The 57,671-nt window shown below is 48.6% G+C and carries 50 protein-coding genes, 1 tRNA gene, 1 riboswitch and 1 other annotated feature (2 of these 53 cut by a window edge); of the genes, 45 read left to right on the top strand and 6 right to left on the bottom strand.

Annotated elements, in window-relative coordinates; genetic code table 11:
• From GT1_RS08250 to GT1_RS08225, 6 genes are all read left to right on the top strand, one after another.
• On the top strand, positions 1-1,995 hold the 3' portion of the coding sequence (locus GT1_RS08250) for a LuxR C-terminal-related transcriptional regulator (protein WP_188398304.1). Its footprint begins 534 nt before the window's first position; only the last 1,995 of its 2,529 coding nucleotides appear in the window; the start codon falls outside the window, past its left edge; it ends in the stop codon at positions 1,993-1,995.
• Between the two features lie 96 nt (positions 1,996-2,091).
• Positions 2,092-3,780 (top strand): methyl-accepting chemotaxis protein, encoded by a 1,689-nt coding sequence (locus GT1_RS08245; protein WP_188398303.1) that lies wholly within the window; start codon positions 2,092-2,094, stop codon positions 3,778-3,780.
• A 106-nt stretch (positions 3,781-3,886) separates the two neighbouring features.
• Complete coding sequence (locus GT1_RS08240) at positions 3,887-6,628, top strand: EAL domain-containing protein (RefSeq protein ID WP_188398302.1); 2,742 nt, start codon at positions 3,887-3,889, stop codon at positions 6,626-6,628.
• 138 nt (positions 6,629-6,766) lie between these two features.
• On the top strand, positions 6,767-7,282 hold the full coding sequence (locus GT1_RS08235; RefSeq protein WP_188398301.1) for an HD domain-containing protein: 516 nt from the start codon (positions 6,767-6,769) through the stop codon (positions 7,280-7,282).
• Positions 7,283-7,420: 138 nt separating this feature from the next.
• The gene (locus tag GT1_RS08230; protein WP_188398300.1) at positions 7,421-7,861 is read left to right on the top strand and encodes a VOC family protein; all 441 of its coding nucleotides are present in this window, start codon (positions 7,421-7,423) and stop codon (positions 7,859-7,861) included.
• A gap of 68 nt (positions 7,862-7,929) precedes the next feature.
• Positions 7,930-9,267 carry an MATE family efflux transporter gene (locus GT1_RS08225; protein WP_188398299.1) on the top strand — a complete coding sequence of 446 codons (1,338 nt, stop codon included), beginning with the start codon at positions 7,930-7,932 and terminating at the stop codon, positions 9,265-9,267.
• A gap of 499 nt (positions 9,268-9,766) precedes the next feature.
• Here GT1_RS08225 and GT1_RS08220 read toward each other — a convergent pair whose 3' ends face one another.
• On the bottom strand, positions 9,767-10,003 hold the full coding sequence (locus GT1_RS08220) for a YgjV family protein (protein WP_075756194.1): 237 nt from the start codon (positions 10,001-10,003) through the stop codon (positions 9,767-9,769).
• Positions 10,004-10,802: 799 nt separating this feature from the next.
• Here GT1_RS08220 and GT1_RS08215 point away from each other — a divergent pair.
• The 15 genes from GT1_RS08215 (at position 10,803) to GT1_RS08145 (ending at position 25,783) form a co-directional block, all read left to right on the top strand.
• The gene (locus GT1_RS08215; protein WP_188398298.1) at positions 10,803-12,140 is read left to right on the top strand and encodes a Na+/H+ antiporter NhaC family protein; all 1,338 of its coding nucleotides are present in this window, start codon (positions 10,803-10,805) and stop codon (positions 12,138-12,140) included.
• A gap of 745 nt (positions 12,141-12,885) precedes the next feature.
• Positions 12,886-13,467 (top strand): TetR/AcrR family transcriptional regulator, encoded by a 582-nt coding sequence (locus GT1_RS08210; RefSeq protein WP_188398297.1) that lies wholly within the window; start codon positions 12,886-12,888, stop codon positions 13,465-13,467.
• Positions 13,468-13,565: 98 nt separating this feature from the next.
• A complete protein-coding gene (locus GT1_RS08205) occupies positions 13,566-14,660 on the top strand; it encodes an efflux RND transporter periplasmic adaptor subunit (RefSeq protein ID WP_188398296.1) in 1,095 nt (364 codons plus the stop codon).
• Positions 14,661-14,677: 17 nt separating this feature from the next.
• Complete coding sequence (locus GT1_RS08200) at positions 14,678-17,749, top strand: efflux RND transporter permease subunit (protein ID WP_188398295.1); 3,072 nt, start codon at positions 14,678-14,680, stop codon at positions 17,747-17,749.
• A 217-nt stretch (positions 17,750-17,966) separates the two neighbouring features.
• A riboswitch (cyclic di-AMP (ydaO/yuaA leader) is annotated at positions 17,967-18,102 on the top strand.
• 60 nt (positions 18,103-18,162) lie between these two features.
• A complete protein-coding gene (locus GT1_RS08195) occupies positions 18,163-20,010 on the top strand; it encodes an APC family permease (RefSeq protein ID WP_188398294.1) in 1,848 nt (615 codons plus the stop codon).
• 274 nt (positions 20,011-20,284) lie between these two features.
• A tRNA-Ser gene (locus tag GT1_RS08190) sits at positions 20,285-20,374 on the top strand.
• Positions 20,375-20,782: 408 nt separating this feature from the next.
• Positions 20,783-22,531, top strand: coding sequence for a DNA polymerase III subunit gamma/tau (gene dnaX / locus GT1_RS08180; RefSeq protein ID WP_308507630.1), 1,749 nt, complete (start codon positions 20,783-20,785; stop codon positions 22,529-22,531).
• A 25-nt stretch (positions 22,532-22,556) separates the two neighbouring features.
• On the top strand, positions 22,557-22,883 hold the full coding sequence (locus tag GT1_RS08175; protein WP_075756187.1) for a YbaB/EbfC family nucleoid-associated protein: 327 nt from the start codon (positions 22,557-22,559) through the stop codon (positions 22,881-22,883).
• 3 nt (positions 22,884-22,886) lie between these two features.
• Positions 22,887-23,480, top strand: coding sequence for a recombination mediator RecR (recR, locus tag GT1_RS08170; protein WP_188398292.1), 594 nt, complete (start codon positions 22,887-22,889; stop codon positions 23,478-23,480).
• Between the two features lie 65 nt (positions 23,481-23,545).
• Complete coding sequence (locus GT1_RS08165; protein WP_188398291.1) at positions 23,546-23,800, top strand: YaaL family protein; 255 nt, start codon at positions 23,546-23,548, stop codon at positions 23,798-23,800.
• A complete protein-coding gene (locus GT1_RS22150; RefSeq protein WP_223226128.1) occupies positions 23,769-24,014 on the top strand; it encodes a hypothetical protein in 246 nt (81 codons plus the stop codon). The genes GT1_RS08165 and GT1_RS22150 overlap by 32 nt, the downstream gene beginning before the upstream one ends.
• Before the next feature lie 21 nt (positions 24,015-24,035).
• Positions 24,036-24,329, top strand: coding sequence for a DUF2508 family protein (locus GT1_RS08160; protein ID WP_188398290.1), 294 nt, complete (start codon positions 24,036-24,038; stop codon positions 24,327-24,329).
• Positions 24,330-24,372: 43 nt separating this feature from the next.
• Complete coding sequence (locus GT1_RS08155) at positions 24,373-24,657, top strand: pro-sigmaK processing inhibitor BofA family protein (RefSeq protein ID WP_075756183.1); 285 nt, start codon at positions 24,373-24,375, stop codon at positions 24,655-24,657.
• Between the two features lie 120 nt (positions 24,658-24,777).
• Positions 24,778-25,476, top strand: coding sequence for a hypothetical protein (locus tag GT1_RS08150; RefSeq protein ID WP_223226123.1), 699 nt, complete (start codon positions 24,778-24,780; stop codon positions 25,474-25,476).
• A 46-nt stretch (positions 25,477-25,522) separates the two neighbouring features.
• Positions 25,523-25,783: a hypothetical protein gene (locus GT1_RS08145; RefSeq protein ID WP_188398288.1), complete on the top strand. Its 261-nt coding sequence runs from the start codon at positions 25,523-25,525 to the stop codon at positions 25,781-25,783.
• Positions 25,784-25,917: 134 nt separating this feature from the next.
• On the opposite strand, the gene pruA is transcribed toward GT1_RS08145, so the two are convergent.
• Positions 25,918-27,549: an L-glutamate gamma-semialdehyde dehydrogenase gene (gene pruA, locus GT1_RS08140; RefSeq protein ID WP_188398287.1), complete on the bottom strand. Its 1,632-nt coding sequence runs from the start codon at positions 27,547-27,549 to the stop codon at positions 25,918-25,920.
• 244 nt (positions 27,550-27,793) lie between these two features.
• On the opposite strand from pruA, the gene GT1_RS08135 reads away from it, so the two are divergent.
• From GT1_RS08135 to GT1_RS08115, 5 genes are all read left to right on the top strand, one after another.
• Positions 27,794-29,236, top strand: coding sequence for a sigma-54-dependent Fis family transcriptional regulator (locus tag GT1_RS08135; protein ID WP_255430418.1), 1,443 nt, complete (start codon positions 27,794-27,796; stop codon positions 29,234-29,236).
• Positions 29,237-29,617: 381 nt separating this feature from the next.
• The gene (locus GT1_RS08130) at positions 29,618-30,505 is read left to right on the top strand and encodes a glycyl-radical enzyme activating protein (protein ID WP_223226122.1); all 888 of its coding nucleotides are present in this window, start codon (positions 29,618-29,620) and stop codon (positions 30,503-30,505) included.
• Between the two features lie 6 nt (positions 30,506-30,511).
• Positions 30,512-32,890, top strand: coding sequence for a trans-4-hydroxy-L-proline dehydratase (gene hypD / locus GT1_RS08125; protein WP_188398285.1), 2,379 nt, complete (start codon positions 30,512-30,514; stop codon positions 32,888-32,890).
• A 156-nt stretch (positions 32,891-33,046) separates the two neighbouring features.
• Complete coding sequence (locus tag GT1_RS08120) at positions 33,047-34,582, top strand: sodium:alanine symporter family protein (protein WP_188398284.1); 1,536 nt, start codon at positions 33,047-33,049, stop codon at positions 34,580-34,582.
• A 249-nt stretch (positions 34,583-34,831) separates the two neighbouring features.
• Positions 34,832-35,143: a pyrimidine/purine nucleoside phosphorylase gene (locus GT1_RS08115; protein ID WP_075756175.1), complete on the top strand. Its 312-nt coding sequence runs from the start codon at positions 34,832-34,834 to the stop codon at positions 35,141-35,143.
• A 160-nt stretch (positions 35,144-35,303) separates the two neighbouring features.
• On the opposite strand, the gene GT1_RS08110 is transcribed toward GT1_RS08115, so the two are convergent.
• From GT1_RS08110 to GT1_RS08100, 3 genes are all read right to left on the bottom strand, one after another.
• Positions 35,304-36,194: a LysR family transcriptional regulator gene (locus tag GT1_RS08110; protein WP_075756174.1), complete on the bottom strand. Its 891-nt coding sequence runs from the start codon at positions 36,192-36,194 to the stop codon at positions 35,304-35,306.
• A 96-nt stretch (positions 36,195-36,290) separates the two neighbouring features.
• On the bottom strand, positions 36,291-36,938 hold the full coding sequence (locus GT1_RS08105) for a C40 family peptidase (protein ID WP_188398283.1): 648 nt from the start codon (positions 36,936-36,938) through the stop codon (positions 36,291-36,293).
• Between the two features lie 386 nt (positions 36,939-37,324).
• Positions 37,325-37,699 (bottom strand): methylglyoxal synthase, encoded by a 375-nt coding sequence (locus GT1_RS08100; protein ID WP_075756171.1) that lies wholly within the window; start codon positions 37,697-37,699, stop codon positions 37,325-37,327.
• Positions 37,700-38,327: 628 nt separating this feature from the next.
• Between GT1_RS08100 and GT1_RS08095 the strand changes: the two genes are divergently transcribed.
• From GT1_RS08095 to GT1_RS08050, 10 genes are all read left to right on the top strand, one after another.
• Positions 38,328-39,632, top strand: a complete 1,305-nt coding sequence (locus GT1_RS08095; protein ID WP_188398282.1) for a phenylacetate--CoA ligase family protein — start codon at positions 38,328-38,330, stop codon at positions 39,630-39,632.
• A 30-nt stretch (positions 39,633-39,662) separates the two neighbouring features.
• Positions 39,663-40,112, top strand: a complete 450-nt coding sequence (locus GT1_RS08090; RefSeq protein WP_075756169.1) for an ACT domain-containing protein — start codon at positions 39,663-39,665, stop codon at positions 40,110-40,112.
• 350 nt (positions 40,113-40,462) lie between these two features.
• Positions 40,463-40,699: a binding site (T-box leader), on the top strand.
• A gap of 62 nt (positions 40,700-40,761) precedes the next feature.
• A complete protein-coding gene (gene ilvN, locus GT1_RS08085) occupies positions 40,762-41,304 on the top strand; it encodes an acetolactate synthase small subunit (protein WP_075756168.1) in 543 nt (180 codons plus the stop codon).
• A complete protein-coding gene (gene ilvC / locus GT1_RS08080) occupies positions 41,285-42,277 on the top strand; it encodes a ketol-acid reductoisomerase (RefSeq protein ID WP_075756167.1) in 993 nt (330 codons plus the stop codon). Before ilvN ends, ilvC begins: the two co-directional genes overlap by 20 nt.
• Positions 42,278-42,328: 51 nt before the next feature.
• The gene (locus GT1_RS08075) at positions 42,329-43,873 is read left to right on the top strand and encodes a 2-isopropylmalate synthase (RefSeq protein ID WP_075756166.1); all 1,545 of its coding nucleotides are present in this window, start codon (positions 42,329-42,331) and stop codon (positions 43,871-43,873) included.
• Between the two features lie 5 nt (positions 43,874-43,878).
• Positions 43,879-45,144: a 3-isopropylmalate dehydratase large subunit gene (gene leuC, locus GT1_RS08070; RefSeq protein WP_223226121.1), complete on the top strand. Its 1,266-nt coding sequence runs from the start codon at positions 43,879-43,881 to the stop codon at positions 45,142-45,144.
• Positions 45,144-45,638, top strand: coding sequence for a 3-isopropylmalate dehydratase small subunit (locus tag GT1_RS08065; RefSeq protein WP_188398362.1), 495 nt, complete (start codon positions 45,144-45,146; stop codon positions 45,636-45,638). The genes leuC and GT1_RS08065 overlap by 1 nt, the downstream gene beginning before the upstream one ends.
• Before the next feature lie 112 nt (positions 45,639-45,750).
• Entirely contained in the window at positions 45,751-46,821 is a 1,071-nt protein-coding gene (leuB, locus tag GT1_RS08060; protein WP_188398281.1) for a 3-isopropylmalate dehydrogenase, read from the top strand.
• 10 nt (positions 46,822-46,831) lie between these two features.
• A complete protein-coding gene (gene ilvB, locus GT1_RS08055; protein WP_376742002.1) occupies positions 46,832-48,493 on the top strand; it encodes a biosynthetic-type acetolactate synthase large subunit in 1,662 nt (553 codons plus the stop codon).
• Between the two features lie 90 nt (positions 48,494-48,583).
• Entirely contained in the window at positions 48,584-49,348 is a 765-nt protein-coding gene (locus GT1_RS08050; RefSeq protein ID WP_188398279.1) for a sulfite exporter TauE/SafE family protein, read from the top strand.
• 23 nt (positions 49,349-49,371) lie between these two features.
• On the opposite strand, the gene GT1_RS08045 is transcribed toward GT1_RS08050, so the two are convergent.
• Positions 49,372-50,331 carry an ABC transporter substrate-binding protein gene (locus GT1_RS08045; protein ID WP_188398278.1) on the bottom strand — a complete coding sequence of 320 codons (960 nt, stop codon included), beginning with the start codon at positions 50,329-50,331 and terminating at the stop codon, positions 49,372-49,374.
• 450 nt (positions 50,332-50,781) lie between these two features.
• Here GT1_RS08045 and GT1_RS08040 point away from each other — a divergent pair, with 450 nt between their 5' ends.
• From GT1_RS08040 to hutW, 9 genes are all read left to right on the top strand, one after another.
• Positions 50,782-50,970 (top strand): Com family DNA-binding transcriptional regulator, encoded by a 189-nt coding sequence (locus GT1_RS08040; RefSeq protein WP_188398277.1) that lies wholly within the window; start codon positions 50,782-50,784, stop codon positions 50,968-50,970.
• Positions 50,971-51,107: 137 nt separating this feature from the next.
• On the top strand, positions 51,108-51,809 hold the full coding sequence (locus tag GT1_RS08035) for a TonB family protein (RefSeq protein WP_188398276.1): 702 nt from the start codon (positions 51,108-51,110) through the stop codon (positions 51,807-51,809).
• A gap of 32 nt (positions 51,810-51,841) precedes the next feature.
• The gene (locus GT1_RS08030; RefSeq protein ID WP_223226120.1) at positions 51,842-52,816 is read left to right on the top strand and encodes an ABC transporter substrate-binding protein; all 975 of its coding nucleotides are present in this window, start codon (positions 51,842-51,844) and stop codon (positions 52,814-52,816) included.
• Positions 52,816-53,820 (top strand): iron ABC transporter permease, encoded by a 1,005-nt coding sequence (locus GT1_RS08025; protein ID WP_188398275.1) that lies wholly within the window; start codon positions 52,816-52,818, stop codon positions 53,818-53,820. Before GT1_RS08030 ends, GT1_RS08025 begins: the two co-directional genes overlap by 1 nt.
• Positions 53,817-54,623, top strand: coding sequence for an ABC transporter ATP-binding protein (locus GT1_RS08020; RefSeq protein ID WP_188398274.1), 807 nt, complete (start codon positions 53,817-53,819; stop codon positions 54,621-54,623). The genes GT1_RS08025 and GT1_RS08020 overlap by 4 nt, the downstream gene beginning before the upstream one ends.
• Positions 54,580-55,368 (top strand): ABC transporter ATP-binding protein, encoded by a 789-nt coding sequence (locus GT1_RS08015; RefSeq protein WP_223226119.1) that lies wholly within the window; start codon positions 54,580-54,582, stop codon positions 55,366-55,368. The genes GT1_RS08020 and GT1_RS08015 overlap by 44 nt, the downstream gene beginning before the upstream one ends.
• The gene (locus GT1_RS08010) at positions 55,365-56,102 is read left to right on the top strand and encodes an ABC transporter permease (RefSeq protein WP_188398273.1); all 738 of its coding nucleotides are present in this window, start codon (positions 55,365-55,367) and stop codon (positions 56,100-56,102) included. Before GT1_RS08015 ends, GT1_RS08010 begins: the two co-directional genes overlap by 4 nt.
• Before the next feature lie 21 nt (positions 56,103-56,123).
• Positions 56,124-56,651, top strand: coding sequence for a flavodoxin family protein (locus GT1_RS08005; protein ID WP_188398359.1), 528 nt, complete (start codon positions 56,124-56,126; stop codon positions 56,649-56,651).
• A gap of 48 nt (positions 56,652-56,699) precedes the next feature.
• Positions 56,700-57,671 carry the 5' portion of a heme anaerobic degradation radical SAM methyltransferase ChuW/HutW gene (hutW, locus tag GT1_RS08000; RefSeq protein ID WP_223226117.1) on the top strand. 399 nt of this gene lie beyond the right edge of the window, so the window shows 972 of its 1,371 coding nt (coding positions 1-972); the start codon lies at positions 56,700-56,702; its stop codon lies off the right edge, out of view.

The raw sequence follows: 57,671 nt of genomic DNA, 5'->3' as shown, positions 1-57,671 counted from the left end.
CTGACCCCGCAGGAGATTGCCGGGTATTACAAGACCTGCGGGATCGGCCTTAAGGGCAGTGAAGCCGACGAGCTATATGCTGTAACCAGAGGCTGGATCAGCGCCCTGTACCTGTTGATGCCGGAATTTATTGCAACAGGCGGCTGTGCCCCGGAAAGCTGCATATACAAGCTGATAGAACAGGCGGTCTATACCTCGCTTTCGGTTGAAATGCAAGAGTTTCTCCTTACCCTGTGCATTTTTGACAGTTTTACTTTTAAGCAAGCCGTTCACATGTGGGGAAAAGACAATGCCGGTGAATTGCTGGCCGAGCTAACCGGCAAAAACATTTTTATAAAATATGACGCCCGAACCAGAACCTATTATCCCCACAGCATCTTCACCGGCTTTCTGCGAGAAGTACTGGTGTGTAAAGCCTTGCATCACCGGCACGACCTGTACCAAAAAGCGGCGCACTGGCATCTGAAAAATGGCGAATATTCTGTTGCCAGACGTTATTTTTATGAGTGCGGCGATTTTGACAACATCCTGGTGGCGCTGGAAGCAGACAAAGCGGCTGACTATACCTCTGCCGCCAGGGACACCGAATTGCTTAAAAGCTATCTGGAGGAATGTCCGAAGGAGATTAAAGCCCGGCATCATTACGCAATGCTTAACTATGCGCTGCATCTATTCGTTCATAATGAGATGACGTTGTTCAGCGAGCTTTGCAGTGAATTCATCGGTAATCTCCACACAGATGAAAGCCTGGACGCCAGAGCGCGGGAAAGTCTGTCAGGAGAGGCTGAACTTTTGCTCAGTTTTACCGCCTATAACGACCTTAAGCGGATGTCGGCGCACTACCGGGCGGCCTGGGAACTTTTAGGACGCTCAAGTTCTGTCTGTTATAACGGAACCAACTGGACTTTCGGGTCATATTCCGTACTTTATCTGTATTACCGGGAAAGCGGCAAGCTGGAGGAAACTGTCCGGGACTTGCGGCAAAGCCTGTCTTGTTATGCCCGTCTGACTAACGGACACGGCAGCGGTGCGGAATATGTCATGGAGGCGGAAAGGTATTTCAACACCGGTGACTTTGTCAATGCCGAGATTGTGCTGCACAAAGCCTTGTATCATGCCCGGGCCGGCATGCAGACCGGAATCATTATCTGCGCTTTATTCCTGCAGATACGCCTGGCCATCGTACAGGGCGATTCTTCCGGTATAGCGGCCGGCTTGCAGCAGCTGCGTACCGACATAACCGGCGGGCGGCGCCACCTTTTTCTGCATACGGTGGAGCTGTGTGAGGGCTATCTATACGCTCTCCTGCAGCAAGCAGACAAGATACCCCACTGGATAACAGAAGGCAGGGTGAACGACAGCTGCCTGCTGTTTCCTGCTTTCGGGGCGTTCAATATGGTGTATGGCCGGGCCTTGCTGGTGCGCGGCGAATACCTGAAGCTGATTGGCAGTGCGGAATACTTTTTTGACACTGCCGCCATTTTTCCGAATTTGCTTGGACACATTTACACGTATATATATCTGGCGGCAGCCAATAAGCGGATTTGCAAGGAAGCTGAGGCATTGTCCAATCTGAGGAGCGCACTGGATATCGCTATGGCCGATAAGCTGTATATGCCGTTTGTGGAAAACTGTGATTACATCAAACCGTTGCTGAAAAAGCTTGCCGAAAGCGGCTTTTGCCGTGAGGATATCGGTAAAATACTGGCGTTGTGTGCCAGCCGGCAAAAAACGGTGGCGCGAATTGTGAGAAACTACTGCTTCAGGGGCGCTCCGAAGTTGACCAGACGGGAACAGGAGATAGCGTGCCTGGCGGCAAAGGGGATGAATAACAGAGAGATTGGTGAGCGGCTGTTTATTTCAGAGAATACGGTCAAAACCCAGCTTAAAAGTGTTTTCGAAAAGCTGGGAATAAGCTCACGGGTATTGCTGAAACAACGGCTTGACAGTACAAATTGTAATAAATTGTCCGAATTTCACTCACCGGGTGATTAGGAAAACGGCAAATTCCTTGTATTATTTTATAATATAGGGAGTTTTTTTGTTGAAAGGTAATGGTGCTGCTTAATGGCAGAGAGAGAGGAGAAAATTATGATGTTAACGGTCGGGAAAAAAATTACTGGGGGTTTTTTATTAGTCATCCTGCTGGTTGTTATTATGAGCGTATTTACCTATGTAAAGATTGGGGATATAAATAGCTCTTACGAGGTCCTAATCGATAACAGCCTGCGAAAAATGGAGTTGACACAAGGGGTTGCAACTGATTTGGCCAACGAGGCTGTAGCCATGCGCCGGTTTAACTTTACGGGGAATATGGCGGATATAGCGGCTTTTAATGATTACCGTAAAGAATCTGATGAAAAATTGGCTCAACTGAGTGAAATAGTTATAACCGAACAAGGCAGAAAGACGCTGCAGGTGATGCGACAGGAAAAGGCTAACTATGAAGCCATTGCAGAGAAGTCTATCGAGGCCAGGAAAGCCAATAACCTGGAAGCTGTCGAACTGTATATGCAGGAGGTGGGCAAGCCCTATAATGCCGCCATAAATGCTTCGGAAGAACTGGTTCAAGTGGTGAAAGCTTTAGTGGATACCGATCAGAAGGCGCAGACAGAACAGGCAAAACAAGCTCAGACATTATTGCTGCTGGTAAATATTTTCGTAGCCTTTGTTGCTGTCGGGATTGGTGTATTCGTAAGTCAGAGTATCTCAAAGCCAATCCGGAAAATTACCGGCTGCGCCAATGAACTGGCTAACGGGAATCTGCGGGAAGAGGATGTCCTGGTGAAATCTTCGGACGAAATCGGCCAGTTGGCCGTTTCCTTTAACACGATGAAAGAGAACCTGCGGCAGTTAATTAAACAAGTAATGGTAACAGCTGAACAGGTCGCGGCCTCCAGTGAGGAACTTACCGCCAGTTCGGAGCAGTCCGCACAGGCGGCCAACCAGGTCGCTTCGTCGATTACCAATGTGGCTAATCAGGCCGGTGAACAATTGGCTACCGCCAACGAAACCGCCGCCGTGGTGGAACAAATGTCAGCCGGCATTCAGCAGGTGGCGGCCAATGCCAACCAGGTAGCAGCTCATTCGGCTCAGGCTGCCGACAAAGCCAAAACGGGCGGTACAGCGGTAGAGCAAGCTGTAACGCAAATGAATACGATAGAAAAGTCGTCTCAGGTAGTAGCGGGAACCATCCTTAACTTAAATGAAAAATCCCGGGAAATCGGGCAAATTGTTGACACCATTGCCGGTATTGCCGGGCAGACGAATTTGCTGGCCCTTAACGCCGCTATCGAGGCGGCACGGGCGGGAGAGCAGGGACGAGGCTTCGCGGTAGTGGCGGAGGAAATAAGAAAATTGGCAGAAGATTCTCAGGCCGCAGCCAAGCAGATTGCCCAACTGATCGGTGAAATCCAGGGCGACACCGGCAAAGCGGTTGCCGCGATGAACGACGGAGCACAGGAAGTAAAGACCGGGACCGAAGTGGTCAGTGCGGCCGGGACTGCTTTCCGGGATATTGCGGAATTAGTGACCCAGGTATCGGGTCAGGTAAAAGAAATTTCGGCAGCCATCCAGCAGATGGCAGGTGGCAGTCAGCAGATTGTAGGTTCGGTCAAGAAAATTGACGACCTCAGTAAAGCCGCGGCAGGTGAGACACAGACCGTCTCGGCGGCGGCAGAAGAGCAATTGGCTTCCATGGAGGAAATCGCCAGTTCCAGCGAAGCCTTGTCCCAGCTATCCCAGGAACTCCAGGCGACAGTGGAAAAATTCCACGTATAACACCTATCTCCAGCCTTCTTGTTGGCGCATGGCATAAATTTGGGGGAGCCGTACCAGCGGTTTGGACCCTGAAGGACACCTGGTGATTAAAAGGATGGTAACTGATATGATTGATTTAGACAATGACACCATTTACCGGAATATAATGGAGCAAATGTGCGATATTATTTTAGTTGTCGATACAAACGGCAACATTTTAATTACCAATACGGCGGCCGTACATGCTTATGGCTATTCCCGCGATGAGCTTTGCGGCATGCAGATTTATGAATTGCGCTCACCGGAGACCAGAGCTGCAGTTGACGCCCAGCTTAAGATTGCACAGCAGGCAGGAATCTTGTTTCGCACTGTCCATATGCGGCGAACCGGCGAAACTTTTCCGGTAGAGGTCAGTTCGCAGCGAGTGCGGCTGCTAAATAAAGAGGCAGTTATCAGCGTTGTCCGGGATATTACGGCGACAGTCACTATGGAAACGGTAATCAGACAGAGCGAGGGAAACTACCGGTATTTGCATGAAGAACTGACCACCGCCTATGAGGAGCTTGCCGCTTCCGAGGAAGAACTGAGACAACAGCTGGATGAGCTGCTGGCGCGTGAGCAGGCTATCCACCGCCGCAATATCGTCTTAGCTTCCCTTCACGAAACGGCTTTAAAGCTTATGCAAAAGACGAATTTACATGATATTCTCAGACTGATTGCTGCGAGTGCGGCCAAACTGTTAGGCACAACCCATAGTTATATAAATTTGGTGGATGAAGAAAAGGGCATTTTCTGCAGTGAGATTGGCTTAGGACATTATGCTCAGCTTGTTGGCAGAGACATAAAACTGACCGAAGGCATTAGCGGACAGGTGTATAAAACCGGAGAAATCGTCGTGCTTGATGACTACAGTACCTGGGAGCACCGTTTGCCTGATCCGCTTTTCGATCTGGTACACAGTGTTGCTTATGTGCCGATGAAAGCAGGCGATCAGGTAATCGGCACCTTCAGTGTGGGATTTCTTAATCCGGAACAAAGCTTTAGCGACGAGGACATCGCCTTTTTAGGCAGATTTGCCGACCTGGCTGCTATTGCCGTGCAAAACTCGCAACTGGTTAGCGCTCTTAAAAGGTCGGAGCAGGAATTGCGGGAGAAAAATGCAGAGCTTACGGCGGCGCATGAAGAACTATTGGCCTCAGAAGCAAAATACCGGGCTATTTTCGAAGCGGCCAGTGACGGCATTTTTATACATGATGCAGAAACCGGTGAAATTCTTGATATCAACGAAAAAGCCTGTACAATGCATGGATATACCCGTGAGGATGTGCTGGCTGGAGGCTTTGGCATTTTCGACACCGGTGAACCGCAATTTAATGGAGATGATGCCAGGCGGCGGATGGAACACACTGTTGCCGGCAAGTCGCAGCTATTTGCCTGGAAAAACAAGCATAAAGCCGGTCACCCGATATGGATGGAAGTAAACCTGCAAAGAGCAGTGATTGACCAAAAGGAGCGTATACTGGCTATTGTCCGGGATATCTCGGAACGCAAGGCACAGGAGCAGGTTATCCAACGGCTGGCTTACCATGACGCTCTTACCGGCTTGCCGAACAGGGCCTATCTGCGGGAATTTCTCAACCTGGAAATGGAAAAGGCACAACAGGGAGAAACTTCGGGGGCGGTTTTATTCATCGACCTGGATAATCTGAAGACAATTAACGATACCTTTGGCCATTCGTATGGTGATGAGGTGATCATTAAAACCGGCAGCTATATTTGCGCTGCGATGCAGGAACGGGCGTTTGTAGCAAGGATTGGCGGCGACGAATTTATCGTAGTGCTGCCAGGTGAAGCCAACCCGGGAAAAATCCGCAACATTGCTGCCAGCATGGTCAAGCTGCTCGAACGGGATTATGAGCTCGGTACCTCCCGCGCCTATATGTCTGCCAGTATTGGTATTGCCTGTTATCCGGATGATGGTGATACAACGGAGGATATTTTAAAGAAAGCCGATTTAGCTCTGTATGCAGCGAAAGGAAACGGCAAGAATACCTGGCATTTTTACGAAACCGATCTGCAGAAAACCGCCGATGAGGATATGCTTATCAAACAGGGCCTGCGTGAGGCAATCAAGCGCAATGAACTGTACTTGCATTATCAGCCGCTGGGCAATCCACATACGCTGGCGGTAGTCGGCTTTGAAGCGCTGCTGCGTTGGAACAGCGCCGAACTTGGCCCGGTGTCTCCCGGACGGTTTATTCCGCTGGCGGAAGAGAATGGTACCATCCAGACAATTGGTGAATGGGTTATTGGCGAAGCCTGCCGGTTCGCCCGTAGATTAGCGGACCGGGGGAAAAGCCATCTTCGTGTAGCGGTCAATGTATCGCCACGCCAACTGGTGGCTGAGAATTTTGTCCCCTTGGTTCGTGAAGCAATACGCACAGCCGGTATCAAGCCCGGTCAGCTTGAAATTGAAATTACGGAAAATGCTTTGATTGTTTCTATGGAGGATAGCATACAAAAGCTCAAGGCATTGCGCACACTGGGAATACGCCTTTCCCTTGATGATTTTGGCAGCGGTTATTGTTCCTTGACATATTTAAAAAACCTGCCGGTGGAGACACTTAAGATTGACAAGCTGTTCATTGACGATATCGAATCTGACGCAGACCAACTGCGATTTGTCAATTCTATTGTCAGCATGGCTCAGTTGCAGGGACTCAGTGTTGTGGCCGAAGGTGTCGAAACAGAATCACAGTTAAATAAAGTCAGGCAATGCCAATGCAACTTTATCCAGGGCTATATTTTCTGCCGGCCTCTGCCAGAGACAGACGCTATGCTATTTTTGAACAACACCGGGGCAAACTAAATAGACTTCATAATCTCCGGATTTAAACAGAAGGCTATAGAGACCGGTGCTTGTGCTGACGGACTATATCTTATATGATATATGCTGGAACGGGTTGTGCATTAGATAGTTGTTGATAGCTGGAGGCAGAGGATGCTAATGGATAAAGAAATATTAATAAACGAAATGAAAAAAATATTTCATCAGGTTCCCTATGGAATAGAGCATACCCTAAGGGTATTAGGATATGCAGAAGAAATCATGGATGGCGAAAATGTTAATGAGTATCGGCGAGAAATAAGTTCAATAGTAGCTATCCTTCACGACATCGGTGCTATTGAGGCGCAGCGCAAGTATGGCAGCATGGAGGGGACGTACCAGGAAAAAGAGGGTCCGCCCATTGCCAGACGAATACTTGAGGAATTAGGTTGCGATTCTCGCATTATCGACAGATGCTGCTTTATTATCGGCAATCATCATACGCCGTCAAGGATTGACGGTATTGACTTTCAGATTCAATGGGAAGCAGACCTAATCGACAATTTAAAGTATACGGATATTCAAATGGATAGAGAAACACTTGGCCGTTATATTGATGATCATTTCAAGACAGGCACGGCTAAAAAAATTGCATACCGTGAGTTAGTGGATAAAGCAGCTGAGGATATCCACTAAGCAAAAGACCAAGCAACCTCTGCTAAACAGGTGCTTGGTCTTTGCTTGTCCTGCTTAGAGCAATCAGGATACTTATGCCTGATTTCGCCTATACTAATGGAAACCATTTTCGGAAACCTACAATAAGGAGTGAAGCCAATGGCTGTTCAAGCGTATATCAATTTTAAAGGAAATTGCCGGGAAGCAGTAGAATTTTATGCACAGGTTTTCGGAACGGAAAAGCCGCAAATCATGACCTTTGGAGATATGCCGCCAGACCCTAACCAGCAATTTACTCTGCCGGAAGAGCTGAAAAACTGGGTAATGCACGCACGGCTTACCATTCATGGAAGTGTTGTGATGTTTTCTGACGTCTTTCCCGATATGCCTTTGGTTGTGGGCAATAATATAAGCCTTACCATAGTTACGGCAAATATGGAAGACATTACCTTCGCCTTTAACAAACTCAAAGAAGGCGGCAAAGTGGTTATGGAGCTTCAGGAAACATTCTGGAGCAGGTACTATGGATTTGTAACCGATAAGTTTGGAATCGGCTGGCAGTTTAACTACCCCTTATGTGAGGAGGCCGCGGACAAGTAAACCAATTTCAGCATGTAACCGGCGCGATGGGCCAATGTGGAGCCCATTTTGTTACAGGAGGTTAATTCATGGATCCATCAACGGCTTTAGGTGAGGAGCCGATTGGCAAGCTGTTATGGCGGTTTTCCATACCTGCCATTATCGGCATGATGGTAAATGCGCTATACAATGTTGTGGACAGTATCTTCGTTGGTAATGGTGTGGGTGAGATAGGTCTGACGGCAGTGACGATCGCGTTTCCGATCATGCTGGTAATGATGGCCTTCGGTATGTTGATTGGGGTAGGGGCATCTACACTGGTGTCTATCCGGTTAGGCGAGAATAACCGGGCAGAGGCGGAGCAGATTTTAGGTAATGCGCTGACTTTAATCATTATCCTGGCGTTTGTTATGTCTGTTGCCGGGCTGCTTTTTCTCGAACCTATGCTGCAAGCACTGGGGGCAGAGCCCAAGGTGCTGCCTTCTGCCAAAATATTTACCCAGATTATTATTTCCGGCAGTGTATTTATGTACATTGGCTTTGGTTTGAATAATATTATCAGGGCAGAGGGCAATCCCCGCCTGGCGATGCTCACCATGCTGATTTCGGCAGGTATTAACATCATTCTCAACCCTCTTTTTATTTTCGGGATGAAACTGGGAATCGGCGGTTCCGCTCTGGCTACTGTCATTTCCCAGGCTGTTTCCGCTTTATGGGTCCTTGGTTACTTTTTCAGCAGTAAGAGCACCCTGAAGATCAGGCTGCGGTATCTGCGGCCTAAAGCAGCTATTGTCCAGGCGATTGCCACTATCGGGATGTCGCCGTTTTTCATGCAGCTTGCCGCCAGCATTGTTACCGTCATTTATAATTTTGCCCTCATCCGCTATGGCGGAGACCTGGCTGTCGCCGCTATGGGCATTGTCAACCGGGTAGCCATGCTGCTGTTGATGCCTGTAATGGGCATTAGTCAGGGAGCTCAGCCGATCATCGGCTATAACTACGGTGCACAGCAATACTACCGGGTTTTTCAGACGCTGAAAAAGGCAGTCCTGGCTGCCAGTGGCATTTCGCTGATCGGCTTTATCTTTATTCAAATATTTGATTACTATATTATTGGCTTGTTCAACAGCAATCCGGAACTCATTGCAATGGGCGGCAAAGGGCTGAGAATCATGCTGAGCTTATTGCCGATTATCGGTTTTCAGGTCATTGCGGCTCAGTATTTTCAGGCAGTCGGCAAAGCCAAACACGCGTTATTGCTTACCATGTCAAGACAAGTGCTCATATTAATTCCCATGATTATGCTTCTGCCTAATTTTTTCGGTTTGACTGGAATTTGGCTGGCAGGGCCGATCGCAGACTTGGCATCAGCGGTTCTCACAGGATATTTTTTATATCGTGAGCTGCGTGCCCTGAAAGTTATGTAAGGCATAACTTGATTTTCTTGCGCAACTAACAGGCGGTGTGTTATTACAATCTTGCTCTTAGGGTATGATTATAGTATAATTACACTGGTGCAACGGAGTTGGGGAGATCTGCTAGGTTTGGGGGAAACCTAATGGATTTGGTGGAGCTCCGTTGCTCGGATGAACATGCAGTCCGTTCTCAACCTGTCGGTTGGGGGCGGGCTTTTTTAGGTTGGGTTCCGTCCGCCGGAATAGAGCAGTTTTTGGCTTTCACCAACCTGCTTTAATTGACATAGACTACAGTAAGACAGCGGAACGATTACTACAAGGGAGGGGTTTAAATGGCAGATAATGCGCGAGGGGCCGGCTGGTTTGGAGGAGGAATCTGGTTTATTCTGATTATACTCATTGTGCTGTTCATAGTTTTTATTTAAATTCATGTTCGGTCCGACCGGACAATTGCCACAGGTATCCGTTTTTTACCCCTGGACTTAGGTCTGGGGGTAATTGTTTTATAAACTCAGGTCGTTTGTTTGGCAGTATGTTGTTTTGTTAAATAATATATATTTACACAAACAATAAAAAGATTAATTAAGGCCACCGGCAACGCCTTAATCGTAACAGCATATATAACAAAGAGAATGGCACCTGCCGTATTTACCAGACGTAATTTATTTATCGACTTCATTAAAAAAGAGCTGGCGACCAAGAGGGAGGCGAAATACCCCAGACATTCCACGAAATCAATGTTCTCCATAGTATCACAACCTGTCTGTTATTTTTACTGTTATCAAAAACACTAAGCTGTTTTTGATAACACAATTCACATGTACTAGTATAACTAGCCTGTCCGCGGTTGAGCAACCACGAAAAGCGGTTTTTTTCCGGCAAGCTGCCGTACTGTTTACCAGAATAGAAAAAAGCGTGTTGAAATGTATGATTTCAGCACGCCCCTTTCCTATACCTACGGGTTGTCAGCCGTAATTCCACTGATGACCTAGCAACTGGTATCTTCGAATTCCGGGAATAATAAGATGAACAGGCTGATCACCAGGATAACAAACCACAATTCTCTATTGGTACCCCAAAACATCTTAATTCCTCCTTTGTTGATGAAGTTTTACTATGCTTTATACTATCCCCAGCTGAAACTGATGGATGTACATTATCACCGGTAATACAGGGCAGCGGCAGTATGGGTTTTAGCTGGCTAAAAGTTGAAGTTATTATCGCGGAATAAGAAGATAAAGCTGATTAGGATAAGTATAATCCAAATCCAGTTGTTAGAATAACAATTCTGGCCGAAGAAACCTTGTCGAGCATCCAAGCTGAACTCCTCCTTTTAGAGTATTGCTATTCTATAGTATGCTTGACGCCGGCAATGTGCACTAAACTTACAGCTATTTACCAGTCTTGGCGTTTACTGTTACCAGACTCATTACTGAATCAAACATTATTTAGGCCGCTTTAAAGATATGTGAACAATTCTGTCCTGACTCTGTTATAATAGTTATAATTTGCGATCATTCTACATGTAAGCTGAAAGAGATGATTTTGTGGATACGATAGTGGTATTTATTCTATTCTTTGTTGCTTTGCTTGTCAGCCTTTATAACGGGGTATCCATACTTTACCCTCTGCTTTTCGGACTGGTCTGCTTTACGCTGGTAGCTATGCGTAAAGGCTTTACCTTGCCTGGTTTATTGGCCATGATGCTTAACGGCTCAAAAAAATCTCTGATTGTTATCAGGATTTTTGTATTAATTGGCGCTATCACTGCGGTTTGGCGAGCCTGTGGCACCATCTCTTTTATTGTGTATTATGGAATTTTGTTTATGAATGCCGATTATTTTATTGTATCTGCGTTCCTGTTGTCCTGCCTGGTTTCTTTCCTGCTGGGAACCTCTTTCGGAACAGTGGGAACCATAGGAGTAGTGCTTATCGTTCTGGCGCAAAGCGGCAATGTAGATATTAATATGGCTGCAGGGGCCATTATTGCCGGCGCCTATTTTGGGGACAGATGCTCGGCTATGTCTTCCAGTGCCAATCTGGTAGTCGCCTTGACCCATACTAAGCTGTATACCAATATAGCTAATATGACCAAAACGGCGGTGATCCCTTTTGCGCTGTCCATCATCGGCTACCTGTATTTATCTCAGGCAAATCCGCTGGCTTTTTATGAAAACTCCATCGGCAATGAAATTGCCAATTCGTTCAATATAGACCTGGTTGTGCTGTTTCCTGCTGTCATTATTCTGCTGCTTGCTGCCTTTAAGGTGGATGTCAAGCTGTCGATGAGTATCAGCATTGTATCCGGTATTCTAATTGCTATTTTCGTGCAAGGTGCTTCCTGGTCACAAATGCTGAACTATATTCTTACAGGCTATACGACGGATAAAAGTGGCGTTTTCTCTGAGATAATCCAGGGCGGCGGCCTATACTCCATGCTGAAGGTATCGCTGATTGTGCTGATTTCCTCTGCCTATGCCGGAATATTCGAGGGAACCGGTTTGTTGCAGGATGTTGAACAGTTTTTCGAAAGACTTGGCCAAAAAATCAATACATATCCGACGATGATACTGTCAAGCATAGCCACAGCCGCTTTTAGCTGCAACCAAACCCTGGCAGTTATGCTTACCCATCAAATTACCCACAAACTTTATGAAAGAAAACGTCTCAGCAACTACCGGCTGGCGCTTGATCTGGAGAATACCGTAATTGTAATATCGCCTCTTATCCCCTGGAATATTGCCGGAGCCGTTCCGGCAGCGGCATTATCGGCAGATTCAGGTTTCATAATATATGCATTTTATCTTTTCCTGGTTCCTCTGACAAATTTATTTACGCAAACAATGAACATTTCCTCAGATGGTCCCGATGACGCTGCCAGCTGATCCCGGGTTTTACCTGACCGCCAACGCTACTATTCAGCGTTGGCGGTATTTTATTGGCCAAACCGGACAAAATGTAAAAATATAGAAATAAATAGCAGGAAAAAAATACCATAAAGCGAATAGATAAAAGTAAAAATATGGAAGGTGAGAGTTTTGAAGGTTGTAAAGGTTGCCCCGGTATTTCCCGGCGTAAAATCACAACTGCAAAACCAATATGACGAAAAGACTTACTCATCGAAGAAAAGGCCGGAAATATCATTTAAGAGTGTTTTAGAAAAAGAGCTTCAACCCCAAATAGGAACAAAAATAAATATGCTGTGCTAGTACCTTGTGTCACTTAAAATTTGAGATTAGATAGCAAGGATTTTTTCGCCCTGCCAGGCGGAGGAGCCGCGCATATCGGACATATGTAAGGCGACGATAAAGAAAACACGGTTTGTGCCGAGCGATAGCGACAGCAGAAACCGATGTTGCCCTTATGCCCCGTGGGCCAACAACGCAGGGCGGAAAAAGACTGCTATATAATCCAAAGAATTAGGTGACACAAGGTACTAGCGTCCTTGCGGGCGTATTTTTTTTGGTCTAATCAGAATGTATAAGCTTTGCGTGCCGGCACAAGACCCGGCACAGACGGAAGTATTATCCACCACCCACTTTTCTATTGACAATACCTTGATTAATAGGGGATAATAGGTACATACCGACTGGTAGGTATGCAAAGTAATGGGAGAAGGCAGATGATGGTATGACCAAAGAGAATATTGTTATAGCCGCTTTGCGTTTGTTTTTAACCCGCGGTTATAAATCGGTTTCGCTGGTTGACGTTGCAAATGAAGTTAACATTACCAAGGGAGGCATCTACCATTATTTTTCCAGCAAGGATGAATTGCTGCAGGTAGCGCTGCACTATTTGTTTGACCGTCTTGAAGCTAACTATAATGCGCTGCTGGACGATCGCAATACCCTCAGGGAAGTGCTGCAGGCCCTGATTGTGGAAAAAACGCCGGAGCAATATGCGAAGGATTTGCTGGGAGTAGATGGACAATATAGTGTGGATTGCGCTCATTTTGCCATCGAAATACTAGGTAAGTTTCCCGATATTCAGCAGCGAATAGAAACAGGCCGGGTCTTAGCCTGTGAGGCTTTTGCCAGGAAGCTTGAGACCGCCATGGAAAAAGGGGAAATAAAGAGCGGCTTTGACAGCTATGCTCTGGCAGCCAATATTATTGCCATGACAAATGGTCAAATATCCTTGGGCAGCCAATTCCAGTCAGAGGCCATGCGGCAGCGCATGCTGGATAATGTCTGGATGTTACTGAAGGTTTAGCGCAGCATACAAGGCGCTAAATTTTTTAGCCAAGACATACCGACTGGTAGGTATGCCCAGCTCGGAATACAGTAAAATTTGGATGGGGGTCTGGTTCAATGAAAAAATGGGAACCGAAACACTGGTTAATCCCGCTGATTTTAGTGGCAGGGGTAACTTTATTATTTCGCAGTGGCGTGTTTGCCAGTAAAGAGCAGGCTGTCGTGCCTGACAAAGGCATAAGTGTCAAGGTGGCGGCAGCCGACTATATCGAGACTGTTCCCAGCCTGAACGCTAACGGAACGCTGGAAGGACAAATTTCAGCCACCGTGAGTGCTAAAATTTCCGGCAGGGTGGAGCAGGTGCTGGTGCAGGAGGGACAAACGGTTAAAGCCGGTCAGCCGCTGGTTAAGCTGGAGACTGTCGAATTAATCAACACTGCCCGCCAAGCCGGCGACTCGGTGCGCAAGGCGCAGGTAAACTACGAACTGGCGCTTAATGATTTTAACCGGTATAAACGACTGGCTGATATTGGCGCCGTTTCCGAGCAGCAGCTGGATAATGCCAAAGCCAAGCTAAAATCGGCTGAAGCCGATGTGTCAAGTGCGACTGCCAATCAAAGCAGTGCCGAGCAGCAGTTCAGCTACGGCGTAATCAGCTCACCGGTTGACGGGGTAGTGGCCAATAAAACGGTGACTGTCGGCCAGGTGGTCTCGCCGGGGGCTGCCTTAATGGTGGTGCAGGATATTAACCAGATATATGCTGTAATCCCGGTAGAGCAGAAGGATTTGGGCCGGGTTAACATTGGTCAGAAGGCCCATGTTACGATTGACGCGTATCCGGATAAAGTCTTCACCGGTGTAGTGGATGTTATGAACCCGGATGCCGGTTCGGCCAGCAGAATGTTCCGTACCAAGATTAAGATCGATAATGCCGGCGGGGAATTAAAGTCAGGCATGTTTGCCAATGTACAACTGGTTACCGGTGAAAGTGTTCAGGCGCTTACCGTGCCTCAGGCGGCTGTTATCCAAAGACAGGACGCCTATTATGTTTTTACTTTGGAAAATGGCAAGGCTGTCCGCAAACCAATTGAGATCGGTGAAGTAACCGGCAGTACAATTGTTGTAAAATCCGGGCTAGAGGCGGGCGAACAGGTTATTATCACCAGTGTGAGCCGGCTCCATGACGGTGATGCCGTTCGCGTGGCGCCATAGAGTAGGAGAGAAAATCTATGAAACTTACGGAGATTAGCATCAAGCGCCCGGTATTTGCAACAGTAATTATTTTGGCGCTGGTAGTCATCGGCATGGTTAGCTACATGTCCCTGGATGTTGATCAATATCCTAGTGTTGAAATACCGGTTGTTGCTGTTCAGGTTCTATACCCTGGGGCAGCCCCGGAGCAAGTGGAGTCCAAAATTACGAAAGAGGTAGAAGATGTTGTCGGCGTGGTAGCCGGTGTTGATCATATCATGTCCACGGTAAGTGAAGGTGTGTCAACCACCATTATTCAATTTACCATGGATACCAATGCCGACTCTGCCGCGCAAAGCGTACGCGATAAATTGGGAACCCTGCAGGCCAAGCTGCCGGATGAAGCCAAAACGCCTACGGTTTTGCGCTTTGACCCTGACGATACGCCCATTATGTCCATTGCCTTAACAGGCAATTTGAGTCAGCGGGAGTTGACGGTATTGGCCGAAGACCTCCTGGAAAAGCGTTTACAGGCAGTCAACGGGGTTGCCGCTGTTGAATTGAAAGGTGCCCTGGAGCGGGAAATTCAGATTCATCTGGATAATAACCAAATGTCGGCTTACGGCCTTACGATTCCAGAGGTGCTAAACAGTCTAAGAAACGAAAATATTGATTCTCCCGGCGGTAAGATAACCGATGGTCAACGCAAGACCGACCTTAGAGCGGTAGGGAAAATCAACGAAACCAGTCAGTTTCTTACTGTTCCTGTGGCCTCACGCGGCGGTGTTCAGCTATATTTGAAAAACATTGCCGACGTCAAAGATACAACCGCAGAGGTTGAGACCCTTACCAAGGTAAACGGTACACCGGCTCTTGGTATTGACATTATGAAGCAGTCAGGCAGCAATACCGTAAAAACAGTAGCTGTTGTCAAGAAAGAATTGGAGACGATCAAAAAAGAGCTGCCGTCCGGAGTTGATTTGGTGGTGGTTCGCGATAACTCCAAGACCATCGAGGAATCGGTGGAGGACGTGCAGTTTAACCTGGTGGTCGGCGGTGTTCTGGCTGTCGCCATTGTGTTTTTGTTCCTGGGAAACTGGCGGAGTACCATCATTTCCGGCATAACCATTCCTGTTTCCGTTATCGCTTCCTTCGTGGTTATGAAGGCGCTGGGCTTTTCCCTTAACACCATGTCACTGTTGGCGCTGTCGTTGGCGGTTGGCTTGTTGATTGACGATGCCATCGTCGTTATTGAAAATATTGTGCGCCATCTCGAAATGGGTAAAGACAAAATGACGGCTGCACTGGAGGGAACAGCCGAAATCGGGCTGGCGGTTATGGCCACTACCTTTACACTGGTGGCGGTATTCCTGCCGGTGGGCATGATGAGCGGTATTGTCGGTCAGTTCTTTAAGGAGTTCGGCATTACCGTGGCAGCCAGTGTATTGGTTTCCTTATTTGTGGCCTTTACCTTAACACCTATGCTGTCGTCTAAATATTTGAATCACGCGTCCATTAAGGGGACCGGTAAATTAAGCCAGGCCTGGCTGACCTGGAATGGAAAATTTGACGAATTAACCGCCAAATATGGTGAGTTTTTGCGTCAGGCTCTGGGTCACCGCGGCAAAGTGCTGCTGGCAGCGGCAGTTCTATTTGTCGGCAGCCTGCTGCTCACACCGCTGCTGGGTACAACCTTTGTGCCCGATGCCGATAACGGGGAATTTACCGTAACGGCTACTGTCGACCCGGGAATGAGTGTGGCTGCCGTAGGTGATATGGCTGATGCCATGTCGCAAATTATCGGCGCCATTCCTGAAGTTGAAATGACCTATAGTGTGGCTAATACCAGAGAGATTAGTATTTTTAGCCAGCTTGTGCCGAAAAGTGAACGCAGTGTCAGCGATAACGACATTATTGCCGGCCTGCGTCAACAGCTCAAGGATATTCCCGGCGCAGATATCAGTGTCATGAAACAGTCAGGTCTGTCAGGCGGCAAACCGGTGTCGCTGGTTATCCAGGGGCAGTCGCTGGAAACCTTGGCGGTGATTGCCGAGCAGGTACAGCAAGCGGTTGCCGGTATTCCGGGAGCCGTCGAAGTATCGTCAAGCTATGAACCCGGTAACCCTGACGCCCAATTCATTGTGAATCGTGACCGGGCGGCTGACTTGGGTATTTCGTCAGCCAGCATTGCCGATACCTTGCAGACCATGTTTAACGGTAAGGTTGTCACCCAGTACAAGGACGGCGACGACTCACATGATGTCAGGGTCATCTTAGATCCGGAAGAGCGGCGCAGTTTGGGCAATGTCAACAAGGTATACCTGTCAGGAACGGCGCGCGATGAGGCCGGCCAGGCCGTCATGGTGCCGGTGTCACAGGTGACTGACACTGTCTATGCTACCAGTCCCGCCCAAATCAAACGTTATGACAATCAGCAGCAAATTACCATTTCGGCTAACTTAAGCGGAATCACTTTGGGCGAGTTTAACTCTGCGTTTGAGAAAAAAGCGGCTGAAATTGATATGCCGGAAGGCTATCAATTTGTGGCTACCGGTCAGACGGAATCCATGAATGACGTTTTTAGCAGCATGGTCCTGGCGCTGGGCATGGCAGTGTTGTTTATCTTCTTTGTCCTGGCAGCCCAGTTTGAAAGCTACCTTGATCCTTTTTCCATCATGCTGGCCTTGCCGTTAGCCATAATCGGAGCCATCATCGGTCTGCTGGTTATGGGCAGTGAACTCAGTATGATGTCCCTCATCGGTATTATTATGCTGATGGGCTTGGTAACCAAGAACGCTATCCTGCTGGTGGATTTCGCCAAACAGCGTCGTGAACAAGGCGTGGAACGCAACCAGGCATTAGTCGAAGCAGCCATCCAGCGGATGCGCCCGATTATCATGACAACTGCGGCAATGATTTTCGGTATGCTGCCGCTGGCGTTAGGAATCGGGCCGGGGGCTGAAGCCCGGGCGCCGATGGCTCACGCCATCATTGGCGGTCTGGTGACTTCGACCATTCTCACCCTGGTGGTAGTGCCGGTAGTGTACACGATATTTGACGATATTCAACAAGGAAAGTTTAGCTTGAAGAAAGTATTCAAGAAAGCATAAGCCTGGAGAAATCCCTGCCGTTCTTTACCGGAACGGCAGGGATATTTTTCGTATATCAACCGTAATGAAAGACCGAGTGCGAGGGCGGAAAATAGCGTGCTGTTGCGAGCCGTCAAGCCTATTGTGTTCTGTGCCTATAGGCAGCGATAAGCAGGCATAAGCCAAGTGTAGCAGGACTTTATGTTTGATTAGAAAAGCAGTAAGATAACAATGCATACACAATATAAGGCCGAGTTCCGTAATGGAAGCGGAGGAACCACTTTTGGGGTTAATTTTGTCCTTGTGACAAAAGGGATGTTTTCTCTTGTCATCCTACCCGTCAGCTAACTTCGCAGGCCAAAGCAAGGGGTCGAAAGGCCGTCAGGTCTTTTTCTTATGCCCAAAAATCGAATAATGAAACTGGAGGCGCTGGTATGATGCGCGAATTTCGCCGATTACTAATCGGCAAACCCCTTCACAACCGGGAATTGGCTCATGAAAAACTTCCCAAGTGGAAAGCCTTATCCATCTTTTCCTCTGATGCGTTATCGTCGGTGGCTTACGGGCCGGAACAAATTATGCTTACCCTGGTGGCTGTTCCGGGTATTATTGCCTATGGCTTTATGGCGCCGGTAGCGCTCTCCATTCTGCTACTGCTGGGCATCGTGGTTTTGTCCTATGTGCAGGTTGCGAAGGCCAATCCCGGCGGGGGCGGGGCCTACGCTGTGGCCAAAAAAAACCTGGGAGAAATGCCGGCGCTGGTGGCTGCCGGTTCGGTATTTGCCGATTATGTGCTGACAGCCGCTGTAAGCGTCTCAGCCGGTACGGCGGCCATTGTTTCCGCTCTGCCTGACCTTGCCGGGCACGAAGTGACCCTGGATGTAATGGTGCTCTTTGGTTTGCTGATGCTGGTGAATCTGCGTGGTGTCCGGGAATCGTCCAATGCCTTTGTTATACCCACCTACGCCTTTTTATTCGGCGTAATTGCTTTAATTGCAACAGGTGTCTGGAAAGCCTTCACCGGCGCACCCTATCTGTTGCCGCCGGAGTCTTTGGCCCGTCAGCAACTGGACTGGGCCATGCTGTTTGTCATCTTGCGGGCTTTCGCCAATGGCTGCAGCTCTATGACCGGGGTTGAGGCTATTGCTGACAGTGTGCCGATGTTCAAGCAGCCTGAGGCCCGTAACGCAACGGTTACCACCTATTGGATGGCCGGTATCCTGAGCTTTATGTTCCTGGGTATCACCTATCTGGTTATGCACTATCATATCCTGCCTGTTGCCGAAGTAACCGCCATGTCGCAACTGGCTGAGCAAATTTTTGGCCGTTCGGCAGTGTATTACTATATTCAATTCACGACCATGCTGGTGTTATATCTGGCCGCCAATACCGCCTACAACGGGTTGCCGATGCTGTTGGCTATTGTCGCCAGAGATGGCTACCTGCCGCGCTATCTGTCAACCCGCGGTGAACGGTTAACCTTTTCTAACGGGATTATCCTGCTCACCCTTGCCGCTGCGTTATTGATTATCGCTTTTCAGGGAGATACCGAGCACCTGATTTCCTTGTATGCTATAGGTGTTTTCATTTCCTTTACCATTGCGCAGGCCAGTATGGTGGTGCACTGGTACCGGCAGCGGGGTAAGGGCTGGCAGGTCCGGGCCTTCCTCAACGGTCTTGGCGCTGCCGTCACCGGCTTGGTGGTTCTGATTATTACGGTAACGAAATTCCTTTATGGAGCCTGGGTTGTGCTTGTTTTCATTCCCATCATGATTTATATATTTAAAGCCATCCGGGGACATTATAATACCATGTCGGAGCAATTGCACCTGCCCGAAGCATGCTATGAAAGAGGTGCGGCCACCTTTCCCAAAGGCAAACACACCGTTATTGTGCCTGTATCCAGTCCCACCCGTGTTGTGTATGAGACCATCAAATACGCCAAAATGATCGGTGATGATATCCTGGCCGTTCATGTATCTGACAATGATGAACTGACCAAAAAGGTCATAGAAAAATGGAAGCTGTGGGACCCTGGTGTGGAATTGGTGGTTATTCGTTCGCCGTACCGGCTGTTAATGCGCCCGCTCTTGCATTTTATTGAAAAAAGATGCCGGGAGAAGGGGCCGAATGATTATATCACCGTCATTATTCCGGAGTTTGAAACCAGAAAAGCATGGCACCGGTTATTGCACAACCAGACCGGCTGGTTCTTGCGCAATACTCTTATTTGGAAAGAAAATGTCATTGTAACCACAGTGCCGTATCATTTGACAAAATAACCGGGACGGACCTTCCGGGATCACACCCGGGAGGTCCGGCACCGGTGTCTGTCAGATAACACTGCGCTGCCGGCGCCTCAGTACTGTTGCCGGCTGTAAGGCCGCAGCAGCGGTTTTTCTTTACTCAAAAACTTGACAAGCCTTTTGGTACTCGGTATAATTAAGCAGTATCAATTGGCTGACGGTTTGTCTGGTGATATTGCCGGGCTTGCAATATTTACCGCTTGCATTGATTTGAAAAATAAGATATAATAAGTTTCTGTTGAGAGCACTTGGAGAGATGTCCGAGCGGTTGAAGGAGCACGCCTGGAAAGCGTGTGTACGGGAAACTGTACCGAGGGTTCGAATCCCTCTCTCTCCGCCATAAAATTCAAGGCCGGTATACGGCTTTTTGTTTTCTAGGCCGGACTGTAGCAGTGCCGGGTCTTACGCAATAGGAACTCATGAATCGCGTCAGGTCCGGAAGGAAGCAGCGCTAAGTGATACTTCTTATGTGCCGTAAGGGTGCCTGGTATCTGCTGTGGTCCGTCGTGGGAAACAAGGCCGTATGGTACGCGGAAGCAATATAATATATCTATTGAAAGTAGCCAATGAGGGCTGCTTTTTTGTTATATGGCAAACTGCACCACCCGCCTGCGCCTGCCAGATTCTTTACCGTGGGATATACATACGGTGGCGGATAAATTATTTTCTTGAAAAAGGGAAATATTTTAGTAATGTTGAATATAAATGAAACTTGCAATATCTAATGTCTTAGCGGGGTAAAGGAGGTATGGGCGTGGCTTATGTGGCTTTATACCGCAAATGGCGGCCGCAGGATTTTGATTCCTTAGTCGGTCAGGAGCATATTAGTACCACCTTGAAGAATGCCATTGCCACCGGCAAGATTGCTCATGCCTATCTGTTTTCCGGTCCGCGTGGTACGGGGAAAACCAGTACGGCCAAAATTCTGGCAAAGTCACTCAATTGTGAGCAGGGTCCCAGCGTCAATCCCTGCAACCACTGTTCCAACTGTGATAAAATTACTGCCGGTACTTCCATGGATGTATTTGAAGTGGACGCAGCTTCCAACCGGGGCATTGACGAGATTCGCGATTTGAGGGAAACCGTTAAGTTTGCGCCGGTAGACGGGCGTTATAAGGTGTATATTATCGACGAAGTGCATATGCTGACAACAGAGGCTTTTAACGCCCTCTTAAAGACTCTGGAGGAACCGCCGGCCCATGTGGTATTTGTGCTGGCAACCACCGAACCGCATAAGATTCCGGCCACCATCCATTCGCGCTGTCAGCGTTATGATTTCCGGCGGATTAATGCCAGGGAAATCGAGGAGCGGCTGGCTATGGTGGCAGAACAGAGCGGCCTCAAGGCTGCGCCGGATGCGCTCAGGCTTATTGCCATTCAAGCCGAGGGCGGTATGCGGGATGCGCTCAGTATTTTGGACCAATGTGCTGCTTTGGATGACGGCAGCGTGATAACAGCCGCCCATGTGCGCCAGCTATTAGGCTTGATTGGGCATGAGTGGGTGTGGCAGTTAACCGACGCTGTGGCTGAACGGGATGCGCACAGCGTACTGGTGAAACTTGACGAACTTATTAATCTGGGGAAAGATATTCGCCAACTGCTTGTGGAGCTGGCGCTGCATGCCCGGAGTCTGATGCTGTATAAAGCTGCTCCTGCTATAGATACTATTGAAGTATACAGTGAGGATAAAGCCGTGCTTGCCGCTCAGAGTGCCAAGTTCAGCCATCAGGAACTGGTAGCCGTGCTGGAAGTGCTGCATCATGCCGCTAATGAAGCAAAATGGGCGGCTGAGCCGCGTATTGTGGTGGAAATGGCGCTGATTACGTTGTGCCGCAGGGCGGCAAAGAGCGATATGGCCGCACTCTTAGAGCGGGTTGCTGCGCTTGAAGCCAGACTTGCCGGCAATCCGGCAGGGGCTGCCGTCAGTAGGGTTAAGCCGGAGGCTCCCGCAGCGGAACTGCCGCCGTCAGTGCCGCGGGTGCAGTCACCTGTAACACCCATGCCGCCGCGGCCGCAGCCAGAACCGCAAGTGCCGCCCAGCCCTCCGGCATCGCCGGCACCATCGCCAGCCAATCCCTCTGTTTCGGCTCCGCCGGAACCGTCAGGCAGCAGCATTGGCGGCGATCTGAATGAGATATGGTCGGCTGTGCTCAAAGAACTCATGACCAGCGGCAAGCGGTCGGTACATGCTTGTGTGATGCAAGGACGCTTGACAGGGCTTACCGCTACTCAGGCCACAGTGCACTTTACGGCAACCTTTCCCAAGGAACGCACCGAGAAGGACGATTACCGGACTATTGTGGAAAAAATCCTGGCTCACATTACCGGACATCAGGTAAAATTAATGTGCTCACTGGGGACAGATACGCCGCCGGCCAAACCGGCTGCGCCGAAGCCGGCGGTGGCAGCTGCGCCCCCAGATCCAGGGATGGAGCATCCTGCGGTTAAGCAGGCCCAGATGATGTTTGGTGGCAAAGTAATTAAGATAGAGGAATAAAAATTAGTGTTAGGAGGCTGATAACATGTTTGGAAATATGGGAAACATGGCAGGAATGATGAAAAAGGTGCAAAAGCTTCAGGCCGATATGGGTAAACTGCAAGAGGAGCTTAAAGCCCGTACTATTGAGGTATCTACCGGTGGCGGGGCAGTAAAAGTAGTGGTTACCGGCGAAAAGAAAATTCAGTCGGTAAAGATTGCGCCGTCGGCGGTTGACCCGGAAGATGTGGAAATGCTGGAAGACCTGGTGGCTGCTGCAGTCAATGAGGCTATGAACAAAGTGGATGACATGATGTCCCAGGAAATGGGCAAACTGACCGGCGGTCTCAACCTGCCGCCGGGAATGTTTTAATCCATGGCCTATATTGCGCCAATTGCCAGGCTGGTGGAGCATTTCCGCCGCCTGCCTGGCATTGGGCCTAAATCTGCGGTTCGCCTTGCCTATCATGTGATTAAAATGGATAAAAGTCAGGCGTCGGCTTTGGCTGAGGCCATTATTTATGCCAAGGAGCGGGTTGGCTATTGTTCGATTTGTTTTGATTTAACCGATAGCGATCCCTGCCAGACCTGCCGGTCTGAGGGGCGGGATCAAACCGTTGTCTGTGTGGTGGAAGATCCCAAAGACGTGACAGCCATGGAGCGTACCCGTGAATTTAAGGGCCTGTATCATGTATTGCACGGCTCGTTGTCCCCGCTGGAGGGTATTGGTCCTGACGACATCAGGATTAAAGAATTGCTGGACCGGGTCCGGCTGGGAGTGCAGGAAGTCATTATGGCTACCAACCCGAATGTCGAAGGTGAAGCTACGGCAATGTATATTGCCAAATTGCTGAAACCGCTGGGGGTCAAAGTGACTCGCATCGCCCACGGCTTGCCGGTAGGCGGCGATCTGGAATATGCCGATGAGGTGACCTTGTCCAAAGCACTGGAAAACCGGCGAGAAATGTAGTGCAATTTGGTGTATGATTTATCCCGCCTGTTTATGGGAATAATGTAAGCAGGAGGGCGATATGCATGAAAACAAAGTTAACCAATTTAGCCAAGGGTGTATTGTCAGAGCGCGTACCGGAGGCTAAATACCCGTCCTTGATGCAGCAGCTTGAGGAAGCGAGAAGAGAATGGCTGAATGCCCAAAACTACTATAACAATGTATCTGATACCGATTTGGTGGATTATGCCGCTTATCTTATTCAAGCCTCCGAAAAAAAATATAATTATCTCTTAAAACGCGCGCGCCATGAAGGCCTTGAGTATTCGCCATTTAACTAAAAATCAACAAGCTAAAGCTAAAATACCGGAATATGTCCGGTATTTTTATTTTGGCACAAGACCAGGCACGGGCGGCCGTGTTTTCTTTATCCCAACAGAAAGTGTAACTTTCTTAAAAGCAGGATCAACATCGGTTTTCACCTTCGCCAGAGGCTCGGTGCAAGCCGTGTTTTCTTTATCATTATTTTGGACTGGCCAACATATATTGTTGTAAGTATTTATGTTGGAGGGATAAATGATGGCTGCATGGCAAAAAGTACTGGAACTGTTCCATAGCGAGCCTGCTAGCGCTAAAAAGCAGCTCAGCCTGCCGGAAATAGTGGATCAATCGCGACGTGACTGGTTATATGCCCAAAGTTGCTATAAGACAGTAAGTGACCCGGATTTAGTTGACTATTTTTCTTTTCTCATCAAGGCTTATGAGCGCAGATATGTGTATTTGCTTAGAAAGGCACGGGATGAGGGTATTTTCTGCCCGGGTATTATCTCGGGAATTCAGGATGAGACAACTGTACGCAGGGTGTTTTAGCGTGGTAAAATAGAGAAAAGCAAGTTGGAGGGAGGGAGAAGCTATGCCGTTTTTACCGGCAGGTTTAGAATTTAATGTTGTTGTGGCCTACGCATTTGGGATTATTTTAATATATCTTATTGGCCGTATGTTTTTAATGCCTATAAAGCTGGTATGTAAGCTGATATATAATGGTTTAGTAGGCGGTGTCATGTTATGGGCTGTTAATTTTGTCGGTGCCTATGTCGGATTTACTATCGGCATCAACCCGATTACGGCGCTTATTGCCGGTTTTTTAGGATTGCCGGGAGTTGTTTTATTGATTTTGTTTAAAATATTTATTAATTAATGACAATGCTGTGCCGCTGGCGCTTAACCTCCGCCTATGGATTACGGCTGTTTGTGCCTCAGTAATGTTGACGGTGGTAAGGACTGAGCCGGATATTTTTCTTAAATATGTGGACAAGGAGTGGAGCACCTGGATATGGTAAAAGATAAGCAGCAGGTTGAACCAATTATTGAAGCCTATGTGGGGGAATATGCCAGCGGTAAAAGTGAAAACGCCGTAAACCGGGCTATTTATTTACGCAAGCAGGGTTTGCCGGTAACTATTGTCGATTTGGATACTGTGGAGCCATGCTATACGCTGCGCCCCATAAAGCAGGAGCTGGAAGACCTGGGCATGGAGGTTGTTGCCTGGGAGACCCGGGATACTACCGGTCTGGGGGAAGCCGGCAATGTTATTAAGGCATCGATGCGCTGGGTACTCAGACGCAAAGGCAACATCATTATGGATGTTGGCTATGGCGTGCATGGTGCCAGGATTTTTAACCTGGTGGAAGGCGCCTTTGAGAATCCGTATCTTAAAATTATTGCTGTGCTGAATATGTCGCGCCCTTTCACTTCAACGGTAGATAATATTTTGGAATATGTTCAGACTTTGGGCCGGGTGGATGCTGTACTCAACAACACCCACATGGCGGAAGAAACCACTGTCCAGCTTGTGCAGCGCGGTGCTGAAGGCGTGACCGAAGCGGCAAAACGCATTGGCGTACCGGTGGTAGCTACTTCGGCGGTAACTGAAATTGCCGAGCAGATTGGACCGGTTGATTGCATGGGTAATCCGGTCTGGAAGCTGGAACGGATTATGCCGCGCACATTTTGGTAAGCATTCCGGCATTCGCTCATATAATAACCCAAGAGGGGGTGCCAGTATGCTTCAAACAGACTTTCAGGATGTTTTAGAAACGTTTGTTTTTACCAATTTGTCTGCGCTAATGAATCCAGCGGCTACTGTTGTTGTCACAACTACTCCGGAAACCACTGCTCCCAGTACTGACATCATTGTGATTTCACCGGAACTTTTGACCGCGCTGAGAACCTATGTATTTAATAATTTTTCCGAATTTAATTTAGCGCCCGATATTCAGGATATTGTAAGACAGTTTTTTACGCTGAACAACTCGATAAGTTAGAAAACTGCTACTAACTGATTTTAGCTGCCGGTTGTAGAAAGCGGAGCCAAGCTTCTGTCACCGGATAAGCAAAAAACCATCCGAAAAGGATGGTTTTTTGCTGTTTGCTATAGCGGAAAGTGGAGTAAGCAGGATTATTTTTCAATCATATAGGGATAGTTAACAACTGTTCGGGGAACCAGTGTCTCTTTAATGGAACGTTGATTCATCCAGCGGTACAGGTTGATGGCACTGCCGGCTTTATCATTTGTGCCTGAACTGCGGCTGCCGCCGAAGGGCTGTTGTCCGACAACGGCACCGGTGGGCTTGTCGTTGATATAGAAGTTACCGGCTGCATGATCCAGGGCTTTTGCTATTTTAATAATGGCGGCTCTGTCCTGGGCAAATACAGCGCCTGTCAAGGCGTAGCTGGTGGCGGTATCGCAGGCTGTTAAGGTTTCATCCAATTTGTCATTCGGATATACATAGATGGTCATAACAGGTCCGAAAATTTCTTCTACCATTGTCTTGAAGGTGGGTGTTTTGGCTACGATCACGGTAGGCTCGACAAAGTAGCCGATACTGTCATCGCAATTGCCGCCCATGATAATCTCGGCATCAGGCGATTCTTTGACATAATCAATATAATTCCTGATATTCTGGAAAGATTTCTTGTCAATAACAGCATTCACGAGATTGGTAAAGTCGCAGACATCACCCATCTTAAGCTTGCTGATTTCTGTTTCCAGGCGTGCTTTTACCTCAGGCCACAGGCTTTCCGGGATATAGGCACGGGAGGCTGCCGAGCATTTTTGTCCTTGATACTCAAAGGCACCAAGCACGATATTGCAGGTAAGAGCTTCCACATCTGCCGATTCATGGGCAAAGATAAAGTCCTTGCCGCCTGTCTCGCCAACAAGCCGGGGATAGGTAACATAGTTATCAATATTTTGGCTGACTTGTTTCCAAATATCATTGAATACGCCGGTAGAACCGGTGAAATGAAATCCGGCCATCTGAGGATGGGGAACGACAACCTTGCCGAAATCAACACCCCTGCAAGGTACGAAGTTGATAACTCCGACAGGTAAACCAGCCTCCAGCAGGATTTGCATAAAATAGTAATTGGCAAGTACTGCGGTCGATGAAGGCTTCCATAGAACGGTATTGCCGCACATAGCCGGAGCTGTGCACAGATTGCCGCCGATGGCTGCAAAGTTAAACGGCGTGATTGCGGCAACAAACCCGTCAAGGGCCCGGTATTCTACCCGGTTCCAGACACCCTCGCTGTTATTGGGTTGCTGCTTGTATATTTCCTGGGTAAAATATACGTTAAACCGGAGAAAATCAGCCAACTCACAAATAACATCAATTTCCGCTTGGAAGGCATTCTTGCTTTGACCAAGCATGCAGGAAGCCGATAATTTTGCCCGGTATTTTCCTGTCAGCAAATCGGCTGCTTTTAAGAAAATAGTAGCGCGATGCTCCCACGGCATGTTTTCCCATTCTGCTCTGGCTGCTTCTGCCGCTTCGATGGCCATCAGCAATTCTTTTTCACCGGCTATATAATATTGACCAAGCACTTGCTTGTGATTATGGGGGCAAATTATGTTTGCCTTGTGCTCTGTGCGAACCTCCCTGCCGCCGATAATAAGCGGTATTTCGACCTGGTCTGCTAACTGTCTGGCAAGCTCTGCCTTTAACGCAGCCTTTTCCGGTGAGTCCGGCAGGTAGCTTTTAACTGGTTCGTTTACCGGAGCTTTTACTTGAAAATAAGCATTGTTCACATCAAGAACCCCCTAATATTTTTAATATTCGTTTCTTGAGTGATAGTATAAATAAAAAACAGGCAGCAGACAAACGGGGAATACTTTATTAATATATGAGTAATTTTGATGGAAACTTATATAGTCAGATAAACAAGAAAAATTAATGCAATACTTCGAAACATTTGATGATTGAGAATGCGGTATTGTGCAGGATTTTATTTTGTTATGGTAAATAAGTATATAACATTTCATAGATAACGAGGTGGAGATATTGAACTACAAATTCCTTTTAGAATCAATTTTGATGAATATGGATGAAGGAATTTTAGTGGTAGATAGCGAGGCTAATGTTACTTTTTATAACGAACCGGCAACCAATATTGCAGGTATTAGTCCGGAAAAGGCTATTGGCAAAAATATCTTAGAAATCTTTTCAGATTTGACACCGGAAAGCAGTACCTTTTATCAGGTGCTACGCAATAAACAGCCCATCATTGATTATGCTCAAACATATATGAATTATCAAGGCGTCAAGGTATCTACCTTGACTTCAACCATACCGCTCATCGAACAAGGGGAGGTTGTCGGGGCCCTTGAAATCTATCGGGACTTAACGCAGGTAAAAGAGTTATCAGAGAAGGTCTTGAACTTACAATCGGAATTATTCAGGAAAAAGAGTAATGAAAAGTCTTACAGCGGTAATGGTGTTGTATATACTTTTGATGACATTATTGGAGAAAGTTTAGCGATAAAAAAACTAAAAGAACAGGCAAAAAAAATAGCAGATAGTATGTCGCCGGTATTAGTGTATGGTGAAACCGGGACTGGTAAAGAAGTTTTAGTTCAAGCTATTCATAGTGCAAGCAAGGTACGGAAACACAAACCTTTTATAGCACAAAACTGTGCGGCTTTGCCCAATACCCTGTTGGATAGTATATTATTCGGTACGACCGCCGGAAGTTTTACAGGTGCAAAAGATAAACCCGGACTATTTGAACTTGCTGACGGGGGAACTCTTTTTTTAGATGAAATTAATTCCATGGATCTGGAATTGCAGGGAAAACTGCTGCGCGTTCTGCAGGATGGTATTGTTCGCAGGGTTGGCGGAACTAATACCGTGCATGTCGATGTTAGAATTATAGCCAGCACCAATGAGCACCCGGCCTACATCGTGGGAAAAAATATTTTACGTAAAGATTTGTATTACCGGTTAAATGTTGTATCTTTAACTATTCCCCCGCTAAGGGAGAGAGTAGAGGATATTCCACTACTCGTAAAATCTTTTATTAAAATGTACAATAATACGGTGAATAAGAAGGTTGATAACATTACACCTGAAGCCGTTCATGTTTTGCAGTCCTATCATTGGCCAGGAAACATTCGGGAATTAAAATATGCTATTGAAAGTATTATGAACTTCGTTGATAGTCATAGTATTGATGTCCATGATATACCTTCTCATATTATCGACTTCCTTGCAACGCCGGGAGTAAAACTGGAAGAAACACTGGAGAACATACCGGTTTCTTCATTGGTGGACAACTTAAATAAGTATGAAAAACAATTAATTCAAAGAGCTATCCGGCAGGCCAATGGCAATGGGGCCAAAGCTGCAAGAATATTGAATATTCCCCGGCAGACTTTGCATAATAAGATTAAAAAATATAATATTGACTGGAAAATAATAATGGAAAATGATGTATAGTAAGTAGTTTTTGGTTTAGAACGTCCCTATGATAGCAATGTCGCAAGACATTGCTATCATAGGGACGTTTAAATTTTTTCAATTGTTAAGAGAACATGCTGGAAGTCCCTTAAATGATACGTATTATATTGGACATTGTCCCATTTAAGGGACGTTATTTGATTTTAAGAAAATATTAAAATATCTAAAAATACCGGATAATCAGACAAAAAACGAACGATTAAAACTGAATTAACTATAGTTTTTCAGATAAAACAATGATTGGCATGCTTATTGCAATATAGTACTGCAAGACAGTTAGCGAGTTGAAGGGAGGCAATGGTTCCCTAAACGATAAACAACTAATTCGGATTGGCGGGTGATTTTTTGATTGCGGGTACAGTGTTCAATATTCAAAAATATTCAATTCATGATGGTCCGGGTATACGTACCACTGTTTTCTTCAAGGGATGTCCTTTAGCCTGCTGGTGGTGCCATAATCCTGAGAGCCTGTCAGCAAAAACAGAAATAGTCTTTTTGCAGAATAAATGTATTGGCTGTGGTGACTGTGTAAAAAGCTGCCCCAATGCGGCTATCACACTTACCAGCCAAGGTATTAAAAGAAATGAAACAAAATGCAGCCTGTGTAAAATGTGCGTAGAAGCATGCCCTACCGGAGCCATGGAGCAGCTTGGACAAAAAAAGACTGTGGCAGAGGTTATGCAGGAAATAGAAAAAGACAACATTTTTTATGAAGAATCAGGCGGCGGCGTTACGTTTTCCGGAGGAGAAGCTCTATACCAACTGGAATTTCTCGACGCCCTGCTTACGGCCTGTAAAGCCAAAAGGATTCATACGGCTTTAGATACTTCCGGTTATGCTCCCTGGGAAGCCATTGACAGGATAGCGGACAAAGTAGATTTGTTTTTATATGATATCAAACTTATGGATGACAAGAAACACAAAAAATATACGGGTGCATCCAACAAGCTAATCTTGGAGAATTTAAAAAAACTGGCGGCAGATCAACGTAGAATCTGGATTCGTATTCCCGTGATACCGGGTATAAATGATGATGAGAAAAACATAAAAGACCTAGGTGATTTTTTATCGTCACTGAACTTACGGGATGTTTATCTATTGCCGTATCACAATATTGCCATTGACAAATACGCTAGGCTGGGAAAAACTTATCCACTGCCTGAACTGGCATCACTTTCAGATAAGCAAATGGATAACGTTATTGAAATCCTGAAAGCTTCTAGCTTACATATAAACAAAGGAGGATGATGACAAATGACAACAGGAATTAGTGTCAATGACAGAGTGACAAAATTAAAAGAGCAGAGTCTAAATACTGTACCGCGTTTATCTATTGAAAGAGCCAGACTGATAACCGAAGCCTATCAAAAGTATGCAGGCAAAGTTTCCATACCGGTATTGCGGGCTTTAGCCTTTAAACATCTGATGGAAAACAAGACGATCTGCATCAATGAAGGAGAACTGATTGTCGGCGAGCGGGGGACTGGTCCGCAGGAAGCTCCGACTTATCCGGAGTTATGCTGCCATACGGTTGAGGACTTTGAGATTATTGACCAGCGGGATAAAATCTTTTTCCGGGTAGATGAAGAAACCAAGCGCATTCAAAAAGATGAGATTATTCCTTTCTGGCAAGGCAAGGCCATTCGCGACCTGATATTTGCTCAAATGACACCGGCCTGGCAGGATAGCTACGAAGCTGGAATTTTTACCGAATTTATGGAACAAAGATCACCTGGTCATACGGTTGCTGACGGAAAAATTTACCAACATGGTTTTCTTGATTTTAAAAACAGGATTGAGAGAAAACTTCAGGAACTGGATTTTCACCAGGATCCTTTAAGCTATGACAAGCAAGAGCAATTAACAGCAATGGCAATTTGCTGTGAAGCCATTATTGCTTTTGCCAACCGCCATGCGGCTAAAGCTAAAGAATTGGCTGGCAAAGAGCAAGAGCCGGTCAGAAAGCGGGAACTGGAGGAAATTGCAGATATTTGCAGCCATGTGCCGGCTTATGCGCCAAGAACTTTCCGGGAGGCCTTGCAGGCGTACTGGTTTGTCCATCTGGGCGTTATTACCGAATTAAATACCTGGGATTCTTTTTGTCCAGGCAAGCTGGATATTCATTTGTATCCTTTTTATGAAAAAGAAACCCAGGCAGGCACTCTGACCCGCGAGGCTGCAAAGGAATTGCTACAGTGCTTTTGGGTAAAATTCAATAACCAGCCTGCGCCGCCCAAAGTAGGCATTACGCTGCAGGAAAGCGGTACTTATACTGATTTTTGCAACATCAATATTGGCGGTATCAAGCCGGATGGCACTAATGGTGTAAATGACGTATCTTATCTGCTGTTGGATATTATTGAGGAAATGCGAATCCTGCAGCCCAGCACCAATGTGCAAATCAGCAGGAAAAATCCGGATCAGTTTGTTATCAGGGCTGCTGAAGTTATCCGGGAAGGCATGGGCTTTCCTTCGGTATTCAATACCGATGCTGTTCTGGAAGAACTGCTGCGGCAGGGCAAAAGCCTGGAAGATGCCCGTGGCGGTGGAACCAGTGGGTGTGTGGAGGTAGGTTGTTTTGGTAAAGAAGCTTATATCTTAACAGGATACTTGAACCTTGTAAAGATTTTGGAAATAACACTTCACAATGGTGTCGATTCGAGAACAGGCAAGAAAATAGGCATCGAAACCGGTGATGCAACTAAATTTGTTTCACTGGATGAATTGTTGGCTGCATTTAAAGAGCAGGTCAAGCATTTTGTGGATATCAAAATCAGGGGTAACAATGTTATTGAACGGTTGTATGCCCAATATATGCCTGCCCCCTTTATGTCTGTCATTATTGATGATTGCATTGAAACCGCTAAAGATTATAACGCAGGTGGAGCAAGATACAACTCGCGGTATATCCAGGGTGTGGGTATCGGCAGCATCACCGACTGCCTGGCGGCCATTGAATACCATGTATATGATCACAAGAAATTGTCCATGGGTGAACTGCTGGATGTATTGCAAGCCGATTTCCAGGGATATGAAAAAGTACGGCAGCAATTTTTGCATAAAACGCCGAAATACGGCAATGACGACGACTATGCCGACAACATTATGCTCAAAGTCTTCGAGATTTTCCATGATGTTGTCAATGGCCGCAAAACTCCGAATGGTGGAACCTACCGGATCGAAATGCTGCCGACCACATGCCATGTATACTTTGGCTCGGTTATTGGTGCCACACCGGACGGCAGACATGCGGGACGCCCGTTGTCGGAAGGCATTTCTCCTGTCCAGGGTGCGGATACAAACGGACCTACGGCAGTTATCAAATCGGCGGCAAAAATGGATCAGCTAAGAACCGGCGGAGCCTTACTGAATCAGAAGTTTACTCCCCAAGTGGTACAGGGAGAAGAAGGTCTCAGAAAACTTAAAGATCTGATTCGTGCCTATTTCAAAATGGATGGACACCATATTCAATTTAATATCGTGGATGCCGATACTTTGCGCGATGCTCAAAAAAATCCGGAAAACTACAATAATCTGATTGTTCGGGTTGCCGGTTACAGCGATTACTTCAACAATCTTACCAAATCTTTGCAGGATGAGATTATTGATAGGACAGAACACGCGAGTTTTTAAGTTAGTAACTTAAGTTACCGGAAAATCAGCGATAGGCTGCCAGCAAAAAAAGCAGCCTTCGCGTATTCCGGCGCTATATACGGATTCTTTCGATTAGTATAAGCAAATAAGACAGAATTTTAAAAACAGTAAAAATAATTAAATAGAGGTGTAGATATGGAGCATATAACAAATGCAATATTTTTCTTAAATGATTATGTTTGGTCATCAGCTATGTTAGTATTTGTTGTTGTATCAGGTGTATATTTTTCCATCAGACTCCGCCTTACCCAAGTCCGTAATTTAAAGGATATGGTAAGAAATCTGGTAAGTAACCAAAGTTCGGAAAGCGGCATCTCCACCTTCAATTCATTTTGGACTACCATGGCAGCCCGTGTTGGTGTTGGTAATATCGCTGGTGTGGCAGTGGCTGTTTATATGGGAGGTCCGGGTGCAATATTTTGGATGTGGGTTACAGCTATTTTGCTGGCCGCCATATCATTTGCAGAATGCTCATTGGGACAGTTGTATAAAATTCGGGTTGACGGTGAGTACCGCGGGGGTGCATACTATTGTGCAGAAATTGGCTTGGGCTGGAAATGGTTTAGCAAGCTATTTGCTATAGTCACTGTTGTGGGAATGTTGTTCGGTATGCCGGGCATTCAGGCCAATATGATCGGCGAAGGCTTAAATCACAGTTTGGGGGTTTCCCCATTGATGGTCGGCGTGGTTGGTGCAATATTTTTGGGAATCATTATCCTCGGCGGTATCAGACGTATCAGCACTTTTGCTGCCATTCTTGTTCCCTTGAAGGTAGGTGCTTTTCTGCTATTGACGGCAGTTGTGTTAATTGCGAATTATGATAGAATCCCGACCATGTTTAGTTGGATTTTTTTATCCGCATTTAATCAAGGCTCGGTATTCGGCGGTATGATGGGCAGTGCTATTGCTATGGGTATTAGACGCGCCACTTTCGCATCCGGTGCCGGTATGGGCGAAGAAACTCCGGCTGCAGCTGCGGCTGAGACTGCACATCCTGTCGGTCAGGGTTTGGCTAATTCCTTTGGTATCTATGTGGACATCGTAATATGTACCTGTTCAGGACTCATGATTCTCGTTACTGACTGTTTCAATACGGCTTCCGGTTATATCGGCTCCGGCTCTGCCAAAATGGGGGAATTAGCTGCTGCCGGCAAGAATGGTATCGTATTTCCCCAGGAGGCTGTTGGTACACTCATGCCTGGTTTGGGCGAATTCGTTATGGGTGTGGTTGTAATACTGTTTGCTTTTACGACAATACTCAGCTACTATTATCAAGCTGAAACCGGCATGGCTTATATATTAGGCAATGCCAGCGAGAATACACGTAAAAATGTTTATTTGGTCATGAAGGTTATGGTATTAATTGTATATATTTATTTCTCCACCACCACTTCGACCATTGCCTGGGCGGCAGCTGACCTGGCCTGTGGTATGATGGTATGGCTGAATGTGTTAATGCTATGGTTTTTGTTCCCGAAAGTTGTTGCTATGCTGAATGACTATGAGGAACAACGCAAGGCCGACCAGGTACCCTTTTTCGATCCTGACAAGGTCGGTATTGAGAATGTAGATATCTGGAAAGAAATCAACAAAGAACAAATCGTTGCTGCCAGGGCCGGCAGCAGCAAGATTAACATGACAGGGGCGGGAAAAGCTTCGTTTGATGTCTAAAATGGTTATATCACTTTAACATGACAAAAAGCAGCCTTTACAGGCTGCTTTAAACACTCTATTATAAAATCAGAGTTACATTATTGAAGTAGTCTAACGCAGAAAGAGATACAATCATGGAGACTCATGCGATTAGATGGAAAAAAGTATTCAAAATAGCAAAGAAGGAGTGTGCCGCCGTTTGCAGGGTTCATACTTTGTGTTAGAATAATTGTTAAGTATAAACGGTTAGGGGGGGAATAGTTTGATATGGAACAATTTGAGAATGTAACTATCCGTACACATGCAAATATTTATTTTGAGGGCAAGGTTACTAGCCGGACGATTCTGTTTGCTGATGGCAGTAAGAAGACACTTGGGATTATGATGCCGGGTGATTATGAGTTCGGTACTGAGGCCGCGGAAATAATGGAAATATTAGCAGGTGAACTGGAGGTATTGTTGCCAGGCAAAAATGAATGGGCTGTTTATAAAGCAGGTACTGCTTTTAACGTTCCTGCCAATTCAAGCTTCAAGCTGAAAGTACTGACGGTAGTAGACTACTGCTGTTCTTATCAGTAATCTTAACATCGTATCCAGGTTTGTATAGTAGAAAAAGGTTATGATTGGAAGCCTGGAGTACTTTAACTGGAAAGCAATTTTACCGACGAATGACGAAAAGCAGCCTGTACAGGCTGCTTTAAAATTTATTATACACCAATTTTTTCTTTTTGCGGCGATATCATTCAAAATCAAAATAATTATTGTCACGCAGCCAGGACCGGACGCAGGCAAGGAATTTTTTGGCGGCAGGAGAAACGGTTTTAAAGGAAAGTGCCGCGATTCCCAGGATACGGTACTCGGCCTCCTTTAAATCTATAATATGAATATTGTCAGGTACATTAACTAAAATCAGTTCAGGCAGGATACTGATTCCCAAGCCCCGCTGTACCATAGCAAATATAGTGCGCTCTTCCATTAACTCATATTTGACTTGCAGGTTCAATTTGTTACCGTTTAAGAGGCGTCTAATATTATCATCACTGCCCCATTGCGGCATAATGAAGGATTCATCTTTGATTTGGGCATAGGAAATAGCTTTTTCATGCCGCAGTGGGTGATTTGGCGGCAACACAACCATCAGTTTGTCCTTTTTTAAGGGTATGGTTTCAAAAGGCTTGGAGGTGGGTAGTGACACAAAACCGAGGTCCACTGTTCCGTTTGACAGCCAGTCATTCATTTCATCGTAGCAGCCTAAATAGGTTTTTACTTCAATTTGCGGATATTTTTCACTGAACTCTGAGAAAATGCCAGGCAGCCATTGCATGGAGACGCTGGATAAGGTCCCCAGACGGACAGTGCCGGTATCAAAGCCTTTGATGGCAGCTACTTCCTGCCGCAGAAGCTCTTCTTCATGCAAAATTCTGCTGACATGCCTGAGAATACGTTCGCCATTACTTGTTAAGCTGATTCCAGACCGGTCGCGCTTCAGTAAAGAAAACCCCAATTCCGACTCAAGAGTAGAAATGGAATAACTGACTCCTGACTGGGTTAAATTGAGCTTTTCCGCGGCTTTGGTTAGGCTGCCAACTTCAACAATGGTGCTGAATATCTCGTATTTTGAAAGTGACAAATGACCACCCTCTTGCTATAAGGCTAACTAAGTATACTATACTATATTAGGTGCGAAAAGGCCATCCCTGATTGCGGATGGCCTTTTCGACATGTTTTACTGAATATAGCGGCGGGCGCCAATATAGCGTTCCGTGTAGTACGTTTCTGTCAGGGAGTTGATGGTTACTTCTTTGGCAGCCGAGCTGGCATGAATAAACTTGTTATCTCCCAGATAGAAGCCTACATGGGATGCACCTGGCTTGTAGGTTGTAAAGAACACCATATCGCCTACTTGTAAATCATTCTTATTGACGGCAACACCTTTAGCAAACTGTTCGGCAGCCGTACGGGGAATGGTAATGCCGCTTTCCTTCATAACATACTGCGTATAACCGGAACAGTCCCAGCCGGTAGGGACAGTACCGCCCCAGACATAGGGAACTCCCATATATTTCTGAGCGTTTTTGACAATATCTGCGCCCTTGGTGTTCGCGGTTCCGGTTGTTTTAGAACCGGCAGCCGCACCCAGGACAGAAGAAATGGTATCGGTGCTGGTATTGCTGCTATTGGACGTACCAAGGAATTTACCTAAAAGGAGTGCCAGCAGGATGTTGATAAAACCGCTGGAACCGCCGCTGCTGCTTTGGGTAGAAGTTGTAGGACTGGTTACCTGAGCCGCCTGAGCAGGCGCTACCGGAATGAACAGTGTAGAGAAAAAGGTGAAGAGCAACACTGCAGCTATCTGATGTGTATAACGTTTCATGTTCGCGCCTCCTTATTATTTTAGAGTAGACTGAGCCGTTTGCCTCCTGTACTTTGGCGTATAACGCCCGCAGGCAACGGATTAGCCGTCGGATAATTTATTGCAAGTACCATTCAATAATATCATAGTAAAGTATTTATGTAAACAACAAATAATGGATAAGAAAATCCGCTGGTGCGGCCTTATGGCCGTTATGCATAAGCGGAGGGTAAGCGCTGGCGGCGCGCAAAACTTATATATTCGGTTAAAAGCAAAAAATACGGCCTGCACCGGGCCTTTTGGCAACGGTGCAAGCCGTATTGCTTTTGCGATAGGTACTATCTTATACACTGACTCAAGACTCCCGCCTCTACAGGCGGCGGGAGTTCAGCTTTGCTGAAACAAGTTCACTGGCAGTGTAAGCCTTGTAAAACGAGGCAGGCAGTTGCCAGGTTGGTGGCGACCGGAATGTTGTGTACATCGCAGACTCGCAGCAGCGCGGTAATATCTGGCTCGTGCGGTTGAGCGGTCAGGGGGTCGCGCAGGAAGATAACGGCATCGACTTCCTGGCAGGCTATGCGGGAGCCAATCTGCTGGTCGCCGCCAAGCGGGCCGGACAAATAGGTGGTAACAGGGAGTCCTGCATTTGCTTTGATGATTTTACCGGTAGTCGCGGTGGCAATTAGGTCATAGAGTGCCAGTTGATTTTTGTTTGCCAAAACAAAGGCTAGCATTTCTTCTTTTTTACGGTCATGCGCTATCAATGCGACAGTCTTTTTCATAAAGTATCACCTCATTAACAACATTCGGTCCCTAAATCTATAATACCAATAAAAGGCTGCCGGTGCAAATGAAGACAGTAAGGCAGGACTGAGCTGCTTGCCGATATCTCCTGCCGGAGCAGCGGCGGGACTTGCCGTGGCTTGTGTCGACAAATAGTGCTTGACTTTGTCCGCGACAGCTGGTATCATATTTCACAAAATACAGTATACAAATATTTTCAAACTTGTACAATTGTAATAAGGGAAGTGTGTCTAGTAGTCCGTCAGGTCTAAAGCCATAGGATGAATTGCGCGGGAGTTTCCAGCAAGGCGGAGGAGCCGCGCATATCGGACATATGTAAGGTGACGATAAAGTAAACACGGTTTGTGCCGAGCGCTAGCGACAGCAGAAACTGATGTTGCCCTTATGCCCCTCGTGGGCTAACGAAGCTGGGCGGGAAATATCGCGACAAGAACACTGTGGATTTGGGCTTGGCGGACTACTAGGGTTCCGGCAATTGTCGTTGCGCCTGGTCCGAGCGGCACAGGGCCCGGAGGGTCACACCGTGGGTACAAAAAACCCTAGCGGAAAGTTCCTGCCAAGGACTTTTTGCGGGGTTTTTTTATTATTTCAGGAGGAGAATAATACATGAATACATACTGGAACAAACCGGCGGAAACCATGCAGCGGGAGGAAATGACCCAGTTGCAGGCTGGACGGCTAAAGGAAATTGTCGATAGATTATACCGGCAGCAGCCGTTTTATCGCTCGAAAATGCAGGAAGCAGGCCTGCTTCCTGAAGATATTGGCAGCCTGGAGGATATTACTAAACTTCCGTTTACAACGAAACAGGATATGCGTGACAATTATCCCTATGGCCTGTTTGCGGTACCTATGTCGGAGATTATCCGGATTCATGCTTCCAGCGGCACTACCGGCAGACCTACTGTTGTTGGTTATACTAAACGGGATATTGGCATTTGGTCTGAAGTTGCGGCCAGATCCCTGGTGGCGGCAGGTCTGAGCAAACAGTCCTGCATTCAGGTAGCTTACGGTTACGGTTTATTTACCGGAGGACTGGGCATTCACTATGGAGCAGAGCTTTTAGGCGCTTCGGTAATTCCTATATCAAGCGGCAATACTGCCAGGCAAATTGCGCTAATGAAAGACTTCGGCACAACGGCATTAGCCTGTACTCCTTCTTATGCCCTGTATATTGCCGAGACCATGCGCGAAATGGGGATTGAGCCGGGCGAGACCTCGCTTAAGGTAGGCATCTTTGGCGCTGAACCCTGGTCTGAGCAAATGCGCCAGGAGATAGAAGCCCAGCTGGGCATTAAAGCCATTGATATTTATGGTTTAAGTGAGATTATCGGGCCGGGTGTCGCCATCGAATGCTGTGCTCAGAATGGTTTGCACATCAGTGAAGATCATTTTTATCCGGAAATTATCAACCCGTTGACAGGTGAAGTGCTGCCTGACGGCGAAAAAGGTGAATTAGTTATTACCACTCTCACCAAGGAAGGCATGCCGATGGTCCGCTACCGTACGCGGGATCTGAGTGTCCTCCACCGGGAAAAATGCACTTGCGGCCGGACTTTGGTCAGAATGAGCAAGGTGCTTGGACGCAGTGACGATATGCTCATTATTCGCGGGGTTAATGTATTCCCCTCGCAAGTGGAGAGTGTGCTTTTGGGTATCGGCGAAACCTCGCCGCATTATCAGTTAATTGTTGAGCGCAAAGATAATCTGGATCATCTCACCGTACTTGTTGAAGTTACCGATGAGATGTTCTCTGACGAAGTGCGCGGTTTAGAAGTGCTGGAGGCTAAAATTAAGGCAGAGCTGGCCAGTGTTCTTAGCGTGTCCGCCAGTGTTCGCCTTGTCGGTTCTAAAACCATTGAGCGCAGCGAAGGCAAAGCTAAACGGGTTGTGGATAAGCGGAAGCTTTGATTAACATAAAAACTATTAAGGAGGTACAGCATGATTATTCAACAATTGTCGCTGTTTTTGGAAAACCAGCCTGGCAAACTGGCAGAAGTCCTGGGTGTGCTTCATGCTCATGGGAGTAATATCCGGGCAATGTCGGTTGCCGATACGGCGGATTTTGGGATTTTAAGAATTATTGTTAATGAGCCGGAAAAGGTACAACAGATATTGCGCGGTGCCGGTTTTACGGTTAAGGCTACACCGGTGTTAAGTATTGTGTTAAGCGATACGCCGGGGAGCTTGTTCGAACATGTCAGTAAGCTAAGTGCGGCCGGAATCAATGTTGAATATGTGTATGCTTTTGCGGCTACTTCGACAGATACTGCACGGGTGGTCTTAAAGGTTGATAATTTGGAGCTGGCCGAACGTTTGATTGCCGGTGAAGGCAAGGCGACCGAACCGTACCGGGAAGATGCGGGTGCTACCCCTAACTTTTACTGGTAATGTCTGCTGCGGATTACAAAAAGCGGGATTGCTTCGCGCTGCTTGCAGTGATTGTCCATTGTCACTGCGAGCGCCGGCGTGGCAATCCCGCTTTTACAAATAACTGCAAAACCTAAAAAAAACTCCTTGACAAAACACATTAGTCCTGGCATAATGTATACAGAATTACATTATGCGTAAGGAAGTGCGTCTAGGGTTCCGCTGATTGACAGGACTGGGCCGAGCGACGCAGAGCACATTAAACCGTGTGCTACACCGTGAGAATAAAAGACTCTGCGGAAAGTTTCTTATTTTTTACAAGTGAGACTTTTTGTGCAGGGTATTTTTATAACCTTTTTGCGCAAATAGTGATAATAGTGATGATTGGGAGCAAGCTTAACATCCTGCCCAGAGAGCCGGTGGCTGGTGTGAACCGGTGCAGTGGTCTAAGCAATACTCGCCCAGGAACTCTGCTGTTGACCTGCGTATGTATTATATGCAATACGCACTAGACAGTGGCGGTACCGGCCGTTATCCGGTAGCCATGAATAACGTCATGGCTAAATGAGCCCAAAGTAGGGTGGTACCGCGCGTTTAGCGCCCCTATGGACAGATTGATATGTCTGCCATAGGGGCGTTTTATATTTTAAAACTTTAAGGAGGAGCATACATGGAGGTGGAAGTTGTGCAGTCTAACGTTCTTTCGGTATTAGTACACAATCAACCCGGGGTGTTGGTCCGAGTCGCCGGTATGTTCTCGCGGCGGGGCTTTAACATCGACAGTCTGACCGTAGGTGTTACCCAAGACCCCGAGTATTCCCGGATAACAGTAGCCGTCCGTGGGAATCATGCATTTATTGACCAGGTGAAAAAACAAATCGAAAAGCTGGTGGAAGTGGTAGCTGTGCAGATTTTGCCGCCTGATCATTCCGTTTTTCGGGGGCTGGCGCTGCTTAAGGTTAAAGCCGGCGACAACCGCTCCGAAATCCTTAAGCTGGCCGAAGTTTTCCGGGCTAATGTAATCGATATCTCAGGCAGCACCATCACGCTGGAAGTAACCGGTGAGGATAGTAAGATGAATGCCCTGACAGAGGTTCTGGCCCCTTACGGACTGTTGGAAACCATCCAGACCGGCCTTGTAGCGCTGGAACGGGGGGAAAATACAATATATGAACATGAGGAGAGAAAAAATTATGAGCAAAATGTATTATGAACAAGATGCCCGCTGGGAACTTATCCAAGGAAAAACAGTAGCGATTATTGGTTATGGCAGCCAAGGCCATGCCCATGCGCTTAACCTGAAAGATAGTGGCATTAAAGTTATTGTCGGTCTTCATGAAGGCAGCCAATCGGCAGCCAAAGCCCGCGAAGACGGTCTGACGGTTACTGATGTGGCCCAGGCAGTAGCTAATGCCGATGTCACCATGATTCTTATTCCTGATGAAAAACAAGGCAAGGTATATGCCGAACAAATCGCCCCGAACCTGAAACCCGGTTCTGCTCTGGCGTTTGCTCATGGCTTTAACATTCACTTCAGCCAAATTGTTCCTCCTGCCAATGTGGATGTATTTATGGTTGCGCCGAAAGGACCAGGACATCTGGTCCGCCGGGTATTTACCGAAGGTAAAGGCGTTCCCTGCCTCATGGCCGTGTATCAGGATCATAGCGGCAGCACCCAGGACCTGGCATTGGCGTATGCGAAAGGCATCGGCGGCGCCCGGGCCGGTGTACTTGTTACCACCTTCAAAGATGAAACCGAATCCGACCTTTTTGGTGAACAGGCCGTACTGTGCGGCGGGGTAACCGAATTAATTAAAGCCGGTTTTGATACCCTGGTGGAAGCCGGTTATGAGCCGGAAATCGCTTATTTTGAATGTTTGCATGAAATGAAGCTGATTGTTGACCTCATGTATGAAGGCGGCATGGCCAAGATGCGTCATTCTATCAGTGACACTGCCGAATATGGCGATTATGTAACTGGATCGAGGATTGTTACTGAGGAAACCCGCGCCGAAATGAGACGGATTCTGGCTGAAATCCAAAACGGTACCTTTGCCCGCAACTGGATCGTGGAAAATCAGGCAAACCGCCCGATGTTCAATGCCAAACGCCGCCAGGAAGCAGGCCACAAAATTGAAACCGTTGGCAAAGAACTGCGTCAAATGATGTCCTGGCTGCAAAAATAACTCTCCTTTGGAGTCAGTAAATATTAAATAATGAAAGCGAGGTAATGTGACATGGAAACTCGGAGCATTCAGATATTTGATACTACCCTCCGTGACGGCGAACAAACGCCTGGAGTCAGTTTGCAGACAGAAGAAAAGGTGGAAATTGCTCTAGCACTGGCCAAACTTAATGTTGATGTCATCGAAGCCGGGTTTCCGGTTGCCTCGCCTGGTGATTTTGAGGCAGTGAGCCAGATTGCCGCCCGGGTCAAAGGCCCGATCATTGCCGCGCTGGCCCGCGCCAACGAAAAAGATATTGAAACTGCGTATAAGGCTGTCCGCAAGGCCGAGCGGCCAAGAATTCATACCTTTATTGCCACCAGTGACATTCATCTGGAGCACAAACTCAAACTGACAAGAGAACAACTGCTGGAACGGGCCGAGCAAGCTGTGCGTTATGCCAAAGACAAGGTGTCTGATGTTGAATTTTCAGCAGAAGACGCATCCCGCTCTGACTGGGATTTCCTGTGTCAGGTGTACGAGCGGGTCATTGCAGCCGGTGCTAACGTCATCAATGTACCTGATACTGTAGGCTACACCACGCCGGCTGAGTTCGGTGCGTTGATCACTTATATCCGTGAACATGTACCCAATATTGATCAGGCAACTATCAGCGTGCACTGCCATGACGATCTTGGCATGGCGGTGGCGAACTCGCTGGCAGCGGTTGCCGCCGGTGCCGGACAGGTGGAATGTACGGTAAACGGTCTGGGAGAGCGAGCAGGCAATGCTGCCATGGAAGAGCTGGTTATGGCGCTTAATACCCGCCGCGAATACTATCATGCTCTGACCAATATCAATACCCGGCAGATTTACCGGACCTCCCGTCTTGTCAGCACCCTGACAGGTACTGCCGTACCGCCGAATAAAGCGGTGGTGGGCGACAACGCTTTTGCTCACGAATCGGGAATTCATCAGCACGGTATGTTGAATAACCCGCTGACTTACGAAATTATGAGCCCCGAATCGGTAGGCGTCAGCCGCAGTGCGATTGTTCTTGGCAAGCATTCCGGCCGCCATGCGTTTGAAGAACGCCTGAAATATCTGGGCTATGAGCTTGACGCCGATGCCATTAATCAGCTGTTTGTCAAGTTTAAGGATTTGGCTGACCGCAAAAAGATGGTATTTGATAAAGATATTGAAGCCCTTATTGTCGAAAAGGCAGCTGTCCGGCCGGAATGGTATACGCTGGAATATCATCATGTAGCCAGTGGCAACAAGATGGTGGCGACCGCTTCGGTGCAGCTCAGGACAAGTGCGGGAATCTGTGAAGCCGCCAGCTGCGGCACCGGCCCGGTAGATGCTGCTTTCAAGGCCATTGAGCAGGCCGTAGGCTTCCCTGTCGGCCTTCACGACTACCAACTGAAAGCGGTAACCGGCGGCGAGGACGCGCTGGGGGAAGCCACAGTATGGATTGAACAGGATGGCCGTACCTTTAGCGGCCGGGGTCTTTCCATCGATGTTATCGAAGCAAGTGCTAAAGCTTATGTCAATGCAATAAACAAAATGCTGGCTGTTTGCGGGTTTCCCGACATTCAGCAGGCTGCTGGGAGGTAATGTATATGGCCAGACCTATGACGATGACGGAAAAAATCTTTGCTGCCCATGCCGGTTTGCCGGAAGTGCAGCCAGGCCAATTGATTGAGGCCAAACTGGATCTGGTGCTGGGTAATGATATTACAACACCGCCGGCTATCAAGGAATTTGAGCAAATCAGTGACAAAGTTTTCGATAAAGATAAAATTGCGTTGGTGCCTGACCATTTTACGCCCAACAAAGACATTAAATCAGCCGAAATGGCCAAGACCATGCGCGAATTTGCCAGAAAACACAATATTACCCACTACTTTGAAGTGGGGCGCATGGGGATTGAGCACGTATTGCTGCCGGAGCAGGGCCTGGTGGCTCCTGGTGAGATTATTATCGGTGCCGACTCACATACCTGTACCTACGGTGCTGTTGGCGCCTTTGCCACCGGGGTCGGCTCGACAGACATGGCATGCGCCATGGCAACCGGCGAGACCTGGTTCAAAGTGCCGGCAAGCATTAAGGTAGAACTGACAGGCAAGCTGGCTAAATGGGTGTCAGGTAAGGATGTTGTTTTAAAGCTGATCGGTATGATTGGTGTTGACGGCGCCCGTTACCAGTCGCTGGAGTTTGCCGGTGAAGGCATCGCTTCCTTGACCATGACCGATAGGCTGACAATTGCTAATATGGCGATTGAAGCCGGAGCCAAAAACGGCATTTTTCCGGTAGATGATGTTACCCGGCAGTATCTGGACGGACGGGTTAAAAAGCCGTATACACCGGTGGCTGCCGACCCGGATGCCGAATATGTCCGGACGGTGACGATTAACTTAAGTGAGCTTACACCGGTGGTTGCCTTGCCGCATTTGCCGGAAAACGTCCGGCCGGTAAGTGATATGGCGCCCACGCCGATCCATCAGGTGGTTATCGGTTCCTGTACCAATGGGCGGATTGAAGATTTGGCGCAGGCTGCGGCCATTATTGACGGGCATCAGGTGCATGAGGATGTCAGGGCCATTATCATTCCCGGCAGTCAGGATGTATATTTGGAAGCTGTAAAATTAGGTTATGTTGAAATCTTTGTCAAAGCCGGCGCGGTTGTCAGCACACCAACCTGCGGACCTTGCCTGGGCGGGCATATGGGCATCCTGGCTAAAGGCGAGCGGGCGGTGGCCACTACTAACCGCAATTTCCGCGGACGGATGGGGCATGTCGACAGTGAAGTATATCTGGCCGGTCCGGCGGTGGCGGCGGCAAGTGCCGTATTAGGGCGAATTGCCGGCCCAGAGGAGGTAGCATGATGAGGTTTTCCGGAAAAGTATGGCGCTATGGCCATAATGTGGATACCGATGTAATTATTCCGGCCCGGTACCTGAATACGGCTGATATGAAAGAACTGGCAGCCCATGCCATGGAAGATATCGACCCTGAATTTGCCGGCAGGGTACAGCAAGGTGATATTATTGTAGCCGGCAAGAATTTTGGCTGCGGCTCGTCCCGGGAACATGCGCCAGGGGCGCTCAAGGCCGCCGGTGTTGCCTGTGTGGTGGCCGAAAGCTTTGCCCGCATCTTTTACCGCAATGCCATTAATATTGGCCTGCCGCTGATTGAACTGGGGGAAGGCGATATTAATATCAAGGCCGGCGACATGCTGGAGGTAGATTTGGCTGCCGGGGTTGCTAAAAACGCAAATACCGGTGAAAGCTTCACCGTACCTGCGCTGCCTGGCTTTATTCAGGAGATTGCCCAGGCTGGCGGCCTGGTTAGCTATACAAAAAAGAAATTAGAGAAATAACAACTAAAAGAGAGATTGCCTCGTACTTTCACGCAATGACCGGCTGTAGAGCCTCCCTGCGGGAAGACAGTGTGGCAATCTCTCTTCCCAAAATGGGTTAGGGAGGGTAACCATGAGCAAGCATATTGTAGTTATTCCCGGTGACGGTATTGGTGCGGAAATTACCGCTGCAGCGCTGAGTGTGGCGCAAGCGGCTGCGGCTAAATGTGGATTTAGTTTTACCTATGAAAGCAAGCATGCCGGTGGGGCCGCCATTGACGAATATGGCGTGCCGCTCCCGGAGGAAACGGTAGCGGCCTGCCGCAAGGCCGACGGCGTGTTGTTAGGTGCTGTCGGCGGTCCGAAATGGGATCATGTCGCGCCCGAACTCAGAGCGGAAAAGGCCATTCTGGGTTTGCGCAAGGAGCTTGGACTCTATGCGAACCTGCGGCCAATTAAAGTGTTTCCGGCACTGGCCAATCAGTCGCCGTTAAAACCGGAGATCGTCAGTGCCGTGGATATTCTTATTGTCCGCGAGCTGACCGGCGGCATTTATTTTGGCGACCGTCAGGAGGCGGTTGTGGTTGACGGTGTGGAACAGGCCTGGGACAAGGAAATGTACAGCCGGCCTGAGATTGAACGCATTGTGCGGATGGCCTGCCGGGCGGCTCTTGGGCGCAAAGGCCGGGTCATGTCTGTAGATAAAGCCAATGTATTGGCGGCATCCCGCCTGTGGCGCAAAGTGGCTACCCTGGTGGCAGCCGGTTTTGATCAAGTGAAGTTAGAGCATATGTATGTGGACAATTGCGCGATGCAGCTGGTGCTGAATCCGGGCAGCTTTGATGTAATTGTTACCGGTAATCTGTTTGGCGATATTTTAAGTGATGAGGCCGCGGTACTGTCAGGCTCTATCGGCTTATTGCCGTCAGCCAGCCTGGGAGACGGCACCGGCTTGTACGAACCGATTCATGGTTCGGCGCCTGATATTGCCGGCAAGGGGATTGCCAATCCGTTAGGAACCATTTTGTCGGCAGCCATGCTGTTCAGGTATTCACTGGAACAGGAAGCCGCCGCCGCCATGATTGAACAAGCCGTTGACCGGGTATTGGCTGACGGTTATCGCACGGCTGATATTTATCAGCAAGGCTTTACCAAGGTATCGACCGATGAAATGCAGCAACAAGTAATCGATAGATTGGGGTGATGTTATGCACATGACAGGCGCGCAAGCCATCGTTAAATGCCTGGTTAGAGAAGGTGTAGATACGGTATTCGGGTATCCCGGGGGAACCATTTTGCCGCTGTATGACGCACTTTATGGCTCACCTGTCCGTCATGTGCTGACAGTACATGAGCAGGGAGCCGCCCATGCTGCTGACGGGTATGCCAGAGCCAGCGGCCGGGCAGGAGTATGTATTGCCACTTCCGGTCCGGGGGCTACCAATCTGGTGACAGGTCTGGCGGCTGCTTTTATGGACTCCATACCGGTAGTGGCTATTACCGGGCAGGTACAAACCAGCCTGATAGGCCGTGATGCCTTCCAGGAAATTGATATTACCGGTATTACTATGCCGATTACCAAACATAACTTCCTGGTCAAGGACAGCGGCAAGCTGATAGAAACCCTGCGGCGGGCCTTTGCCATCGCCCGCTCGGGACGGCCCGGACCGGTGCTGGTGGATATACCGCGTGACATTCAGAGCAATACTTATGACTTTATTGAGTTTGACAGCGAATATCAGCGGCAGACGCTTGTCAGGCAGTCGCCGGATTTGCCGGAGCTTATCGCTAAAGCGGCGGCTGCCGTCAGCGCGGCTGAGAGGCCGGTTATTATTGCGGGCGGCGGCTGTATCAGCGCCAATGCTGCCGGCACCCTCACCCAGTTTGCCGAGCAGTGCGGCTTGCCGGTAGTCACCACCCTGATGGGCATTGGGGCATTGCCCGGAACTCATCCCAACCATCTGGGCCTGACAGGTCTTCATGGGCTGAAATCAGCTAATCAGGCTGTACACGAGGCCGATGTGCTCATTGTTACCGGCAGCCGCTTCAATGACCGGGTAACCGGTGACCGCGCCAGCTATGCCGCCGGTAAAACCATTATTCACATTGATATTGATCCGGCGGAAGTTCACAAAAATGTGGATGCAAGTGTGCCGCTGGTTGGTGAAATGAATGCCATCCTTACAGGCATCTGTCAGGCAGTAAAGCCGGCAGAACGGCCAGCCTGGTGGGAAACCATCCGCAAGTGGCAGGCCATGTATCGTGAGACTGCCGGGGCGGCATTCACCGCAGAGGAGATTATGGGCGAGCTCAACCGCCAGTTGGGCGACAAAGGGGTAATCTATGTAACCGATGTTGGCCAGCACCAGATGTGGGCCGCGCAGAAACTTTCGGTAAATAGTCCACGCGGGTTTCTGACTTCCGGCGGTCTGGGGGCCATGGGTTTTGGTTTGCCGGCGGCAGTGGGAGCGCAACTGGCAAGGCCGGATAAACGGGTGGTCCATATTGTCGGTGACGGTGCACTGAAGATGACCGGCTGTGAACTTTATACGGTAACGGCAGAGGGTCTGCCCATCATTTCCATTGTGATTAACAACCACAGTCTGGGTATGGTCAGACAACTGCAGCACTGCTTTTACGGGCAGCGTTATTCGGCTTCGCTGCTGCCTACGCCGATGGACTTTTCGGCTTTTGCCGCTGCCTTCGGCATTCCGGCAGCTGTGACCAATTGCCGGGAAGAATTCAGTCAGGCGGTTGCCGCCGCCTGGGAACGTCCGGGTCCGTCACTGATTGTGGCCAATATCGCCACCAACGATTTGGTTACGCCGATGATTGCTCCGGGCGGAACCATGGATGCCTATGTGGAGGTAAAATAAAACAAAAGGGCTATTGCGCTAAGTAAGCCCAATAAAAAATAAAAGGCGGCAGCCAGCAGCCGTCTTTTATTTTAATAGTGAGGAAAATATATGTTGATTATTTTTGTAATGTTCATCATGGGACTGATGCTTGGCTTCGTTGGTGCCGGGGGAGCGGGAGTCGTCATTGCGGTTTTATCCGTAGTGTTCGGCATCCCGCTTCATACCGCATTGGGGACATCTCTGGGGGCGATGGTGTTTACAACAGTTTCAGGCACGTACAGCCATTACCGGGAGGATAATGTTGTTGTAAAATGTGGGGTTGTTGTCGGCATGTTTGGCGCAGTAGGTGCACTTTTGGGTGCACAGCTCGCTGGTTTGCTCCCAGCCGGTGAGCTAAAATGGCTGACCGGCGGTATGCTGTTTCTATCGGCTTTCTTGCTTGCAATCAGGGTTTATTTCCCGGAATGGATAGAATCCTTTGCGAAAGGATTCACGGCGCCAACCGGGGCTCGGTATTGGGGGGCCGCCAGCGGGGTGGGTATCGTCTCGGGAATTATGTCCGGTACCTTCGGGATAGGCGGTATGCCTTTTATTTTAATTGGGCTGTTAACTATTTTCAACATGCCGGTTCACCAAGCGGCAGGCACAACCATGCTCATTTCTTTACCTATTGCCCTTTTCGGTGGAATAGGTTACCTTATTAACGGTCATTTGGCTTTTAGCTTATTAGCTAAGGTTATTGCCGGACTGATGACCGGAACCTATATCGGTGCGAAGTTTACAAGACGGTTACCTCCCGTTATTTTGAAAACTACCATGGTAACTATTCCGGTGATCGGTGGACTTTTATTGCTATTCGGAACAGTACGTTAATCCATATAACTTCATGACCTTCATCAGTAAGGAGGCTCAGGATAAAATAAATTTGACAGGAAATCTATGGCCATATCCGCCCGGCTGGCCGGATTAACCGCAAACAGCTGATAGGGCAATTGATATACCTGATTTTGCTGCACGGCTTTAAGCTTTTGCCAGGCAGGGTGAAGCATGAGTTCATTGCGGATTTTATCGCCAACCTTAGCTTCATCGCTGTGATTAATCAGCAAAATCAGGTCCGGATCGGCTTGCAGTGCAAATTCCAGTGTTAGCGGCGCATACTGTGTGGCCGGGTTATCGCTGTCAACAGCCACATTAAGTGCATTGAGGCGGCTGATGAGATCGCCGATAAAACTGTTGGGCAAGGCCATATACAATTTCTCCAGCGAGCCCCAGACAGTGAGTACCCGGGGCGAGGGTTTATTTTTGCTTCTTTCCTGGGCCTGCTGTAATTTGCTGTCCAAGCGGTCAATTACCTCGTTGGCTTGTCCGGGGCGGTCGGCTAATTCGCCGTAAAAGCGCAAGGCCTGGCTGATTTCCTGGAAACTGTCCAAGCGTTGGAAATATACCGGTATACCGGCTTTCTCCAGGGTCGAGAGGGTTGGCTGTTTTACATGAGTATCGGCCGCCAATACCAGGTCAGGCTTTAGGGCAATGATCTGATCAATATTCGGGCAGGGGGTTTCACCAACCTCCGGGACATCTTTGATTTTTTCCAGCAAATCAGAAGGCAGGGCCGTGGTGCTGGGCCGGCCGATTAATTGTCCGCCGGCAGCATAATACAGATCGACATTGGAGGGATTGAGCGCGACCAGGCGCAGGGATCTTCCCTTTTTTATTGTTTGCACTAAACGGCATTTAGGGCACTGAATCTCAACATATTTTACCCGGCCTTTAAAAAGCAGTCTGTTGCAGTTGGGACAACGGCATTCGCTGAAGCCTGCCGTATTTACTTTACCGGTGGTAGGCTGTGTTTTCATGCGATTACTCCTTTTTGCTTAAATTTACCAGGATACGTATGACGCACCTTTGCCGGCGCAAGGCTCAGCTTCCCCCATGAGGAGCGGAAGCGGTTAACGGCTAAAACAAATAAGCTCCGCGTGAAATACTATTTCATCGCGGAGCTCGAGGCTCTCTTTTAAGAATCATTCTCATTAATATTATAAAAACAGGAAGACCTTTTTGTCAAGAATAAATGGTAAATAAAGAGGTGTACAGCCGGCCAAGCTATGGGATTTTTCCGGCGATAGAGGTATAGTAATAATAATAATTTTTTTTGCTTAATTTTCTCAGAAAGCTGTTGACTTTGATAATCATTATCAATATAATGGTTATAGAAGAGAGCCTGAGAGCTCCGTGCACCTTAAGACCGGGCACGGAGCTTTATTTTCGATACAGGGGTATTCTATCAATCTATTGGAGTGGTGCACATGGAGACTAAATTAAATAATTTGCGACCGCCAAAATCAAGATTGCCGGAAGTCCGTTGTTTTCGGTGCAATCGACTATTGTTTCGCGGCATTGCTGAAGATGTTGAAATCAAGTGTTCGCGTTGCGGTGTTGTTCAGAATATCGGCAAATCCAGCCAAGAATCCGGGACAAAGATCAGCAGTTGGTAAATGAGGAAGCGTAACACAATTTAGTCTACATAATCTTCAGAGAGCCGAGAGCTCCGTGCGGGTAGTATTGCACGGAGTTTTTTTATTGCCGGACAAAGCGGGAGTTGCGGCGTGTTTTATTGAAGTGAGGTGATTAGATGACCTATGGCATGTGTTGGTATAAGGCCTTTAGTTTATCTTGTGTCGTTCATTTGCTCTGCGGCATTTTACTGGTAGCGGTGCTTGGCAATATAGATTCCCAGCCGTTGCCGGAACGGCAGATGCTTATTGAGCTTACGGCCGTGGAGGGCAGCAGCAGTCAAAGCAGCGAGCCTGCGCCTGCGGTTTCCCCTGCCAGCCCGGAGGAGACCCAAGCAAAGCCGGTTGTTTCCCGTCCGGCAGTTAGTTCTGTGGACAGACAAGTGGCTGTCCCGCGTGCCGGACATGCATTGGCGGGAAGTGAAAGTCCGGTTGTAACAGCAGCGGTTGCCGGAGTCGCCGGTGGCGTCGGTAAAAGCACTGCAGCAGAGCCTGTTGCCGGCTTGGGCTCTGGGAGGGCTGCTGCCAAGGCGCCTGGCGGCGGGGAGCTTGACAGTATTATTAATGCGTTTCTCCAGCAAATTGAAAAACGCAAGGATTACCCTTATATGGCAAGGCGCCGGGGTCAGGAAGGAACGGTCACGGTGGCGGTACGTTTGAATGAGGTTGGTGAACTGGCCAGTGTACAGGTGCTGCGTTCCTCAGGGGTGGCTGCTCTGGATGAGGCCGCTCTGGCGCTGGTGCGGAAGGTTTGTCCGTTTACCCATAACACCGGGCAAATGATTGCCATGAATATTCCGATAGACTATCAAATCGAATGACAGCATGACAAATGCAGAAATGAGGGGAAAATATGGGTCAAACTATTACTAAACTGACACTTGGCCTGCTGGTTGTATTGCTGACTGCCTGTGCATGGTTTTTATGGAAAGGCCAGTCACAGCCCGCAGCCAGTCAGGCGCCCGAGCTCTGCCGTGTAACCGACAGCGCCGGCAGGCAGGTGGAAATACCCCGCCGGCCGGCACGGGTAATTGTCCTGAACGCTTCCAGCCTGGAGTTATTTTACGCTGTGGGAGGGACGGTGGTTGGGCGCCCCAGTACCGAAGCTTTGCCGCAGGCGGTGAAGGAGGCGGTAGCGGCCGTGCCGGCTGTTGGCAGTACGCCGAATCCCAACCTTGAGCAAATTGTTACTCTTAAGCCTGATTTAATTTTGGGGGTTAACATGCCCTTTCATCATAACCTGATTCCGGTGCTGGATAAGGCGGGGATTCCCATTTTGCTGCAGTCGCTGGAAAACTATCAGCATATTATCGATACCTTGCAGTTTTATGGGGATTTAGCAGGAAAGCCGGAACAGGCTGCCGCCGTTATCGGCAAAATTCAGTCAAGATATGAAGCCATACTTGCTAAAAATAAAAACCGCCCCGCACCTAAGGTTGTCGTTATCTGGGGGTCGCCGGAAAGTTTCCATATGGCAACTTCGCGCAGCTTTACCGGTGATTTGGTCAAACGGCTGGGGGCTGTTAATCTGGGTGATCAGGGCGATGACGGCCAGAGTCATATGGGATATGTACCACTCAGTATGGAGTATATTGCCAAGCAAAACCCGGATAAGATTTTGTTGATCACCCATAGTCCTGATGATAAAGTAAGCGACAAATTCAGCAATGAACTGGCCAGCCATCCGGCATGGCGCGGGCTGAGGGCTGTAGCTAATAACCAGGTTCACCGGCTGCCGTACAAGCTGTTTGCCGTTAATCCCGGGACTCAGGTGGATGAAGCCTTGACTGTTCTGGCCGGTCATTTATATCCGGAGGTGGCTGAGTAGTGAGAGAATTGGCTGCAGATCCGCGGATGACCCGACGGGCGGTTATCAGTATTACCGGGCTGGCGGCCTTGGCTCTAGCGCTGTTAATTAGCATCAGGGTGGGTGCCGTATCTGTCAGTATGTCTGACATCTGGAATGTGTTTGCTTCTCCGGCCGGTACGGAGGTTTACCAGATTATTTATAATATCCGGATTCCCCGGGTGCTTGTCGGGGCTTTGACCGGGATAAACCTGGCACTTGCCGGCTGCATTCTGCAAGGTGTGCTGCGCAATCCGCTGGCCGACCCCGGAATTATCGGCGTGTCGGCGGGAGCCGGGCTGGCCGCTATGGCGGTGATGATTTTGTGGCCGGGGCTGACGGTGCTGGTACCGGCGATGGCTTTTGCCGGCGCTCTGGTGGCTGCCGCAATTGTATTTTTATTGTCCTGGGACCGGGGGGTGCGGCCGCTCAGGCTGATTTTGGCCGGTGTGGCGCTGGCCGCTTTTTTCGGCGGCGGCATGAGCGCGCTCATGGTCTTTCATTCCGATAAGGTTCAGGGGGTAGTCAATTGGATGGCCGGAGGCTTTCAGGGCCGCAGCTGGGATCATGTCAGTATGATTTTACCTTACAGTATTATCGGCATAGTGGGCGCGGTACTGTCTTACCGGTATTTGAACGCGCTGCAATTAGGGGACGATGTGGCTAAGGGACTGGGTATCAGGGTGGAATGGGCGCGGTTTTTGCTGGTGGTGCTGGCGGCGCTGCTGGCGGCTTCCGCAGTAAGTGTCGCAGGTCTGTTAGGCTTTGTCGGGCTGATTGTTCCCCATATAACCCGCATGCTGGTGGGGTCTGATTTCGAGTATTTGCTGCCCTGCGCGGCAGTGCTGGGCGCTACGCTGGTAGTAGCCGCCGATACGGTGGCCCGTACGCTGTTCAGTCCGGTGGAAGTGCCTGTGGGAATTTTTATGGCCTTTCTGGGAGCTCCGTTCTTTATTTACTTGCTGCGAAAGGGGATGAGACGATGAACCACACTATGGAAGTGCGTGCCGCCAAGCTGGGTTATGGCCATAAGGTAATTGCGCCGCAGCTGGATCTGGTGATTGACAAACCGGAAGTAATCTCGATAATCGGACCCAACGGTTCGGGAAAATCGACACTGCTGAAGGCGTTGAGCCGGTTGTTGCCGCCGTTGGCCGGCAGTGTCCTCTTAGACGGCAAAGATATTCACTGCCTGCCGCCCCGGGAGGTGGCCCGGATTATGGCAATTCTACCCCAGACGGTACACGCCCCGGGGGATATGACAGTCAATGATCTGGTGGCATATGGGCGGATGCCTTATAAAAAAATGTTTGAACAGCTGGCAACCGCTGATCAAGCCTGTATGGCCGAAGCACTGGCAGCTACCGGCATGCAGGCAATGCAGCACTGCCGTCTGGACAGCTTGTCAGGCGGTGAACGGCAGCGGGCCTGGCTGGCCATGGCGCTGGCCCAGCAGCCCCGCCTGCTGCTGCTGGATGAACCGACCACTTACCTGGATCTGCATCACCAGCTGGAATTAATGAAACTGGTTCGCAAACTGCATCAGGACCGGCAGCTTACGGTTGTCATGGTATTGCATGATTTGAATCATGCGGCCCGCTTCAGTCAGCGGATTATCGCCATTAAAGACGGCCGGATTTTTGCCGACGGCTCGGTAAAAGAAGTATTTACCGCTGAAAACCTGCGTTCCTTGTACGGGGTTGAAACCACGGTGATGACGGTTGAACAAGGAGGTAGTTCACATCTTGTCTGTTTCCCGCACGACACTTGCCTCGCACCGGGAGCCTGAGGCCGCCCTGGTTCTGCACAGGCTTGCCAAAGCCTATGATAAACAGCAGATATTGCGCGGTATCTCCTTAACGGTAGCCCAGGGAGAAACCTTTGGCCTGCTTGGCCCTAACGGTGCCGGCAAGACCACGCTGATGAAGCTGGTTGCCGGACTGAGCCGTCCTGACGGTGGTCAACTGACGCTGTTTGGCCGGGATGGGGGCGGGGAACGGCTGGGCATGAAACAAAGTATTGCCCTGGTGGCCCAGGAAAATAATCTGGAACGTGAGTTCACGGTGCAGGAGGCATTACTTACCTATGCCAGGCTGTATGGGGTTGCCAAACCCCGGCAGCGGGTGGAACAGCTTGTATATAAGTTCAATTTGACAGAGCTGTGCAGCAAGCGGGTAGGCGTTTTATCCGGCGGCATGGCCCGGCGGCTCTTGATTGCCCGGGCGCTTTTACCCGAACCCCGGCTGCTGCTGTTGGACGAGCCGACAGTCGGGCTTGACCCGGATGTCAGGCAGGATATATGGGCTATGATCCGGGGACTGGCGGCTGCCGGCACCACTATTTTTATGACAACTCACTATATGGAGGAAGCCGAACAGCTGTGCCAGCGGGTGGCCTTGTTGAAAGCAGGGCAGATTGTTGCTGTTGATACACCGGACGGGATTAAGCGACTGGCTGACGCTGAGTCCGGTAATGATAAGAAAACGACACTGGAAACCGCCTTTCTCCGTTTAATCAGGGAGGGGCAGGCATGAACGGCTGCTTTGCTGTATACTGCCGGGAGATGCTGTTAATGCAGAAAAAAATCGGCAAGCTGGGCTATGTTTTTTCAGCAGTGATGTTTCCGGTTATCTACTTATTTGCTTTTGGCCTGGGGCTGGGCTCCCGGGTTGAGGTCAGCGGCGGCTATGTACCTTTTTTGACTACCGGAATTGTCAGCCTGACAGTCATGCTCAACTCTTTTCAGCAGACCGCCCTGTCGGTAAGTGCCGGGAGATTATATTTCCATACCTTTCAGACGGTTTTTTTAAGTCCGGTGCCGGCGCTGCAAATTGTCGGCGGTATTGTCCTGGCAGGCATAACCCGTGGGGTATTAATGGGTGGGCTGGTATATAGTGTCGCCTGGCTGGCGTTTGCTGTTCCGGCACTGTCCGGCATTGCCGTAATCGCCATACTGTTATCGGCTTTTTTCTTTGCTGCGCTGGGAGTTGCTTTGGGCTTAGCCATTGCCGATCCGGACGACATATCGCTTGTTAATAATTTTATTATTACCCCCATGATTTTTTTCTGCGGTTCGTTTTTTCCTGTTCAGAATCTACCGCCCGCTTTGCAAACCATTGTCTCGGTTTTGCCGTTAAGCCTTGCCAACAAACTGATGCGGCTGCCGGCCTGGGACAGTCAGGCTGCCGCCAATACAGCAATATTGGGGTTAATGGGCCTGGGATTGCTGCTCTGGGGGGCACGGGGGTTAAAAAATTATAGTGAATAAAAATTTACGGGAGGCTTTATGATGAAGACGTTAATTGTTTACTCAAGTTTAACCGGGAATACCAAGCTGGTGGCAGAAGCCATCCATGAGGTTTTTGGTCCGGAAGCCGGCTTGTTTCCGGTGGAGACAGCGCCGTCACCGGCAGATTATGATTTTGTGGCAGTTGGCTTTTGGGTGGATAAAGGAACTGCTGATAAAAAAGCTCAGGAGTTTCTTAAGACCATTGAGGGCAAGCCTGTTTCCTTATTTGCCACGCTGGGCGCCTATCCCGATTCCGAGCATGCTGCTGACAGCCTGAAGAATGCCGCCGCATTCCTGGATGCCAGTAACCAGTTGGTGGGAACGTTTATCTGCCAGGGAAAAATTGACCCCCGTTTAATAGAACAGTTTAAGAAAATGCCGGGAGATCATCCGCATGCTGTTACACCGGAGCGGCTGGCGCGTTATGCGGAAGCTGCCAAGCACCCTGATGCCGGAGACTTGCAGGCAGCACGGGCGGTATTTACCGATATAAAAATAAAACTGCTGCAACCAGCCGGGGAAAAGTGAGGTGACTGCCGCTTGCGAGGAAACAGATTAAACCAAATTTTGACTGCTATGGATTCCGAACAATATGCTCTGACTGTTGGCACTGCGGCCGGTGAGCCGCTGACCTCCGCCTTTGAAAAACGCCGGGTGGTGCATGCCGGCGTCCGCGGCAAGCCGCTGCTGCCAGGCAATTGGCAGAGTACCTGGCAGTCGTTGCTGAAACAAAAAGTAAAACCGGAACAGCGTGTTGCCTATATTCATATCCCGTTTTGCCGGCAGCGCTGCCTGTATTGCGGTTTTTTCCAGAATTACTCGAATGAGGAAATGGAAACCCTGTATATTGACAGTCTGGTTAAAGAGCTGCAGCTGAGTAAAGGCAGCCGCTATCTGGACAGTGGACCGGTCAATGCCGTATTTATCGGCGGCGGAACCCCGAGTACCCTGGCGCCGCAAAATGTTTCCCGTCTACTGGGGGCGATTCAGGATTGCTTGCCGCTGGCCAATGACTATGAGTTAACACTTGAAGGGCGGATTAATGATTTGGTACCGGCCAAAATAGAAGCCTGGCTGTCCCATGGGGTAAACCGCGTTTCCATCGGTGTTCAGTCCTTCGATACCGGCGTGCGGCGTGCGGTTGGCCGCATGGATGATACGGAGACCATTTTGGCGAAGCTGGAGCTGCTGTCAGGCTATAACCAGGCGGCCGTGATTATCGACCTGATGTATGGGTTGCCTCATCAAACCGGTGAAGTCTGGGCCAACGACATCCGGTTGCTGAAGCTGGCGGCCATTGACGGACTGGACTTATATCAGCTTAATATTTATCCGAACAGTGCTCTGCGGCAGGCGATTACTGCCGGGAAACTGCCGCCGGCTGCTACCACCGCCGAGCAGGCCGAAATGTTTGCCCTGGCTGAGGCTACTTTGTCGGCCGGTATATTTTCCCGGCTCAGCAACTGCCACTGGGGAAAAACCACCCGGGAGCGCAGCCTGTACAATACCCTTACCAAGGCGGGACATAATGTCATTCCGTTTGGCGCC

The organism is Sporomusa sp. GT1, assembly GCF_014634905.1.
Taxonomy (GTDB): domain Bacteria; phylum Bacillota; class Negativicutes; order Sporomusales; family Sporomusaceae; genus Sporomusa; species Sporomusa sphaeroides.
This window is presented reverse-complemented; position numbering and strand designations above follow the sequence as displayed.

Excerpts from the sequence above, each read along its gene's own strand:
- ilvN (WP_075756168.1), top strand. The coding sequence starts at position 40,762 with ATGGAGGTGGAAGTTGTGCAGTCTAACGTTCTTTCGGTATTAGTACAC.
- GT1_RS08235 (WP_188398301.1), top strand. The coding sequence starts at position 6,767 with ATGGATAAAGAAATATTAATAAACGAAATGAAAAAAATATTTCATCAG.
- GT1_RS08035 (WP_188398276.1), top strand. The coding sequence starts at position 51,108 with ATGACCTATGGCATGTGTTGGTATAAGGCCTTTAGTTTATCTTGTGTC.
- GT1_RS08210 (WP_188398297.1), top strand. The coding sequence starts at position 12,886 with ATGACCAAAGAGAATATTGTTATAGCCGCTTTGCGTTTGTTTTTAACC.
- GT1_RS08005 (WP_188398359.1), top strand. The coding sequence starts at position 56,124 with ATGAAGACGTTAATTGTTTACTCAAGTTTAACCGGGAATACCAAGCTG.
- dnaX (WP_308507630.1), top strand. The coding sequence starts at position 20,783 with ATGGGCGTGGCTTATGTGGCTTTATACCGCAAATGGCGGCCGCAGGAT.
- GT1_RS08200 (WP_188398295.1), top strand. The coding sequence starts at position 14,678 with ATGAAACTTACGGAGATTAGCATCAAGCGCCCGGTATTTGCAACAGTA.
- GT1_RS08155 (WP_075756183.1), top strand. The coding sequence starts at position 24,373 with ATGCCGTTTTTACCGGCAGGTTTAGAATTTAATGTTGTTGTGGCCTAC.
- GT1_RS08010 (WP_188398273.1), top strand. The coding sequence starts at position 55,365 with ATGAACGGCTGCTTTGCTGTATACTGCCGGGAGATGCTGTTAATGCAG.
- GT1_RS08095 (WP_188398282.1), top strand. The coding sequence starts at position 38,328 with ATGAATACATACTGGAACAAACCGGCGGAAACCATGCAGCGGGAGGAA.
- GT1_RS08145 (WP_188398288.1), top strand. The coding sequence starts at position 25,523 with ATGCTTCAAACAGACTTTCAGGATGTTTTAGAAACGTTTGTTTTTACC.
- hypD (WP_188398285.1), top strand. The coding sequence starts at position 30,512 with ATGACAACAGGAATTAGTGTCAATGACAGAGTGACAAAATTAAAAGAG.
- GT1_RS08205 (WP_188398296.1), top strand. The coding sequence starts at position 13,566 with ATGAAAAAATGGGAACCGAAACACTGGTTAATCCCGCTGATTTTAGTG.
- recR (WP_188398292.1), top strand. The coding sequence starts at position 22,887 with ATGGCCTATATTGCGCCAATTGCCAGGCTGGTGGAGCATTTCCGCCGC.
- GT1_RS08160 (WP_188398290.1), top strand. The coding sequence starts at position 24,036 with ATGATGGCTGCATGGCAAAAAGTACTGGAACTGTTCCATAGCGAGCCT.
- GT1_RS08240 (WP_188398302.1), top strand. The coding sequence starts at position 3,887 with ATGATTGATTTAGACAATGACACCATTTACCGGAATATAATGGAGCAA.
- GT1_RS08090 (WP_075756169.1), top strand. The coding sequence starts at position 39,663 with ATGATTATTCAACAATTGTCGCTGTTTTTGGAAAACCAGCCTGGCAAA.
- leuB (WP_188398281.1), top strand. The coding sequence starts at position 45,751 with ATGAGCAAGCATATTGTAGTTATTCCCGGTGACGGTATTGGTGCGGAA.
- GT1_RS08065 (WP_188398362.1), top strand. The coding sequence starts at position 45,144 with ATGAGGTTTTCCGGAAAAGTATGGCGCTATGGCCATAATGTGGATACC.
- GT1_RS08050 (WP_188398279.1), top strand. The coding sequence starts at position 48,584 with ATGTTGATTATTTTTGTAATGTTCATCATGGGACTGATGCTTGGCTTC.
- GT1_RS08230 (WP_188398300.1), top strand. The coding sequence starts at position 7,421 with ATGGCTGTTCAAGCGTATATCAATTTTAAAGGAAATTGCCGGGAAGCA.
- GT1_RS08100 (WP_075756171.1), bottom strand. The coding sequence starts at position 37,699 with ATGAAAAAGACTGTCGCATTGATAGCGCATGACCGTAAAAAAGAAGAA.
- GT1_RS08105 (WP_188398283.1), bottom strand. The coding sequence starts at position 36,938 with ATGAAACGTTATACACATCAGATAGCTGCAGTGTTGCTCTTCACCTTT.
- GT1_RS08075 (WP_075756166.1), top strand. The coding sequence starts at position 42,329 with ATGGAAACTCGGAGCATTCAGATATTTGATACTACCCTCCGTGACGGC.
- GT1_RS08040 (WP_188398277.1), top strand. The coding sequence starts at position 50,782 with ATGGAGACTAAATTAAATAATTTGCGACCGCCAAAATCAAGATTGCCG.
- GT1_RS08115 (WP_075756175.1), top strand. The coding sequence starts at position 34,832 with ATGGAACAATTTGAGAATGTAACTATCCGTACACATGCAAATATTTAT.
- GT1_RS08225 (WP_188398299.1), top strand. The coding sequence starts at position 7,930 with ATGGATCCATCAACGGCTTTAGGTGAGGAGCCGATTGGCAAGCTGTTA.
- GT1_RS08175 (WP_075756187.1), top strand. The coding sequence starts at position 22,557 with ATGTTTGGAAATATGGGAAACATGGCAGGAATGATGAAAAAGGTGCAA.
- leuC (WP_223226121.1), top strand. The coding sequence starts at position 43,879 with ATGGCCAGACCTATGACGATGACGGAAAAAATCTTTGCTGCCCATGCC.
- GT1_RS08165 (WP_188398291.1), top strand. The coding sequence starts at position 23,546 with ATGAAAACAAAGTTAACCAATTTAGCCAAGGGTGTATTGTCAGAGCGC.
- GT1_RS08020 (WP_188398274.1), top strand. The coding sequence starts at position 53,817 with ATGAACCACACTATGGAAGTGCGTGCCGCCAAGCTGGGTTATGGCCAT.
- ilvB (WP_376742002.1), top strand. The coding sequence starts at position 46,832 with ATGACAGGCGCGCAAGCCATCGTTAAATGCCTGGTTAGAGAAGGTGTA.
- GT1_RS08045 (WP_188398278.1), bottom strand. The coding sequence starts at position 50,331 with ATGAAAACACAGCCTACCACCGGTAAAGTAAATACGGCAGGCTTCAGC.
- GT1_RS08030 (WP_223226120.1), top strand. The coding sequence starts at position 51,842 with ATGGGTCAAACTATTACTAAACTGACACTTGGCCTGCTGGTTGTATTG.
- GT1_RS08245 (WP_188398303.1), top strand. The coding sequence starts at position 2,092 with ATGATGTTAACGGTCGGGAAAAAAATTACTGGGGGTTTTTTATTAGTC.
- GT1_RS08220 (WP_075756194.1), bottom strand. The coding sequence starts at position 10,003 with ATGGAGAACATTGATTTCGTGGAATGTCTGGGGTATTTCGCCTCCCTC.
- ilvC (WP_075756167.1), top strand. The coding sequence starts at position 41,285 with ATGAGCAAAATGTATTATGAACAAGATGCCCGCTGGGAACTTATCCAA.
- GT1_RS08195 (WP_188398294.1), top strand. The coding sequence starts at position 18,163 with ATGATGCGCGAATTTCGCCGATTACTAATCGGCAAACCCCTTCACAAC.
- GT1_RS22150 (WP_223226128.1), top strand. The coding sequence starts at position 23,769 with ATGAAGGCCTTGAGTATTCGCCATTTAACTAAAAATCAACAAGCTAAA.
- GT1_RS08120 (WP_188398284.1), top strand. The coding sequence starts at position 33,047 with ATGGAGCATATAACAAATGCAATATTTTTCTTAAATGATTATGTTTGG.